This window comes from Methanosarcina horonobensis HB-1 = JCM 15518 (genome assembly GCF_000970285.1).
GTDB classification, from domain to species: Archaea; Halobacteriota; Methanosarcinia; order Methanosarcinales; family Methanosarcinaceae; genus Methanosarcina; species Methanosarcina horonobensis.
On sequence record NZ_CP009516.1, the window covers coordinates 1,095,211 to 1,152,881 of the forward strand.

The window sequence follows — 57,671 nt, forward strand, 5'->3', positions numbered from 1 at the left end:
AAGCTCAAGCAACCCTGCCTTTCTAGATGCTTTAGACTATGTTGGCTTCGACTTTTACCCTGGCGTTTTTCGCCCTCTTCCTCCAAACCTGACCATAAAAGACGCTGTGGCAGGTGTGCTAACAAGCTTTAGAACTGTAAGTCTAGCAACCGGCGAAATATCCACATCGGTTCCCATACACATCACCGAAAACGGTTGTCCAACAAGCCCGATTCGAACCTACCAACAACAAACCACTACTATTGAAGAAATAATACGAACCATTTACCAAAAAAGAAACGAACTCAATATAACACACTATGAATTCTTCGATTTCCTTGATGCTGATAGCACCAAAGGCTGTATATTGTGCCTGATTATTTAAATGAGAACTGCAGGAAGTTCCATGAATTTTCCATACCGTGCAACCTCTGATTCCAATGCCTCCTGCTCGTCTTCGTTCAATTTCCGAAACGGATTTAGCCTGATTTCAACCGTACTTTTCTTCAAAGCTCTATTCCAGGTGCCTGCCACTCTGCCATTCAAAATGATGACTGCGGTCAAAGCATTACCCATCGAAATCATTCTCTCAATATCTCGAGTCTCACTGATATCTTCCCTATCTTTGTAGGCAATTGTGTACTCATCATAAATTGATAGTAAAAACGCGGATGGTGACTTCGGTGTTGTCACTTCTGTGTGAGTAGGAAACCAATATGTTTTGCCGTCAAGAGTTGCTTGCTCTAACTTTGATTTGATTAGATCAAGGGCACATCTCGCATCTTTAACGGTAAGACCTGACCACCAGGAAAAGTCCTTCAGCTGGGCTGGCCCGTGGCTTGTAAAATAATTGAGTGCAAGTTTAGCGAGAGCCCGTTCTCGATTCAGTTTTTTTGCTTTTTCCACGCGTTCTTCAAGAAGTGCGTAAGTAAATTGTTTCCCGCGCCGTGGTCCGCTGCAAATCAATCCGTCCAGCTCTGCCCACATAATGATGTGGGCCAGACGTTGAACATCAGTCTCGATGCCTATATTCGCTAATATCGTCTTAAGCTCTTGTCGAGTAAGGTATGTGTGGTCCTGCAACGCTCTGGTAATCGCGACATTGCTTCTGGCAAAAAACGCGTCATCGAGTTCGAGTTTTCGATTGTAATGCGCAAGGAGCGCTTTCACTCGCGGTGCAGTCAATTCAAGCATCCAGCGGATATCTTCCGGCATGACAAAATGCCATGTAGGGCGCATTACATGGGTTCGCAGGATCTTGCCTTCATTAAAAGCTTTTTCAATATCCTCATCAGTTGAATTTTTAATACGAAGCCCGAGCGCCCATTTCGCAGCAGCAAAATCCTGTGCTTGCACGGCACCTAAATGTGAAACTGCATCAGCTGCACTTTTAAACGGAGAATCCGTTAGCCCGCTATTGTGGAGCCGAAGCCTGAGAATTTCTGAAGCATTCATGGAAATAACGTTAATTTCTTCTGACTATTCCTATTATGTCTTTGACTATTCCCATCATATTTTCTGACTATTCCTATCGTATTCGCATAATCTTAACCCATATTTTCTATTCTGGACTATCGTTCCGCGGATCACTGAGGAACAACAGCAATAGCATCCATTTCTACCAGAAAATCCGGGTTTGCCAGCTCCGATACGAACATGGCGGTAATGGCTGGAAGGTTGGGTCTTTGACTCCAGAATTGCTGAAATGCTTCAAAACCTGGTTGAAGTGGTTGCCCCTGGACTATATACACATTCCACTTGACAATATGCTCCAGTTCAGCGCCACCAGCCTTTAATGCCGTCTGCAGGTTGGCTAAAACCTGTTCCGTCTGCTTCTTGATGTCACCTTTTCCGATGATTGCCCCGGAAGCGTCTACTGCGTCTTGCCCCCCTATATAAATTGTCTTAACCTGACCGGTTACGACAATTACGTTGGTAAAAGCCGGATTTTTGGGCAAGCCGTCTGGATTTATATACAAAACCTGTCCTTCCTTCATGCGTTCCTTCACCGTCCTTCATATGCCCGTTTCAGGGCTTCAATATCGTATTTTTTCATTCCGTAAATTGCAATGATAACCCTATTCGATTTTTCAGGGTCAGGATCACTCAGCATTTCGTCTACAATGGCAGGTGCGATCTGCCACGATACTCCGTATTTGTCTTTAAGCCAGCCGCATTGACTTTTCTCTCCGCCTTCGGACAGCTTTTCCCAGAGCCAGTCTATTTCTTTTTGGTCTTCGCATCTGACATACAGAGACATGCCCTCACAAAAATTGAAAAAGTTTCCTCCATTAACTGCTTCAATTTCCTGCCCATTGAGCAGGAATCTAATGGTTCTTACGCTGCCTGCAGGTCCGGGCCGGATATCCTCGGGCAGGTACGAAAGGGCTTCAAGTTCTTCTTTGCTAAAACGAGCAATATTCAGAATCTTTGAGTTTTCAAATACGGCAGAGAAAATCGAGACATAGAAATTCGCTGCCTCTTCAGCCTGGTCGTTAAAGGTTAAGCACGGTGCTATTTTCTGAGTACTGGCTTTCATAAGGTTTCCCCCACATCAGACGACTCCTTAATATTTTGCATATTTTAGTTACCCACTCAAAATTACATAATTTTGTTCTGTAATCAGTCCTATAATCAGTCAATCAGTCATTTCTCTTAGCTGGAGAACTGGGTGTTCTTTTTTCAGTTTCATAGTGAAGCAAAACATTTCCGGATTTGAAATTCTTTGTTTCCAAAAGCTTAAAATTTAATTTTTTAACGCCTTTAAACAGCGGTTTTCCTGCTCCCAGAACAACCGGGGTTACCGCCAATAAATATTCATCAATTAATCCTTCGGAAGTAAGCTGCTGTACAATCGTGCCACTGCCAAATATCAGGATGTCAGAGCCTTTTTCCTGTTTTAATCTGCTTACTTCTTCCGTAACATTGCCTTTAACTAGTCTGGTGTTCTGCCAGGAAACCTCTTTCAAAGTTTTCGAAAAAACAACTTTGGTCATCCGGTTTAATTCTTCAGCAGTAGCTCGTGCTTCTTCGGGAGCCTCCGGGTCGGCAGCCACCTTTGGCCAGAAGCTTTCGAATAGCTGGTAGGTCACTCTGCCAAGTAAAACCGTACCAGGTAGATCTGTATCAGGTTGGCCCATTTCGTGCAATGCTTTGTCAAGTTCAGGGTCCACTATAAACCAGTCGATTTCTCCGTTCGGTCCGGCAAAAAAGCCATCAATAGAGATTCGATTAAACATTACAACTTTTCTTATAACACTCACCCCTATTCCTTCAAAACTGCTCTCACCGAAGTTTCAATTAGCAGGCAATCTACTTTATACGGGTTCCAATAAAGTCATAAGCTACATTTCCGGAACTTTCTTTTCCCGGGTTCGGTCTCCAGCCGCCTGAAAAGGTGTTACCGTCTTCGCTTATTTTGCCCGTCATTTTTGCCCCTCCACCCAGATCCGTCGTGATTATCACATCTTTGCCCTTAATGTCATATCTGTATGGAATCGGCACTCCTGCCAGATTAGAATAGACAAGTGAAGGGAATGTATCGTTCTCCAGATCATAGTAAATGAGTTCAAGGCTCTGGATTTTCATGCCCATAAAATCAGCCTCGAAACTCTGTTTTAAAAAGAATCCTCCAGGCAGCCATTCAAAAGTAGTAAGTGCAGATACATTATCGGTTTTAGAATCAAGAGTACGACCTTTTATACTCCACGTGCCGACCAGCCCTTCCAGGCGTTTGAGTGCAGAGTCAGGTTTGGGTTGCTGTTCTAATTGCGTGTCATTGTCTGAAATAGTAGTTTCCCCCTCTTTTTAATTATTAATGTTAATTAGAAGATTATGAGTTCGCAATTTGCGGATTTGTTAGTAAATTCTCTTTTTTCTTGCCCTGTTTTTCTCCTGTTCTTCTCCTGTTTTGTATGGTCTATAATTAGTGCAGTCGATGGCATTTTTCACATCCCTTCTGGCATGGGCGAGTCAAGAAACCGTGTAATAATTGCAGCCAGCATAGGGAAAGAGAGAATGTCGTAGTGCGTTGTGCCTGGCAGAATAGCGAGCTGTGCCTGAGGTCTCAGAGCCCTGTCCAGGCCGACATCCCGCTGCCCGCCGCCAAATTGTGCAAAGAATTCCATAATATGCGCCATACGGACGCTGTCCGCATCCGCGAAGACGATCATTACGGGTGATTTGATCGCAGTTATTTCTTTCGACCAGTCAAAGTCCTGCCTGACAAGGTCGCCGAGTTTGGTAAAGAGCGCTTCCCAGTCAGTATCGGGATAAAACTGATAGAGCTGAGTCTGCTTGATAGATTTTGCAGTATCGGGACCCATCTGTGCCATGAGATCCAGAACCTCGGGATACCATCCACTCTGCTTAACCGGAGCCGAGATCACTACTATCTTGTGAATTAAATCCGGGTGACGGATAGCTATTTGCAGTGCTACGCCTGCGCCAAGAGAGTAACCCGTAAAGTCTGCTTTTTCGATACCCAAATGCTTCATCAGTGCTGCAACATCCTCAGCCATCAATTCAAATCTGAGTGGCCTGTCAATATCTGCTGTATGTCCATGCGCCTGCACATGGACGGCATGACCTGCCTGCTTTCGGAAAGTTTTGGCAGGACCGGATCGAACATTTTGCTCGCACCAACGCCGCCATGAAGCAGAATTAACGGTCTGCCGGTTCCATGGACTTCATAATACATGTTAAGACCATTAACAGGAGCATAGTTGCCTGTAACCTCTCTATCCGTGAGAGCGGGCTCTCTTTTCTCTTCCCTGTTTTTAGAGGTGGAACCTGTATCAAATGGGTATGCCGTTAGATCTTCTACTCTGGTTAACTTCAAATCCATCCAGGGTAACCAGCTTGAGCTAGCAGTTAACATCTCCCAGATGCCCGTTATGGTGTCGCCTTTGTCGCTAAACACGCCAGTGAAACGAATTGATTTTCCTGTAATAATCAAAGTATTATCGTGCACACTTCCTTGCAATAGATCATAATTGCCCTTATTGTCGAAAGAATGCATGGGATACGTCTGGCTCGAGTGATCATAACTGATGACCTCGACTGACTTCACCTCCTCGTCTCCCATACGCACATCCACGCGGTGAATAAGAAAAAATCCGCCCGGTAGCCATTCATAAATATCCGTTCCGCATATCCTGACTGACGATTTGGACAGCATTTCCCTTGTCTGCCCTTCAGTTTTCCATTTCCCCACCAGTCGGTCAAGTTTCCTGAGTTCGGGATATGGTTTTTCAGGTTACCTGCCCAGGACTGCATTGTTATTATCTGCTATGCTGGACCCCCTATCTTTCATTTATTTTAATAGGCTTTTGATCAAATGTGCTTTCATCAAAAGTACTTTCATCAAAATGTTTATTTTCGGCAAAGCTTGCAACCGTCTTCTTGAGGTAAGGTGACCATTCAAAAAGAATCAGACAGATGCATTCAAACAGATGCATTATCTTTAGAGTTAAACTTATGCGGCTTTACAAACTTTTATGCTCCTCATACTCTCAGTTGCCCAGTTTATTGTCCCTTATGCGCCTGTTTTAGTTTTTTTATGTCAATTTTATCCATCTGAAGCATTGCTTCCATAACTCTTCTTGATTTTTCAGGATCAGGGTCACTCAATAGCTCGCCCAAGACAGTGGGAACGATTTGCCATGAAACGCCGTATCTGTCTTTAATCCATGCAGGCCCCTGTTTTTCTCCGTCCTCGGAGAGCTTCTCCCACAACTCATCTACTTCTTCCTGCGTTTCGCAATTGACGAAAAACGATATAGCTGGTGAGAAAGTAAATTCCGGGCCGCCATTTAGAGCGATGAATTCCTGTCCTTCAAGCTGGAATGTCATGGACATTACACCTCCCTTCAAGCCAGGCTCTGCTTCTCCGTAGCGCGTAGTGCTCAATATTTTTGAATTCTTGAAAACGGAGGTATAAAAGTTAACCGCCTCCTCAGCCTGGCTGTCGAACCATAAAAACGGGGTAATTTTTTGCATGTATTTTCTCCTGATTTATCACTTTAATAGATTTTTTCATTTTGGTGGAAGTCCTGTTTTTTGCATCCTTTCCAGCAGTTCGTCAAGTTGATCGCAAGAGTCATTGACGCCTTCCTCCATGCCTGATTGGAGCATCCCATCATGGTCTTCAACCTTCTGGAAGACAGATTGAGATATCAGTTCTGTCCTGTTGCCTGGCAATGCTTCAAATCTCGCTGTATCGAGGATAACATGCCCTTTTTCAGGAAGTCCTTCAAACTCAAAGGTACTGATAATTCTCTCAGGTGCTGTTACCTCGTGGTTCACCCCATGAAATGCATATTCATTGCCTTCCTGATCTTTTTGGACATACCGCCATGATCCGCCACTTTTCGGTTCAAATATCTCAAGAGTTGTTGTGAGTTCTCGCGGCCCAAGCCTTGCTTGTCAGCAAAAGAACTGTCACGTTTTGTCGTTTAGCTTGACTATTCAAAATAATCTCTGTAACAGTACACTGAGAAAGTGCTCTAGATTATACTTTTTAGTAAAGAACCTTATTCGAAAATTAAATGACCTATCCTGATAGTCTAAAAATATACCATCTAGCGTATCATCCAGTTTAGTTGTTCTACTCCATCCCCATTATGATTATAAACAGGCTCCTACAAAAAAGCTACTATACCTTGAGGAAATTTCTAGACTGTAAGCTTTTAAGGATTTTTTAGTGCACTATTTTATTTACTGCTCTCAGTCTGTGTCCCGGACTTTTTCGACAACTTTCTTGTTATATGAGTTCACGATATCACTCCGGGTGATAAGTCCCAGAAGCTTTGTTTTATCCCGGCGGTCCACGACAGGGAGCCTGCCTATTTGTTTTGAGCCAAGGCGTTTGAGGACGGCTTCAAGGGTTTCGTCGGGATAGGCGATTTCCACATCGTGGGTGGCGATATCCCCTATCTTTTTGTCGACTTCCCCGTACTTTACTTTGCTCCGGAGGTCTGAGAGTGTAACTATCCCCGAGAGTTTGCCTTTGGAGTCAAGGACAGGAAAACCGGCGTGGCGGCTTGCCTGCATGAGGGCGATGAGGGTGCCCACGTTCTTTTCTTCGGAAACTGTCTGGACATGTGTGACCATGGCATCTTTTACAAGCATGGAGACCATGATATCCACTTCCCTGCCTTTCCTGATCTTAAATCCTCTTCTGCGGAGCCCTTCCGTGAAAATAGACTCCGGATGCATTGCATTTGACATCACGTTGCTCAGAACACAGGCAAACATGAGGGGAAGGATAAGGCTGTAGTCCCTGGTGATTTCAAATAAGATAAGGATAGCAGTAAGGGGAGCTCTGGCAGTCCCTGCAAAAACGGCTCCCATCCCGACCATTGCATAGGCTCCTGATTCGGCTATTGTCCCGGGGAAAAGTATGTTTGCGGCTGTCCCGAAGGCTCCTCCTAACATAGCGCCTGCAAAAAGGGAAGGAACAATTGTTCCTCCCGACCCTCCGGAGGCAAGAGTCAGAGAAAAGGCAAGGATCTTTAAGAAGAGCAGAATTAGCAGGAGCTTGAAGGTAAACTGGTTGTTCAGGGCATCCATAATTACGTCATAGCCCATTCCCAGGACGCGGGGGTAAAAGAGTCCGATTGCACCTACTGCAAGCCCTCCAAGGGCAGGCTTGAAAACGGGATGGAGAGGGATTTCCGAAAAAAGGTCTTTTGCATAGTAAAGTGTCCGGATCAGGAGTGTAGAGATAAGCCCTGCAAGGAGTCCGAGTATAAGGTAGAGTCCGAGTTCTTTATAAGGACTGACAAGCTGGTAAGGAGAGATTTGAATAGGTTTTATCCCGAAAAGCGTACTTGAGACAAGGGTTGCAAAGACCGAGGAGATAACTATGGGAATAAAGGTTCTGGTTTCGAGTTCTCCGTAAATTACCTCCACTACAAAAACCACGCCTGCAAGCGGGGCACTGAATGCAGCTGCAATTCCACCGGCAGCTCCGCAGCCGAGAAGGGTCTGGAGCTGTCTTTCCGGGCTCTTCATGATTCTCCCCACAAGAGCGCCTGTTCCGGCTCCGGCAAGAACCCCGGGAGCTTCCTTGCCAAGGGCACCTCCAGAGCTGATAGTGATTATTGAAGTAAAGACCTCCAGGAAAGAGTCCCTGAGTTTAATCCTTGCTCCTCGGAGAGTTACAGTTTCTATAAGCCCTTCGACGCCATATTTTGTTTTTATCAGATAATGGGAAATTAACCCCACCAGCAGCCCTCCGAGAGCAGGCATGAGTATTACATAATAGTATGGGAACTCGTGTAAAGAGAATCCCTGCTGCATTCCAAAAAGAGTATTACTGTACTGGAGAGTGCGGTCATAAACTCCTATTACGAGGCCTGTCAGGAGTCCGATTAAAATAGCAATTGAGTTGACCCTGGTAGCTTCAGTATCAAACCTGGTGATATACTCAGTTATCTTGGGGTATTCTCTTATGCTAAGGAATCTATATCTGGACTCTGGTTTAACTTCCAAATGTTCGCGCCTCTAGGAAATTTTTTGTACTTCAAATTCTTTTTTGCAAAAAATAAATCTTCAGGAATCTGAACTTATTCTGCTTGATATCTTTTTTGTTCCTGAAGATTTCGAGCATTTATTTAAACATATCTTTCTAAAATATATATATCTGTTCGTCTGGCCAGTTTCCTTCTCAAAAAACATATTTTTTCTTTTATTTTACATTAACTTATTTAATTTAGTTAATTTGTTGTTTATCTTTTACCTATTTCTCTGAATTAATTTCAGGACGTCGCATAACTTTTTTGCAGTTTCGGAAACTGTTTGCATACCTATGGGGTCTTCTTCCGCCGGATTCCAGATAATTCCGCCGAAGTGTGAATTATCGCCAACGACAATCATGCCGTGAATGTGCATCCAGTCATGAATGGACTGAATGGTTTTCTCCTGTCCTCCGTTTCTTGAACCTCCAACTGAAAGAGCTGCTCCCACTTTATTTTTGAGTGCAAAGTCTTTTCGGCGGAGCAGGACACTCCTGTCAAAAAGAGCTTTGAGCTGTGCAGGGTAATTTCCCATATATACGGGAGCTGCAACAATTATGCCGTCTGCTGTTCTCATTTTCTCATAAATTTCTTCCATACTGTCATCAATCACGCAGCAATCTTCTTCTCTGCACGCCCCGCAAGCTTTGCAGGGAGCGACCTCTGATGTAGAGATAAATACTGTGTCTGTTTCAAATCCGTTCTCTTTTGCAATTTCGAGAGCGACTGCAATCATTTTCTCACAGTTCTGGCCCTTTCGCGGGCTTCCTGAAATTCCCAATATTTTCATTCGTTTCATTCCGGAATTCTTTTATATCTATTTATCATTTATATTCATAATAATTCTTTCAAGTTCTGGTGAATATCAGCAGAAACCGCTTTCAAGCTTCATATATTTTAAGATAAAATATTTAATAAAAATGTATATATTAACTCTAGAAATATATATCTTTTATTTTTTATATATTCTTCTATGTTTTTTACGTAAATTTATATATCAAGACCCAGCTAATTTAATTACTCTAATTATATAGGAGGTTGGTTGATTGGTAACATTCTTGGATAAAATCAGTGAAAGAGCAAAGATACTTAACAAAACAATTGCTTTACCTGAAACTGAAGATATAAGAACCCTCCAGGCAGCTGCCAAGATCCTTGAAAGAGGTATTGCAAAAGTTGTCCTTGTCGGTGATGAGGCCGATATTAAGGCGCTCGCAGGAGATCTGGATCTCTCAAAAGCAAGAATTGTGAATCCTAAAACCTATGAGAGAAAAGATGAATACGTTAACGCTTTCTACGAGTTGAGAAAGCACAAAGGTGTAACCCCCGAAAGTGCAGCTGAAATTATGAGCGATTACGTTTATTTCGCTGTTATGATGGCCAAACTCGGGGAAGTAGACGGAGTAGTATCAGGAGCTGCCCACTCTTCTTCAGACACCCTGAGACCTGCTGTCCAGATAGTTAAGACTGCTCCGGGCGCAGCTCTTGCATCTGCTTTCTTCATTATTGCAGTACCTGACTGCGAATTTGGGTCTAACGGAACATTCCTCTTTGCTGATTCGGGCATGGTTGAAATGCCAAGCGTAGAAGATGTTGCGAACATTGCTGTGAGCTCTGCAAAGACCTTCGAACTTCTGGTACAGGACACGCCATATGTTGCAATGCTTTCCTATTCCACCAAAGGAAGCGCAAACAGCCCGCTGACACAGGCTACTATCGCTGCTACAAAGCGTGCACAGGAACTTGCACCTGATGTCGCAATCGACGGTGAGCTCCAGGTAGATGCAGCAATTGTTCCCAAGGTTGCAGCTTCAAAGGCTCCAGGAAGCCCTGTAGCAGGCAAAGCAAATGTCTTTATTTTCCCTGACCTGAACGCTGGAAATATTGCATACAAGATTGCCCAGAGACTTGCCAAAGCTGAAGCATATGGCCCTATTACTCAGGGACTTGCAAAGCCAATTAATGACCTGTCCAGAGGCTGCAGTGACGAAGATATTGTCGGTGCCGCTGCCATTACCTGTGTGCAGGCTGCAGCACAGGACAAATAATCGAAAACGTTTAGGAAGCGTTTTATTAACTTTCATATATAGTAATATTTTATCCGGAAACTCTAAATGTAAACGAAAAGTAATGGATTGAACTGGGGTTTACACATGAAAGTACTGGTTATAAATTGTGGGAGTTCGTCTCTCAAGTATCAGCTAATTGACATGACCACTGAATCGGTGCTTGCAACAGGTCTTGTCGAGAGAGTAACTTTTTCAGATGGTATCATTACAATGAAGAGGTTCGACGGCAAGAAGTATCAAGCAGAACACCAAGACTATCCGAACCACAAAGTAGCTCTGCATGCAGCCATTGATACCCTTCTCGACCCGGAATACGGCGTCATCAAGAGCATGACTGAAATCAACGCTGTAGGGCACAGGGTCGTTCACGGAGGTGAAAAATTCACCAGGTCGGTTTTAATCGACGACGAAGTGGAAAAGGCTATCAGGGACACCTTTGAACTCGCTCCTCTGCACAACCCACCAAACATGATGGGGATCGAAGCATCTATTGAGCTCATGCCCGGGACCCCCAATGTTGCTGTTTTTGACACTACGTTCCACACAACGATACCCAATTATGCCTACATCTATGCTCTGCCATACAGCATGTACGAAAAATATGGGATCAGGAAATACGGTTTCCACGGCACCTCGCACTACTATGTTTCCAGAAGGGCAGCTGCTATGCTCGGAAAGCCCTTAGAAGAGACCAAGATCATCACCTGCCACATGGGGAACGGTTCAAGCATTACGGCTGTTAAAGGCGGAAAATCTGTTGAGACTACCATGGGCTTTACCCCGCTTGAAGGTGTTGCGATGGGTACCAGGTGCGGTTCCATTGACCCCGCAGTCGTTCCTTTCATGATGGAAAAAGAAGACCTTACACCCAGAGAAGTTGACACCCTTATGAACAAAAAGTCCGGTGTACTCGGAATCTCCGGAGTCAGCAACGACTTCAGAGAACTTGACGAAGCAGCTTCCCATGGCAATGAGAGAGCCGAACTTGCCCTCGAAGTTTTCTCATACAAGGTCAAGAAAGTCATAGGTGAGTATTCAGCCGTTCTTGACTACCCGGATGCAATTGTCTTTACCGCAGGCATCGGAGAAAACAGCGCAAGCATCAGGAATAGAATCCTTTCCGGCCTTGAAAACTTCGGCATAAAGGTCGATCAGGAAAAGAACAAAATAAGAGGCCAGGAAATCGATATCGCCACCCCTGATTCCAAAATAAGGATACTTGTCATCCCGACCAATGAAGAACTTACAATTGCAAGGGACACAAAAGAAATCTGTGAGACAGAGGTCAAGTTACGCGCATCTATAAATGTCTGAGGGTAGAGGATTTCTTCTTTACCTTTCGTTCTCTTTTTTCCCGGCAAAGTTGCGGCTCTGCAGTGCGCTGTCCGTTTTCTCGCTTCGCTCCCCGAGTTTTGCTTCGGGATCACATGAAATCGGAGATTTCATGGGAGTTGCGATGTAATTGCAACAGCATGAGGTCTGTTTCACTCGCTTCACTCGCTCAAGCAGACTTATTTATAAGTTATAGAATGAGCTTCATTCAAAAAAGCTAATTTATAGGTTATCGAAGTAAGCTTTACTCAAAAGGATTAATTCATTGTTCTAGCAGTAAACTTTGCTCAAAAAGGGTATTTTCCTGATTAATTCTTTTAGTTTTCAACATCTCCTCTCTAAACATTTTCGTTACCTACTGCCGGTGGTCTCGGAATTCTGAGACGTTCCGGGTTCAGGTCAAACATGCTGGAAATATTGCATACAAGATTGACAGAGGCTTGCCAAAGCTGAAGCCTATGTACCTATTACCCAGGAACTGGTAAAACCGATTAATGATCTATCAAGAGGCTGCAGTGACGAAGACATTGTCAATGCCGTTGCAATTACCTGTGTGCAGGTTGCAGCACAGGACAAATAATCGAAATCATTTAAGAAGCGTTTTATTAACTTCATATATATTGATATTTTATCTGGAAACTCTAAATGTAACTTGAAAAATAATGGATTGAACTGGAGTTTACGCATGAAAGTACTGGTTATAAACGCAGGGAGTTCTTCTCTCAAATACCAATTAATTGATATGACAGATGAGTCCCCTCTTGCAGTAGGGCTCTGTGAGAGGATAGGCATCGACAACTCAATCATCACTCAGAAGAGGTTTGACGGCAAGAAGTTGGAAAAGCAGACCGACCTCCCCACTCACAAGTTCGCCCTCGAAGAAGTTGTCAAGGCTCTCACGGATTCTGAGTTCGGTGTCATTAAAAGCATGGAAGAGATCAATGCAGTCGGGCACAGGGTTGTGCACGGTGGGGAAAAGTTCACCTCCTCAGCTTTGATTGACGAGGGAGTAGAAAAGGCAATCAAGGACTGCTTTGAACTTGCTCCTCTCCACAACCCTCCAAACATGATGGGAATTTCTGCCTGTCAGGAGATCATGCCCGGCGTCCCAATGGTCGCTGTCTTTGATACAGCATTCCACCAGACAATCCCGGCATATGCTTACATGTATGCTCTGCCATACGCACTGTACGAAAAGCATGGGATCAGGAAATACGGCTTCCACGGCACTTCCCACTTTTACGTTGCCAGAAGGGCTGCCGCTATGCTCGGAAAACCCGAACAGGATGTCAAGGTCATCACCTGCCACCTCGGGAACGGATCAAGCATTACGGCTGTTAAAGGCGGAAAATCCGTTGAGACCACAATGGGCTTTACTCCGCTTGAGGGAGTTGCAATGGGTACCAGATGCGGTTCGATTGACCCTGCAGTTGTTCCTTTCGTGATGGAAAAGGAAGGCCTTACAACCAGAGAAATCGATACCCTTATGAACAAAAAGTCAGGTGTGCTTGGAGTTTCCGGGCTCAGCAATGACTTCAGGGACCTCGATGAAGCAGCTTCGAAAGGCAACCAGAGAGCCGAACTTGCCCTTGAAATCTTTGCATATAAGATTAAGAAGGTCATAGGTGAGTATTCAGCCGTGCTTAATGGTGCAGATGCAATAGTCTTTACTGCAGGTATCGGAGAAAACAGCGCAAGTATCAGAAAGAGAATTCTTACCGGTCTTGATGGTCTTGGAATAAAGATCGATGAAGAAAAGAACAAGATCAGAGGCCAGGAAATCGATATCAGTACTCCGGATGCAAAAGTAAGGGTTCTTGTTATCCCGACCAATGAAGAACTGACCATTGCAAGGGACACAAAAGAAATCTGCGAAACCGAAGTAAAATTACACAGCTCAGTACCAATCTGATGGTAAAGGAATTTTTCCTTTGCCTTTTTTAATTTCTTTTAAGGATGCTATTTTTCAAGCCTTTTTTATTATCTCTTTTACCGGGCCGCCGGCAGCCGTCGGAGCTGTTCTTTAATTAGCTGTTTTTTTAGTCTATTGGTTAAATTTTTTTTCGTAGCCAATAGAGTTATCTTTCTTCTGGAACCTGATCACTCTTTCTTTTTATGTGGAAAAAAAACTTTTCAGCTTTAAGATAAGGCACGCACATTTTATAACTTGTCCATTAAATTATTTCTCTTAAAGAATAACTGTTCTGAGGACATCATATGGTTATGAAACAGGTAGACCTCGCCTTTTCTGAATCCGGTTCGGATAGGACTCTGGCAGTTGAAATTATTAAAGCTGCACGAGAGGCTGAACGGCAAACTCTTGGCCTTGAATCTTTTGGCATCCTGAAAGCTTACGGCATTCCTGTAGTACAGACTGCCTTTGCAAAGACTGAAGAGGAAGCCGTAAAAGCTGCAGAGGAGATAGGTTATCCTCTTGTTATGAAGGTCGTTTCTCTACAGATTTCCCATAAATCGGATGTGGGCGGGATCAGGCTCTCACTGCAAAACGGGGATGAGGTAAGAGCTGCTTACAGGGAAATGATGGGAACGATTCCTGAAAAAAGGCCGGATGCAGTCCTTGAGGGTATCCAGCTGCAGCAAATGCTCTCAGGCGGAAAAGAAATAATTATCGGAATGATCCGCGACCCGACCTTTGGGCCCATGTTGATGTTCGGGCTTGGAGGAGTTTATGTGGAAATTCTCAAGGATGTGATGTTTGCCATTGCCCCTGTGAATGAAAAGGAAGCCAGGGAGATGATTACAGGGATAAAGACCTATCCTCTTCTTGCAGGAGCTCGGGGTGCAAAACCTTCTGATATTGATGCCCTGGTGGATGCCATTATAAGAGTCTCGAAGCTTGTGTGCGATTTTCCGGAAATCGAAGAGTTTGAAATCAATCCCATGATGGTTCTGGAAGAGGGAAAGGGAGCTTTTGCAGTGGACATGAGGCTTACATTGAAGAAAAAGTGATGCTTTGAGGAAAACTGATACTTTTAAGAAAAACATATACTTTTAAGTAAAATTGATAGTTTGAAGAAAAAACTTGTCTAACTGATTATTTGTTCTCAGCCCCTGTCTTTTTTCTCTCTATTTTTCTTAACTTCTCCATCACCTGTCTGTTTGTTGTCATATTCATTTACTCACCTTTCACATGCCCTATTTATCTATCAGTTCGGCCTACTTTTCGCCTATTTTTTGTCTCCTGTGCGGTAGATACTCTGATTTTTTTAATATGTATGTATGAAAATATTTTCGTCATTCATTGCCAGTGGTCTCAGAATTCTGAGACGTCTCGGGTTCAGGTCAAACTAAAAATATAACATTTGTTTCGTACATACTGGAGGTAGTAAATGAGGTGGTAGTACGATCCAGGAACGAAAAAGATTCGTGCTGGCTGTAGGTATCCTGCTCTTATCAAGCATTATCGCCATTGATCTTCTTCTTGAAGACACACCTGTGGTGATCCAGCTTGAAGGAGACACGTTCAAGGTTGTGGATATTCCTTATGTGTATACGGTAAAAGAAGCGTATATTCTTCTTTTTTCAGGGTTCATAGGAGGTCTGGCTCTGGCTCAGGTTCTGCGGTCTTCCGGGCTTCAGGATCCGGTTTTCTCCGTAACCGGTCCCGCAGCCCATGTAAAGGCTCTCAATTTTGCGGCAGAAGAAGTTGGGGAAGACAAATTTGAGATTCTGGAGAGGAGATTTGAGTTCTCCCATGAAAATGCCTGTGTTGAGAAACTCCTGCCCGATAAGCCTAATATCTGTCCTACCGACGTCCTTTTGCGGGCTCTTGAAGGAGATGAAAGAAAAGCTGTTGAACTGATTGCAGCAAAAGGAGGAAGAATTCTCCAGAACGAGCTTGTAAATTCCCTTGATTTTTCCAAAGCCAAGGTTTCCAGGGTTCTTATGAACCTGGAAAGAAGGGGCATAATAACAAAGAGAAAGTACGGGCTTACCAACTGTATTTCGATAGCTGACGAGCTTAAGGATAATTCAAGAATTAAGGATGCGGGGACGAAGAATACAGGGATGGAGGGGGAATAAGATGAGGAAAAATATCCTGGTATATGTTTCAGTTGCCTTACTGATCTTGGCTCTGTGGGGTTTATGGCAATACGGAAATGGGGCTGATGTGTATATCGCAGACATGAACGCGTCCCCTCTTGGGGTTGGGGAACCCGGACAGCTGAATATAGTGCTTCAGAACAACGGTTCAAAACCTGTAGACGTGTGGCTTGAGGTTGAGAATGCTTTTGTGGACGGCAACGGGGTGGCTCACTCCACTTTAGGGCTGATTATTCCCAACGATTCCGAAGACCCGTGGAATGTAGAATATGTTTCGCTTGAGAAGCCAATTCACCTTCTTCCTGGAAACAATTCGGTCGGTATATGGATTGGGTATGCGCTTCCCGGGGAATACCCGGTAAAAGTGAAGATTGTTGAGAATAGTAGGACTCTTGATGAAGGCACCTATCTTGTACAAATTCCATTTCCTGAAATCCACCTGAAACTAGAATATGAAATGGAGAGCAAGAACACTTCTGATATTTACAGGATCTACGGCTATCTGATTAATAAAGGATTAGGCTCTGCAAGAGACGTATCCACAACCCTTACAGTGACAAATGAAAGAACAGGGAAGCCGGTGCTCACATCTTCCGGTATTTATTATGTGGGAAATCAAGATAAAGCAGCCCTGTGGACCTGGCCGGATTATCCCTATGCGATTGTGGAAATCGTACATGGAGAGCCCTCAGGAGAGTCCTATATGCCTGTCAGGAATGTGGTAATCGGAGAAAGTGAGGATCGCTTCCTGATTAATGTAACCTCAAAGTGGCAGAATCAGGTGGTTTCTGCTGAACTGCTGATCCCTTCTGAAGAGGAGAGCAGGTGATGCATATGACAGAGCGACATGAGCTTTTCAGTTGCAGGGATGCAAGACTTTTGATTCTCTTGATTTTGTTTTCTGGAATCTGTGCCGGTTGCCTTGGTCAGGATCCTCTTGAAGCAAGGGTGGAGAAACTGATCCAGAGTCTCGGGGATAAGGATCAGAATATCAGTTATGCTTCATCTTATGCACTTGTTGATATCGGGGAGCCTGCAGTGGACCCTTTGATAAAAGCTCTAAAAGATGATGATCCTCAGGTGCGCAGCCTTGCTGCTCGTGCCCTTGGAGAAATAGGAGATCAAAAAGCCTCAGACTCTCTTATTGAAGTTCTGGATGACCCCTCCCCTGAGGTTCGCATGAATGCGGCTTCTTCACTTGGCTGGCTTGGGGCCTCTGAAGCTGTTGAACCTCTTATTGAGCTCCTGAGGGATGAAAATGAAGGGGTAGTTCACAGTTCAGTGTGTGCTCTTGGAGCATTTAAAGATCCTAGGGCAGTTGAGCCTCTTTGCGAAGTTCTGAATCGTGATGATTACAGTAAACGCTGGGAAATTGTACTTGCTCTCGGAGAAATCGGAGATTCCAGAGCAGTTGATCCTCTTCTAGATCTTTTGGATGACAAAGATATTGGATCTACAGCAGCCGATACCCTTAGCAGATTTGAAAGTGAACAGCTTTTTGGAAAACTTACTAAATTTCTGCGCAGCAGTAATCCCACAACTCGGGCTAACGCCGTAAAGGTGTATTATGGTCTTCGGGATCCTGCTTCTATTCCTTACCTGATTGAAATGCTGGATGATAAGGCTCCAGAGGTAAGAAAGGAAGCCGCTTTTGCCCTGGGTTTTTTTATAGAGTCAGAGGAAGTTGTCCAGATAGAGCTACCTCTTATCGATGCTCTTGGGGACAGCGATCCCGAGGTACAGGAAGTCGCTGCTCGTTCTCTTGGAAGGATTGAGAGCAAAGATTCTGTTCCTTATCTTGAGGAGCTCCTTCAAGCCAAAAACCAGAATGTTCAGATTGCAGCCGCCGCAGCTCTGGGAAATATTGGAGGCCCTGAGGTTGTGGATTCTCTTACTGCTCTTCTTGGGGATGATTCATGGCTGCTAAGAAAGAGTATTGTAGATTCCCTTATAAAAATCGGGGGTTCTCGAGCTGTTGATCCCCTGATCTCTTCTCTTGAAGATGAAAACTATAGAGTAAGGCAAAGTGCTGCAGACGGTCTGGGAAAACTTGGAGATCAGGAAGCCGTTGAACCTCTCCTCAAAGCTATGGAAACTGAAAAGGAATGGGATGTTAGGGTTGCGGAGGTCCGGGCTCTTGGGGAACTTGGAGGACCGGAGGCTATCGAGGGTTTGCGCCGGATCAGCAAAGATATGGAAGAGTATAGGAGTGTCAGGGACACTGCAGAGGAGTTACTCGGAAAAATAGAAAGAGGTGAGGCGACTAATGTCTATTCTGTTTCTTGATTTGATTGAAAAATTGTCGAGCATAAAGAAACGGAAATAAAACAAGAAACAAGACAACAAAAAGAGCTTCTTTACTTTACACGTTTATTTGTCTAGCAATAATTGCAAACCTCCGGGACTTTGGTGAGAGATGCTATCTCATCTCCCAAATTTTGATCGCTAGCAATCAAATGTTAGCGGAAGCTGTGCTAGATTTTTGAGGGTCCCACAAAATCTAAAAGGTTTCGCAAATAATACGGAGGAAACAATAAAATGAAGAAATATACAACAGTCTTACTGGCTGCTCTTGCTGTATTAATTGCAGTTACCGCAGGTACTGCAAGTGCAGCAGACAATGTTAGCAATGGAACCACTATCTGTAAAGTTATAGCTACTCACTATGAGTGTGATAGCTGGTCTGATGAACAATATCCAATAATCGATTTGTGTGGAGAAAAATATGTTCCCCTGTTTACCACTAAAGGAAATATCCGGGATACGCATGTTAACAAGCTTGCCAGTTTGATTCTTGACAGCAATGAAACGTATATCCTTAAACCCGGAGAAAAAATTGACCTTGGTGAAGGTTATGCTCTCAAAGTTAAGCAGATCAGTAGTGATTATGTGGATGTCTGGCTCGAGTTAACCCGAGACGGACAATACATCGCTGACCAGATTATCCCGGTTAAAACAAATGACAACAATACGTGGAATGTAGCCCTTGACAACGTTCAGGGTGAAAACGACGTTATTGTCATGAAAGTCTATATCAACAATATCTTCGTGGGTGCGGAAGATTGCATCGTTAGGATCGATGGTATATGGCTTATTGACTTTATAAATGCCAGAACTCTCAATGTAGAAGATAAACTCGGGGAGTTTACATTAAAGGAAGTCATTAATGGAACAGATGAGTCTAACCTGGGAAGTCTTGTTTTCGAAAATACTGCGGAACCTTCTGCAATCTGTAGTGTTGTCGGAACCGGTTATGAATGCGGGAACTGGTCCGATGAGCAGTATCCTCTGATCAATTTATCTGGAGAGAATTATGTTCCATTATTTTCCAGTGAGGATGAGATCTGGCAATCTCACGTTAACAAGCTTGCCAGTTTGATTCTTGACAGCAATGAAACGCACACCCTTAAACCTGGTGAAACACTTGATCTCGGCAATGGTTATGCTCTTGAGGTCAGGGAAATCGATATTGACAGTGAGAATGTCTGGCTTGAAGTCACGAAGGACGGGCAACATGTTTCTGATCAAAATGTCCTGGTTGGTGCTGACGGCAACAGTACATGGACTGTAACCCTTGACAATGTTCAGGGTGAAAACGACGTTGTTGTCATGAAAGTAAATGTCAAACAGATATTCGTGGGTACAGAAACCAGCGTTATCTGGGTTGATGGTATCTGGCTTATTGACTATGCAAGTGCCAGGACCCTTAATATCGGGGACAAAATCGGAGAATCCACACTTGGGCAAATTATTAGCGGAGTAGATGCATCTAACCCTGGCAGCCTTGTTTTTGGAAATGCTTCAGTTACTAATGTTACTCCAGTTGCTAATGCTACTTTAGTTGCCAATGAAACCTCAGTTAATGATACTTTAGCTGCTGATTTTTCTGCCTCACCTTCTCCCGAAAAGGGATTGGCTAAGTTCACTAACAAAAGTACAGGGTTGCCTACTTCATGGCACTGGAATTTTTGGAGAGGTTTTAATATTAAAAGCAAATAAGTATTTTAAATTGAAAACAACACAAATATCTGGTCTAAAGGAAAAATGAGGTAATGATTTTGAGTGATTTGCTCAAGGAACGGGAAAGAGGGTTGAAAGGTTTGAACATAACTGAAGATTTAGTCCTCGTACCTGTTCCGTCGCTGCCGGATGAGGTATCTCTGCTTGCAAGAGCTCTTTCAAGGCCTCTTCCTATGCAAATTCTTAATCAACTTCGGAAAAAGCAGATGTCTGCAGGTGAACTTGCATCAGAGCTTGGACTCCGCCTGAATACACTGGCATACAATCTTTGTTTACTGGAAAAGGTCGGCCTGATAAAGGTCAGGCAGGTAAAATGGAGCTGTAAAGGCCGTGAGGTTAAAATCTATGCCCTCACAGAACAGCCAATTTTGCTGGTACCCCTGGAAAACAGGGATAACGGCTCTTTTGTCCTGGATGTTCCGGAAAACTGCAGTAAAAATCTTTCCGGACAGGCAGTTGCCCTTTTAGAGAGTTCAGAAGAAAAAAATGAGTATATATCCTCCTATAAAATGAACAATAATCAGGAAGCTCTCCCAGCCTATACCCGCTATGCCGTGCTTTTCCCTGTCAAGGAGGCCCATAACCAGGATTGAAACCTGCATAAGGGTCATGGCGATTATGAGCAGCTGACTCCTGGCAAGCACATGGTATATGGAGCCATTCAGATAGTCTATATCCGAAAAGGCAACGCAAAGCACATCAAATGTATTGCCTCCTATAATATTGCTTACTGCCAGAGTCAGGGCTCCCTGCCTGACTGCCGTAAAGGTAATGATGATTCGGGAAGTGTGGTGGCTACTCCGGTAAAAAGCCCTCCTACAATGGTCTCGGAAAGCTTTGTTTCCGCAGCAATTACTATTCTGGCCTCTGCCACCACAAATCCGGAAAAGGCTACAACTGCTGCCAGGATGAAAAACTTTACTGTAACTCTTTTTTTGTTCAGGTACTCGCCTTCCACATACAGAACCAGGTCCTGTAAGTTGACGTCGTACTTTTAGGAACCCACATTGCCCTTTTCTCTGCTTCCCAGATCATGCGTATTCCGGCAATATACCCGATTATCATGAGAAGAGTACCCTGCATCAGATTCGGATAGGATGCAGCTGCATGCTCTAGGTTTGCTTTCTTGTAACTGATATCGGCAAGAGCAAGAAATTTTGTCTGGGCAAGGATACCTTCCGACTGCGTTGCTGATTGCAAGCTCGGGGTGGTTCTCGTAGGCCGCTGTAATTGAGGTTATGGCTCCTGCAGGGGAATCAATACTCCCTATGAGCACTCCCCCTACCAGAGCTTCCCCAAGTCCGGTAAGGTCTGCAAACTGGTCTGCGGTTTTACTAAGCCTGGTTCCTTCAGTACCTATTACAGCAGTAAAGATAACAAAAAGAATTATAGCAGCAGGCAGCTCCATTCCTGTTTCCTTCTCCGCAAAAAGAACTTCTAAATGTGGGTCATGTTAAATAACAGAATATTAGAACCGATGACTGTTAATTCCTGATAATAAAAAAGAAATTTTAAAAAATATTTTTTTATTCGCTTCTATGAATTTTTACCTTATTTTTTGTTTATCCTATTTTTTGAATAAAGATCCACCTAATGTTTTGCGATTATAATCCAGTTTCTACCTCTCTAAGTTCTTTTGCCTCTCTAAATCTTTTTAATCTTCTACCAGTTCGATTGCGTCAGTGGGACAGACCTCTATACATTGTTCACACTCTATGCAGTCCTCAGGACGTGCCACTACCGCCCTTTTTCCTTCTTCCGTTTCTTCCGCATCAAACACGTCCACGGGGCAAATATCGTAACATTCAAGTGAACCAACACATTTATTATAGTCAATTCTGGGGTGCATTTTTACCTCTCCAGGAGTGCCGGCATTCTTGAGTTTCTGTTTGCTTTTCTGTAAGCTTTGACCGGCTACTTCTTTTAGTTCTGTTACTCTTGGCAACTGTTGACAGGGAGCTTTGAACTCAGTCTTCTACAAGTTCGATAGCATCTGCTGGACAGGCTTCCACACATTGTTCGCACTCTATACAGTTTTCCGGGCGAGCTACAACCGCCTTTTTTACCCTATCTATTTCGTCAATATCAAAAACTTCTGCAGGGCAAACCTCATAGCAGGCTAAAGCCCCATTACATCTATGATAATCGATTACAGGATACATATTATCTCCATTTTATCAGGCTTTCTTGAATTAGAAAATTGAGTTTCTAGTGTTTGGTTACGGCTCTAATGTTTTAGTTATGATAATTATCAGTTCGATAGTTATCTGTTCTGTTAGCCTGTTCCATCAAAGGTACTATTCTATTTCATTACAGTTTTTCACTGAATTTTGACATCAACTGTCTCTGCTTTAGCTTCCCTGTAAGGCACTTTAACATAGAGCTTTCCATCAGTATATCTTGCAACAGCCTTCTCAGGAACTACCCCGTAGCAGAATGCGTAAGTCCCCGCATATTCTACCCCGGTTTCTTCTCTTTTTGCTCTTACGAAAAAACCGTCTTCGACCATTTTCAATTCGATATTCTCTTTATCTACCCCAACCATATCGATTTCGATGTAGAGGTTTCCCTCGTCATCCGAACATGAAAACATATCAGGTGTCATTCTCACCATTGCCATTATTTAACCCCCAAGTGTTGTAAAGCAGTTATAAAGCAAAGAAGCAAATTATAACGTAAATCCAGATAATAATAGCGGGATCGCTTTATTTATATTTTTTGAGCAATAACTGCCTGCTACAGTTTTTGTTACATTTTTCTGCACTTCTTCTTGCCGATTTTTTTTCGTGCTGTCTTCCTGAACTTGACTTTATAAGATGTCTTATTTATTACTACTTTCTCGCTATTCTCTTACTGCCAGAGTTCTCTATTTTTATCAATAAAAGCTCTCTGGACTTCTATTTTTGAAGCTGTATATATCAGCGCTGCCGGGTGGTAGAGTTTCAGGACTATTCTCCCATCCAGTTCAACCGGAACTCCCCATTCAAGTTTTCTTTTTGGGCAGTACGATCTTTCAGCTGTATTGCCAAGGAGAATTATGAGTTTAGGATTAAGCAGAGCTATCTGGGCAGTAAGGAAGGGTTTGCAGCATTCGATCTCGTGCACCTTCGGCTTTCTGTTTTCTGGGGGATGACATTTGACAGTATTCGTTACAAACCAGTCTTCTTCTGAAAGCCTCATATACTCTACCATTTTGTCCAGCTGTTTCCCTGCTCTCCCATAGAAGGGGATTCCGGATTTATTTTCGGCGTCTCCCGGAGCTTCTCCTATAAAAAACACTTTTGGGTTACAGGACCCTTTTCCTATCACTCTTTTTATCGCACTCTTATGGAGGGGGCATCGTATGCAGGCTACCGCCTCTCTTGCGACGGTCTCGTACCCGGCATCCACCATTTTTCGAACTCTTTCTTCAAGGTTTCCGCAATCCTCTTCCTCTGCTGCCATATTGTTTACCTCTTTAGCTAATTCTTTTATCCTGATGGTATAACCTTTTAAATAACTGGATATTATTTAAATGTCAATTCCTTTACAATACCGATTGCATTTTCTCTGAAATGACTGATTTTTTCCTGTTTTTATTGTCTTTTTTCTTATTTTTCATATAAAAATAGTAATCTATATCTAAAGTACAGATCAGGACAAACTTATTTATGGAAAAAATTCCATGACAAAGATAACCAACACTACAAGAATAAGATTCTCTAAAATTTTATCTATTAGGATTTATTCTCTTATATATATAAAATTTTGTTTACAAAGGTGTGCTGAGGGTAATGACTTCCAGAAACTTTCTTACAATCGATGATTTTGACATACGCGGAAAGACGATTCTTTTAAGGGTCGACATGAACTCTCCTATGGACACCCAGGGTCACATTCTGGACGATATGAGGATCAAGAGTCATATTGCGACTCTTAAAGACCTTGAAAGCGCAAAAGTCGTTCTGCTTGCGCACCAGAGCAGACCCGGGAAAAAAGATTTCACTACGATGAAACCTCATGCCCACCTGCTGTCCAGGTATCTGGGCAGGCAAGTTACTTATGTGGATGACATCTTCGGGACCTTTGCAAAAACCCAGATCGCTTCTATGGAAGACGGGGATGTCATTATGCTTGAAAACGTCAGGTTTTATTCGGAAGAAAGCCTGGAAAGAACGCCAGCCGAACAGGCCAATACATATATGGTTAAAAAACTGTCACCTTTTGTCGATATTTTCCTCAACGACGCTTTTGCAGTAGCTCACAGGTCTCACCTCTCTGTTGTAGGCTTTACCGAAGTCCTTCCATCTGGAGCCGGCAGGGTAATGGAAAAAGAACTTACGTCTCTGGACAGAGGGGTCAAGGGAGGGGAAAGGCCAAGCATTTTCGTGCTGGGTGGAGCAAAAGTGGACGACTCCCTGAGAGTGACCGAAAACGTCCTCACAAACGGAGGGGCGGATAGAGTACTTCTTACGGGAGTGGTTGCAAACGTTGCTCTTGCTGCTTCTGGAGTAAACATCGGAAAAGCCAACCTGGACTTCATTAAATCCCAGGGATACGAAGACCAGATCGAAAAGGCAAGAGGTTTACTTGCGAAGTTCGATGACAAAATCGGCCTTCCGAAAGATGTAGCCTTAAACGACAACAAAAAAAGAGTAGAAGTGCCTATATCTGAACTCAATTCCGATTCTCTGCCCATTAATGATATAGGGCTTGAAACAATTGTCGATTATACAAACGAAATCCAAAATTCCAAAACCGTTGTCCTGAATGGTCCTGCCGGAGTTTCCGAAATTGACGAATTTGCCCTCGGGACTCATGAAATTATAAAAGCTGCCATAAAATCCGATTTCTCAATCATTGGAGGCGGGCATATCTCAGTTGAAGTCGCACATCTCGGGCTGGAACACCGCTTTTCACACATCAGCACAGGTGGAGGAGCCTGTATTGATTACCTTGCAGGAGAAAAGCTGCCCGGAGTTGAGGCTCTGAAGGCTGCCTATAAAAAATATCAGGAAGCTAAAAAGCTTTAAAGATCTGTTTTCTTCAAGTTCCGGCAACAAAAAAGGCTTTCTTGCCTTACATCTCTGTCGGACTTTTTAATTTTGCTTTAAAATATCTGGTCTTATTCTTATTTCTTTATTTCTATTTTTCAACTTTTTCACTATTTTGTTTTCACCTTTTTGTTTTCGACTCTTTTTCGGTCTTTACTTTTCCTCCTTTTTGGCTTTTTAAAAATTATCTCCTTTTTCAGGACTTCAGGCAATACCAGAAATGTACTTTAACCAGCTCCAATAAACATACTGTCATACCAGTCACAGAAATACCGTCACATTAACCTTCGCGTTAACCGTCACGTCAATAGTGGCCAATAGTTACTGACGATGCTGGCTGGCATTTACAGTTCAAACATATAGTTGATGGGTTAAATTTACAGGTTAGAATGAAGTTTACAGGTGTTGGTTCAAGCATGCTTACAGAAACAGAAGGCAGGGCTGCAGTAGAGCTTGCAAGAAAAACCATTGAAAAGCTTCTAATGGGGGGCAGGGTCCCAGGACCCCGGGACACAGGCATGGATCTTCCACCGGTTTTCGGGGAAAACAGGGGAGTTTTTGTCACACTAACGGAAAACGGGATGCTGAGAGGCTGTATAGGGCATCCTTACCCTGACTCTACACTTGAGCAGGCTATCATTGACTCCGCAATCTCTGCAGCAGCGCGCGACCCACGTTTTCCTCCGGTTGTGGGAGAAGAGCTTGATAGTATCATTGTTGAGGTTACAATACTGACTCAACCTGAGAAAATCAATGTCCCTCCGGAAGAACTTCCGGATAAGGTAGAGATCGGCAAACACGGGCTCATTGTCAAACAGGGCTACTGCCAGGGACTGCTGCTTCCTCAGGTTGCGCCTGAGCATGGGATGGATTCCATAGATTTCCTGGGGCATACCTGCATGAAAGCCGGCCTTTCTCCGGATGCCTGGGTTAAAGGAGCAGAAGTCTACTGTTTTGAAGGGCAGATTTTCAAGGAAAAGGAACCCGGGGGCGAAGTCGTAGAGGAAAAGTTCTGAGATTCCCCGGAATCTCTAAATTCTAAAGGTTTTATATACTCAGGTCCTACCTAAGGTGTCTTCCCTTAATCAGTTATCTCCGGGTCAATGGAAGTATTTCCTGATAATTTCCGCATATTTCATATCTTTTTTATTTTCTTTATTGCGCCCGAGCAAGACGATTTCAACATTGTTTTATAGTCCAAGATATTTGTTATTTTTTGGATATCACTCACTTTTAAGTTAAGTTGAACAATCATGAATATATGTAACCTGCAGAAGAATGCATTTCCGAACTTTTTCGGCAACATTAACCCTGAGCTTTACGTCCTCTCCCTCTCCAGATTTTGTGAAGACCTCGGTTCAGGAATGCTGGTTGCCCTGATTCCTTTATACATTTCTGACCTTGGGGCATCCTTTCTTTCCGGGCTCCCCCTTGTTGCCAGGGCAGGGCTTGTAATGACGGTTTTCGGGCTCTTTAGCGCCCTTACGCAGCCTATTATGGGCAGGTTTTCTGACAGGCTTGACCGCAGGAGACCTTTTATCCTCTTCGGGCTTATAGGGTACACCTTCTTTTCTTTCCTTTATTCGCAGGTAACAAACTACGAGCAGCTTCTTTTCATCCGGTTACTGCAGGGAATTACCGTTGGGGCAACCATACCTGCAGTTATCGCAATGGTTACGCATATTTCGACCTCCGAGACCCGGGGAAAATCTGTGGGGATTTATACGACTATCCGGGGTGTCGGCTTCGGGCTCGGGCCTGTTGTCGGAGGAGCTATAGCCAGGTACTGGGGCTTTGATGCCGGTTTTTACTCCTGCTCCCTGCTCGGAGTGATAAGCCTGGTTCTTGTGACCTTTTTCGTAAAAGAAACCCGAAGCTCTCCTGAACCTGCTTCCGAAAAAATACGCAGCAAAAAAACCTATGCTTCAGTCTATTCCCTTGCAGGTGCCATGCTAATGATGATGGTAGGGATAATGATGGTGGTCGCCCTTCTCCCCGAATATGAAGTCAGGCTTGAAGCGTCCGAGCTTTCCCTTGGAGTTGCGGTCTCAGCTTACATTTTTGCAAGGCTGCTCTTTCAGGCTCCTCTGGGTAGCCTTTCGGACAGGATAGGCAGAAAGAAACTGATCGCTGGTGGCCTTTTCCTTAGCGTCCCTCTGGTAGTAGGGATGGGCTACATAGCAAGCGTAGGCCAGCTTATCCTTTTCCGGGCCTTTCAGGGACTTCTCGTAGCCGCAATAGACACGCCTGCAATGGCGCTTGCAGCTGATCTTTCTGATGGCTCTTCTTTAGGTTCAAGGCTCAGCGTAATAACTACGGCACAGGCAGCAGGAATGGCTTTCGGTCCGATCTTCGGAGGCTTCCTTGCAGGATACGTGACCTTTGTGACACCTTTTTACGCCTGCGCTCTCCTTATGCTTCTGGCAGGCTTTGTAGTTATTAAAAAAGTAGAAGAGCCAGAGAAAGTAACCGAACCCGGGACTGCATAAGTCCATGAGGACAAGCGATCCGGGGAAGAACCTGAATTTCTTTTTTCCCGATGCTTATGGTTAGCAAGCCTGTATCCGGCTTTACTGGTCCCCTTCATGAATCTTTTCTCGATTCTAAATCCCTGCTCTGCTTTCCAGATTCTTAATAAATTACAAAAACGGGATTACTCTTTTCTGGTTTTTCCAGAATTACATAATAAATAGAAAGTGGATAAAGTCAGTGAAAAAGTTAATGAAAAAAGGTGGAGGTAGAAATTGGGTGGAGAAAGAGTACTTTTATGGCATAGATTTTTTTTTAAGTGGATTTTACTCCTGCTTGCCGATTCTTGCCGATTATCAGTTAGTGGAACGGATTTAAACACAGTTCTGAAGTTAAATTTAATGGGCTAGCCAGGAAGGTTTGCCTGCCGGCTTGGTAACCTGCAGGTCCTGCCGGCAAATCTGGTTTTTGTGGCTTTATAGGCTCTAACGGTACAGGTTTTATCGGTTTTGCTGGTTTTATTGTTTTCATTGTGTTGTGGTAATTAAGGCAGCAGTTAGCCCGGTGGTGCATCTGACTATGGCAACATCCCGGATCATTCAATCTGAATCCTGTTTCCGGTTATGGATTTCGTTTTTGGCAGAGTAACTGTTAAGACGCCGTTTTTGAGCTGGGCAGTTGCCCCTTCTTCGGTTACGCCGTCAGGAAGAGGAATTTCACGGTAGTAGCGCATGGAAGACCTTTCTTTTCTGAGGTAGCCTTCTTTTTCTGTTTCCTCTTCTTTCTTTTTCTCTGTAGTTATTACAAGGAAGTTGTCCCTCAGGTTCAGCTCGACATTTTCCCTGTCAATGCCAGGCAGATCGGTTGTAACAATAATCTTGTTGTCTTCTTCCGCAACATCGGTCAGCGGGGATAAGGTCTCGCTTACATACCTGTTTTCCAGTTCAGGAAATGCCCTCTTCATCTGTTCCATATATTCCTGCATTCTTCTAATCTCATCAAACGGGTCCCAGCTGTACACGTCACGGGATGGTCTCTTTATTGGAAGTTTCATGTACAAATTCCTCCTGATTTAATTCAGGAAACCCTCTGGTTCCGGTTTTTCCGATCCCTTTTCGGATTTCCCTGGTTTGATGTATTTCTTATTTTTGTGTTTTATTGAGATTGGTTGATGATTTTGTTTGATCTGTAAGTGTTCTGGAGGTATGGCACAGTTTATTTTTCCTTTTCCACAGGAAGCTGCCTGAAAGACATGGAAACCCTGCCAGGGGCGGAGATTTTTGTGTCTCTATCCATGACTTGCAGGTGAGCCAGATGAGAGTTTCAGGCTCTCACCTGCTTTCTTGTGGAGGAAGAAAATCCGTTTTTTAAAGGTGGTACAGGTTCACCTTTTGTCTGTTCGCAGATCTTTGTTTACAGGTTTTTGGGGAAAGTAACTGGTGGTGTTGCCTTACAGTTAGTATTTCACAGTTACTACATGGTGGTGTTACGGTTCAGTTACTAACATGTAGTTAGTATTTATTCTATTTATACTTTTCTCACAATCTCGCTTTGCCTAATAAATCGGCCAAAAACCGCTATTTACTGGGTATGAGGGGTATTTTTCGGGTACAGAGGGTATTTTTTAGGTAGTAGGTCAACTTTTTGGGTATGCGGTGATTTTCGGCGTCTCGTGCTTCATTGTTAACTTATATCTAAAAATCATCTACAATTGACTTTTCAGGAAATTTAGGATAGATTGAAAACAGTAAAAATTAGTGATTTTTGTTCTGGGGTGTTTTCTGGGTGGATAACCCAATTTTCAGGTAATGGAATGTCCCTGAATGAGAGTAAACTTCGGCCGATAACGATTATATCCCTAAAACTCCACGAAACAGTTATTTTTAAGATAAAAAGGAAATTTTTAGGTAAATGACTACTTTTTTGGGTACTGGTATGATAAAGATTTTTAGCAACCTTGAAAAAATGCTTAAGAATCATGCAGATGAAATGTCCGATGAAGATATATTATATGAAATTCAGAAGATGGTAGGAGATCTCAGCCCAGAAAAACAGAGATTATTTAAAAAGAAGTTGTTGGAAGGGAAGTAAACAGGTTAGAGTTTTCCTCTGCCTGTTACCCAGTTATCAATCTTTTCTCACATTATTTTTGGGACTCGAATAAACCACTGAAGTTTTGTTTTAGACTTTCCATCTTGGTTCTGATTGCTTGCTCGTCGGTTTGCCATCTCTGGTATAATTTATCAAGTGGCTCATACTCAACTTCTTCGTACTTGATTTCCTTGTATTTCGAAATACTGAGGTCATAATTGTTTTCCCTTATTTCATCCGCAGACACAAAGAAGCACTTCGCCGTCCTGTCTGTAAAGTCGTTTTCATACCTTTTCTGGAACTTTTCTATGATGTCAGGTATGTCACCCTTCCCATCTATGAATGTGCGCTTATCATCCAGGGAAAAACCATCTGCAGTCATATCATAGAACCACACATTTTCTGTTGGTTCCCCTTTGGTAAAGAACAACACACCTGTAGACACGCCCGCATAAGGTTTAAACACACCAGAAGGCATGGAAATTACAGCATCCAGACGGCATTTATCCATCATTTTTTTCCTTATTTCTCGATGGGCGTTGGTGGACCCGAACAGTACGCCATCAGGAACAATTACTGCACACTTTCCACCTATGGTCAGCAAGTCGTACATAAGTTCCAGGAAGAGCAGTTCGGTTTTAGAGGTACTTATACTGAATTTGGTTTTAATCTCGTCTACATCAATGCTCCCTTTGAACGGAGGATTAGCGAGAATCAGATCATACTTCCCTTTTTCTTTAGTACATTCTGTAAGGCTATTTCTTTGAGATATATGCGGTCCCCTTATGCCATGCATCATAAGGTTCATTAGAGATATTTTAATCATCGTGGGATCTATCTCTGATCCATACAGAGTGTCATTGAGAAGTTTATCCCATTCTTTATTGCTAAGTTTGTCTGCTTTGAAGTTTGATCTGTTGCCGAATTCATCAACTTCAATAAAGTTTGGAGATGTGTGTTCCTCAAGAATGTGCCTCATTATTGAGACAAGAAATCCTGCTGTCCCACAGGCTGGATCACACGCCCTTTCTCCGATTTTTGGCTGTGCAATATCAACCATCATATCTCTGATATGTTTTGGTGTTCTGAACTGTCCGTTTTTACCCGCAGTTCGGAGCTCATCAAGGATAAATTCGTAGATATCTCCTTGAGTATCGAGGTTCTGTTCTTTTATATGAAGCTCGTTTATTATTTTTACAGCTTCAGATAGCAGGGCACCTGTAGGAATTACAAATGTCGCATCTTTCATGTATTTCCTGTAAAGGGAATTTTCGTCTCCCAGCTCCTTTAAGAACGGAAAGATTTCGTCCCTCACGAGTTTTAATGAGTCTTTAGCTCTGTCATCTGCCCAGTTAGACCACTTATATTTCTCATGACCTTTGAATGTGGACTCGTACGAGGAGTTGTTTAGCAGTGCGTCGTTTATTCGTTGTGTGTCTTCATCTTCGAGTCTCTTCATGAAGAGAAGATATGAAATCTGTTCAATTGCAGTAAGTGGGTTAGAAATCCCACCACTCCAAAATTTATTCCACAGTTTTGCAATGTTTGATTTTAGAGTTGGGTCTAACATACGAGCTCACCTTTGAATGCTTTGTCAAGAATTTGATTGTACATCTCGTTTACAATGACAGTCGAATTTTTTTGGCTACATTTGATTTCTTCAATGAATCTGGCAAAATCCGCAAATTTTTGTTGCAGCTCGATCGGCGGCAAAATTACATCTATATTCTTAATTTGGCTGAACTCAAGGTTGTCAGCTGTAACGGATCTTACACGATTTAGTAAATATCTCTGGTATATCTTAAAGAAGTGAAGCATGAATTGTGAATTTGTGAGTTTATCGTCAAAAACAAAAGCCTTCATATCCTGATTCATTGTAACTTCGCACACGTTTATTGCCACAGGGAGTTTCGTTTTAAGAATTCCACTTCGAATGACCATGAGCAAAGAGTTTGGAGGGATCAGTTTTGTTGAACTTTCTTTAATGGCTTTTTCTGAAATATGGTCAATGCTATCAAGAATAAAATCCTGTTTCATATCTTTTGGAGTAACCCACGGAATCTTTCCTTCATAATATTCTGATATGGATTTAGAAGGAGTTCCGCCTCCAAATATATTCAAGCACAATTTTTCAAGTTTTTCTGTACTCCAACCCCTTGGATTTATTACGGGGTCTCCAAACATCTCTAAAAATGCACTCTGTATTATCTGGTTGGAAATTGAGTTAGCATCAGCTTGAAGGCATTTGATTTCTTCGATAGAATCTAGGATTTCTACAATTTTGTGCTGAACTTTGAATGGAGGAACAGGAACAATAGCCTCTTTTAAATACTTAAAAAAACGAGCATATCCTTCATACGGATACTTGATTGATCTTATCATATAGTACAGATATTTGAGGTCAATATCTAGTCTGCTAGTAGTAAGAATTTTAGTCCCATCCGCGCCAACTGCAAAAGGAAAATCTATATATTTGGCTATTTTTGTATGGTCCCCAAATATTATAACTGGCAAATCACAACCTACACAATGGGTTTTATCGTTTGTATAACCAGCAATCAGAGTCTGACCCTGATCTATTATAGGCAAATCGCCTACATCTTCGTATCCATCTGTTTTAAGATTCTTTTTCCCAGAAGATATAGTGTTTATTATATCTCCAATTTTGGTCCATTCCCATCCGTCAGGTAGTTCTCTATCCACTTTCATCTATTATCCCTCAAAAGTTTCTCAGGAACAGCAACTGAATATTCATTTACATTGCCGATTAATGCAGCTCTCTGTTCAAGACCGTCAACAATAGCTGTTTTTAAATTATTCAAAAAAGTCACGGAAATATTCTTAATAATCTCGTGATTGATCCCATCATCGGTTTGTATTACCCATGTAAAAAGATCGGTTGATGGATTATATTCCATTAAGTTAATTCCAGAAACGATCAGTGACTTTGGATTGCCAAGTTCATTTAATATCAGATTCTTCAAAAACCAAGATGGACTTACATCTAATTTCTCGCAATGGGCTACCAGCTGAGTAAAATCATTACGAGGTAGTTTCGTTGAGACGGTCTTATATTCCATGAACTGTAATTGTAACTGAAACTATATATATTATTGTGTAGACTTAGGTCTACATTTTATTTAAAATAAATTATTATTTAATGTTGTGATGCTCAAAAAACAAGATTGATAATGCTAATTATTAAATAATTCACCTTCTGATCTCTGGTTAATCTTAACTTAGAACATCAGTTTTCAAAGGCATTTTGAGATCTTTGTATAAGATAAAGGAAGAAATAGTTAGTCCATATAACAACCCAAACATGTGAACTTTGTGATCAACGTTTAAACCTTCTATTTGTATGATAGGTACGAAGGTTATCCATATAAAAGGAGGGACGGCAATTAGTGTAGCAGCTAAGGCAAGATTAAATATTTTATGTATAGTTGATTTCTGTTGGGAAATTGTTTGGATAATTTTATCTAAACTTTCGAATAGGTTCTTTCTTTCAAAGTATAAGAGGAAGATTAGGATAACCAAGAAAAATAAAGAAATGATTACTTCTTTGTAGAAAACATACACTGTTAAATTGGACAATATGGCTATAAAAAAAATATATAGTTTTAAAGGCATTCTTAATTCGTTTTTTGCATAAAGATATGTTGCAAGAGGAAGATAACCTAATAAACAGTATACTATTCCTGAGAGTCCGTTTCCAACATTTGTTTTTGAAAAACATATACAAAATACTGAGTTCACAATTGGATAGACTATTAAGCACATTATCATTAACAGTTTTAGTTTGGTTCTTTTGGCTATTAGCCAAGAAATGAGTGTTAGTAAAATGATATATGCAATAACATTGGGGACTAAATGAGCCCAAAAGATAGTATGCGTGTAGCTTGATAAAAATACATTTGTGTTCAGATTTGCAGGGTCTAAAATAAAAAAAAGTATGACGTTTGAAGCAAGACTGGAATCTAAATCCCATAACACTCTTAAAAAAGTATAAATTGAAAACGTAAGGACTACTGGAAGAAGGATATAAAGGATGACTTCTCTTGGAAATACTCCTCCTATAAAACTCTCCCTATTTTTGAGATTTAAATCGATACTCGCCACTCTCCCTCACATGGACTTTAACCTTTCATTAGGATTACTATAAACATGAAGTCTGGTGCATCTGAGTTAGTTTTGTTATTAAAAGTGAAAGTGAAGGTTCCCAGCTTCGCCCGCCAGCGTTCCATTGAGATGTTCAATACATCTTTATTTTACTACATTTTTCCACGATGTCCTGCAATTCTTCGGGTTTGAATACCTCTAAAGGTCTTTCCTGGGATATTGGCATTTGTCCAAAATCTCCGATTACAAGAGATTTTTTCTGTATGAATACACTTTCAGCAATTTCTAGCACGTTTTGTTGTTGTGTGGTACGATAACCATCACCAAAAACTTCCTTTCTGAATTGATTCCTCATAACTTTAGCTGGACTTATTTCGAAAGAAACTCCAAGTAGCTTTCTCAAAAATTCCAGATAATCAACACCACTCTTTTTCTGGATATTTTCGATTGTGATATCCGAGCGGATCTCTGTAAGCTGTTTTTCAAGTTTCATCAATTCCTCTGAAGTTACTCCTTCACCCAGGGAAATTTTCTTTGCAATTGGGTTTGATTCTAGAAAATCAGTAACATCTGAACCAGGTTTAATTTCAGCACCATCATGTATTTCAAATTCAAAGTCCCTTACACCTCTGATTTCATCTGGTGCATCAATCTGTAATTTTCGACCTTTTTCAGGCTCGTAATATTTCACAAGAGGGGCAAGTTCCTTGACCAGCAAATCCACCTTACTAAACGTGAGACCTTCCCAGAACTTATCTTGCATCATCGAGACGATCTTGGTTTTATTATCACGAACCTCATGCAGACTGTCTTTTTGAAGGATATTCGTTGCAACCTCGATCACGTACTCTTTCAGTTCACCAATGCCTTCAAAATTGTTCTCCAGGATATAAGAGTACAATTCTTCAACTTTCAGGATAAATGCCACTACTTTGGGATCCCCACCACAGCTAAATGCCACCAGAGGCGCAATCTCAGTATGCAAATCGTTTATGTATGTGCTCAGGCTAAACGGATTCTTTTTTATTTTATCAATCATGATCTTTTTACGCTGAACATGTGGTGCATCGTAATCAAGATCATCGATCATCTCAATAATGCGCCTTGAAATGATTTCGTTTTGTTCTTTGTCTAGGCTCTTGCCAAGTAACCCCACCCTGTTTGAGAATATCAGGGCAATGGGATTAATTTTTATTATATCCCCTGTTGTTGCCTTGAAATCTTTATGGAACTCTACATTGGAATGTCCACCAATCACGAAATCCAGTATGAGGAAGTTTTCTTTAGTGCGGTTGGGCAGCCATTCCAGGTGAGTACAAGATTTCTGGTTTCTGGTCCCACGTCCAATCATCTGCCAGAAACGAACGGGTGAAAATACAGGTTTCACAAAAACAAGGTTGCAGATTTCAGGGATATCTATGCCTGTGTCGAGAACCCCTACGGAGAGTGCAATTCTCGGTTCAGACTCGTGCTCAAACCTCCGCACTTCGTCCTCATACCTGTATATATCAGATGTAATTACCTGTACATATTTGCTCAATCTTGGGTATACCTTATCGAACACTTTTTTCATATGGACAGCGTGGTCAATACTTGCACAGAAGAATATAGTCTTACAGGGTAGACCTTCATCTGATTTGTAGCAGAGTCTCATGAACTCGTGAATAATAAGTTCGTTTGTCTTGTCATCCATGAAAATTTGATCAAACTCCGCTCCCTCAAGTTCTAGTTCCTCAGGGTTCTCTTCCTGTTTTCGAATTTTATCTTTGAGATCATCGGATAAATCTCGTCCGCTAATCCCTTCTGTCAAGATTTTGGTTTCGATAATTTTAGCAACATAAGGGACGAGAATTCCATCTTTTACTGCATCATTGTACGAGTACTCTGCAGTCGGCGCACCGTCATTGCAGTCAAAAAGATCGTAGGTACTTTTTGATTCGTTTGACCTGGGAGTAGCAGTTAATCCAATCATAAGCCCGTCAAAATAATCCATGAGAACATTGTTCTTGTCATAGTAAGATCGGTGAGCTTCATCAAAGATAATCAGGTCAAAAAATCCTGGGCTGAACCTGGTATACATCCTGCTTCCTTTTTTGCCCATTAATGTCTGGACAGTGGTGACGTACAAGCTGGCGGTCTTCGTAAATCCGTCCCTTAAATCAACAGTAGTATCTTCAAAGTGTTTCTCAAATCCTTTGGTTTTTGCCTGTGTCACCAGAACTGATCTATCGGCTATAAAAAGTGCATTGCGAATGTAATTGCATTCCAGCAGGCTGTCACATATAGCCATGGCAACACGAGTTTTACCTGTGCCAGTAGCCATATGCACTAAGGCTCTTTGACATCCTTCTGAGAAGTGCTTATTCAAAATTTCAACAATTGTGACGCTTTTCTTCCTATCAACTATCCCAGTATTAACGCCATATTTGATTAGGTCTCTCCTCTCTGTGTGCAGTTTTCGTCTTCGACTAAGATCTTTTTGAGAGAATAAACCACCTACTTTTCTTTCCTGACCATCAAAATCAATAAACTTCCATTCTTTCCCATTTGTCAGAAAAATAGGTATGATGATACCCATTTCATTTTCAATATCTTTGGCATAGGTCCTGGCCTGTATCCGCCCCTCTTCAGGATGTTTTGCATACCTTTTAGCTTCTATGATCGCAAGAGGAGACAAGTCTTCATCAAGAAGGAGATAGTCGATATATTTTTCACCTGATTTATAGACTCCATCAGCTATAACATATGATTTTCTTTTAAAATCCGATTTTATAATATTGACCTCTTCTTTAACATAAGGTTTTAACCACCATTTTGCGATCTCGGGATCAATTAATTTTTCCCGTGTTTCTTCTTCATTAATTTCGGAGTCTAATGTATCAGGAAGTTTCATAAGTTTTTATCTGTATATATTATATAAATAACTATTCCAGTTGAAATATAGAAAAGATTGTATCTGTATTCAGAAGATTTTTTTTCTCAATTCTACACATATCATGATATTGTCATCTAAGTTTGATCAGTGTGACTTGAACTATTCCAGAAATCTTAAATATTTATCTTATAGAACTAATACCTACCTCAAGAATAAGAAATAGTAGAATACTACCTACCGCGATCATAAGAGCTAATATAATCATAAGTTCTTTGGTTAAAACTTCTTGAAAATTAATAACAAGTATTATGCATTTACTTATTTACATAGGCATCTATTTAGAAAAATTTGCATTCTTTTTAGGTATCACACTTATTTTCTGGTTCACGGTGTATTTTTTTAGGTATTCACAATTTACAGGCAAAGCAGTTCAGCCTGTTTGAGGATATTTTCGGTAGCAAACTTCTGCATGTCCGGGAGATAGTCATACTTTTCAACAGGCGTTTACACTGACTTTTATCTTTGCCTGGATGTTTTTTTCTGAGGGTTCAGTCAACACCTGCATTTTGCCTGATAATTTTTACAAGTTATACTTTCCTGAGCCGACGCGGCAGGATAACGGTTCCGAAGTCTTCCCTTTCGGCATCCTCTGTTTCGGGAGCAATATCCGGGCCGTAAAGGTGACCGTAACCGAGATCGGAAAGGATTTTAAGGGCTGCATCTTCAACTTCGGATTCAGGGATGATGGGAGGGATGGGGATTTTTCCTTTCTTTTTTTGTCTTTTTTTGTCTTTTTTTGCAGCTTTTGCATCTGCCAGGGATCTGCCAGGGGTGGCTTCAGTTCAAAAGAAAACTTCAGCCATTAAAGCAAGAATATAAAAATTAGAGTTATGTATTTCAGTAAATTTATTTAAATGTAGCTATTTTGTTGTAGCTCTGGTTTGAAAAAACGAAAATTGTGATTCCACTGCCGGTGAGATTTATCCTGGAAGGAAACTGGAACTTTTCTTCTTGACATTTATAGATGATCCTTCTGTTATTGAATTTTCAAAACACTAATCTGGATTAGTACTAATCTAGGTTAGCATTTCTTAGTATCAATTAGAAAGCTAAAAGTTAAAACCGAATAATTAATTTAATACCTTTTTCCGCGCTAATGTAGGCCAAAAATCTAAAATGTTAATTTTTAAACTTATAGTTTTTTTGTAGAAATATCTCTTTAAAATGACCAGTCTTGTAAATGAGGAACCTAATAGATATCTTATGTTTAAATTAACAAACTTTATATCTACTTAGCAACTTTCTATTAAAGTCGAGTTAAAACCAGCTAATCTGCTCAGGAGTGATTAAAAGATTATTTACAACTGCAGAGTAACTATTAAATAATTTTAATACCAATAGACTCTTGAACTAGAAACATATGTTCTGACTACTGTTTCTCATAGTTATATCCATGTGTTACTGGTTTATGATTATTGGTGGTGGGTTTATGGGAATTTTAACAATGGCAAATACAATGAGAATAATCTATGTAATTGGCCTGCTTATAGCAGTTTATATTACATTTATAATGTAATTTAACTGATTCTTCTAACTTTTTTGGTTCATATGGATGGTCTCTTGTCTTTTGAGTGTTTCAATTTTTTCGTGTATTGGTGACACGTATGATGCGCATTCTCGTTTTTTTTGGACTACTTTTTGGTTTATTTGGCATCTTCATGTCACAGTATATATTGCAGTATAGAACAATTTACCAATTATGGATCAAAGAGATTGTTTATTATACAGGTTCCTGTGGTTCTAAGGATAAGAATCAACTATGTAATCAGGAAGATTCTTTTTATAAAAATGGAAGCCAGATTTGCAGTCAGGTAGAATCTTATTGTAGAGAGATCTGTGACCTTGCCAATGCATTGATCATACTGTTCTTGGAAATTATAATCACTGGCCTTATATCACTTTATGTGTTAAAAATCAAATTAAATGAAGTAGACATATCACCCGGAGATATTGCCATCCTTCGAGGTGATCAGGCTTTAGTGTTCGTTCTTTTATTATCAGTACATTCAATATTGAAAGCGTCACATATAGACATACTCCACTCAGCTAAAACAAGTGAAATCGATAGAAAGCTGTTTCATATATGGTGTAAAGTGAACTGTCACACACTTAAAGCAGGCTTCCAGCAGAAACTGGAACCTCCCAGGATGTACGTACTTCTCAGAGACAAAATTATAGAACATTCCAGGAACGAAAAACCTGCTCTAAATTCGGAAAATGAGAAAGAAGAAATGTTTATTTACGAATTTATAAGTAAACTAAAAGAAGATCAAAAGGAATGGAACCAGCTTCTGGCCCTATTGGAAGAGACTAGAGAAAGCAGCCGCTGGAACCCTCTATACAGACTGTTTGGAGACATAGACCAGGAATTTTTGAGATACTTGGTAGTAATTGCGACAATAGAAATAATAGTTGTACTTGTATTATTGTTTGATTTACTACCTGAGTTTAGTTTTTCCGATGCACTTATGAGTTAATCATTTTTCGGAACTAATTAAAAATAAGTGGGTCTGTACATAGTTTATAAATATATTTTTCTGCTAGTGGCTAAGGCAATTGTTTTTAAAAATCTATTAAAATCCAACGGAGCCAGCAAAAAATAGAAAAGAACATATTTAAACTAAAATCCGGCAGGCAGTTTTGAATAAATGCTTTTTGAAAAGCGGGGAACTTTATTAGCTGTTTTTAATGTGTCTTGTCACGCTCGACGAAGGAGAGCGGCCTTGCCGATGAAAAAGGAGAAAAAAGAATTTATACTCTTCATAAATGAATTAATTTAAAGGGTTTAATTATTTATGCTCTAAGTGGAAACCTTAATGAATTGAAATTTACTCAAACTTTTTCCTTATTAAGTAACTTATTTGAACCTTCCCTATCAATGCTTGCTGCCCTTATCATATATGTTTCAAGAATTTCAATCATCTTTTTATCTTCTTTATCAACCGGAAGTCTTTGAGATTTTCCAAAACTTTCGGCTTTTTTCCTTCATTGAAAACTTCCAGCAACCATTTTCCTAGGCTTCAATTGAGATGATTACTACAAATTTTCGAATAATTCTCCAAAAACGATAACAGGAAAAATGTTATTTGTTTGAAGACATCTGCGGAAAGTCAGCCATATATAAATTCCAGACTTTTCAAATATTTCTTTTGAATCAAAAGCTTCCTTTGCTGATAAATAGGAAATTCTTCTTCCTGCAGGAGATCCGTCCGATTTTTTTCTCCATATCTCTTCAGAATTTAACTCTTCAATCCAAATATTGTATAAGTTCGTATAATAATCAGTTGTATCGGTATGTAACTTTTTATGAAATGCTCCTGGGCATTCTTCTAAAGCAATTTTGAAGTAATCTGGTACTTCTTCTCTTGATTTGTCGGCCAGAATATTTTCCAGTGAACTTATGTTAAATATCTTTGATTCAATAAATTAAAAATCAGTCTTAAATATTTATAATTTCCTGAAGAACTTAAATACTAAAATATTTTTATAAAAAACCAAAAAGGTAATATTTTCTACAAACCTTAGATAATATTCTCATCTTTCACTAATTCGTCCTTTAGATAACAAATAACCAATAGCTGCACCCAAAAATCCTACAATTGCCTGCCCTTCAATAATTCTAACATATGCAAGGATTCCAGCCATTATAATGATAATAGCTGCTAAAACGTACATTCCAACAAGATTCCATTTTCGTTCAGTAGTTCCTCTTTTTCCCCAGTTTTCTAATACTTGATGTGCTTCTTCCCATCTGATTTTCTCAATAACGGTCTGCCAGTTTACTGCCGGATTTAATTGTCCATTTTCATCTATCATGTAGGTACCTGGCCTTATTGGACAAAACTCTCCTTGTTCATCTACACAATAGACACCTGGAGCAGGTCTTAAATCTTGGTTGACTCCTTTATCTTCTGTCTCAGGTTTATTTATGGTTTCCATTATATAGACTCCGTTGTTCTGAGTTCGTTAAGACTCTTATTTTCCCAGAAATTAGTTTTGGAAGTAAAGAATCACGAGTTTGAGAAAGTATTTTGTTTTCCTTTTGATTCTGAATTACTCTTTGGAACAAATCATCTACAATCTTGTTAAATTTTTCTATTTTGTTGACTGGGGGCTCTACAGTCAATTTGTTTTTCTTAAAGCTGTTTACATCCAATCCCCAAATGACTGAGCCAGTATGATACGATAAAACGATAAAGTTTCAATCTGTGTAAAATAAAGATGAAAATGTAAATAATTTTTATATCTATCATCAAAAGGAGTAACTTTTGTTATATGATGAGAAAAGACCCCTGTCTCATCTCTATAGTTGTGAGGGAAATACACAATAGCAGGAAATCCGAGAAGCCTTCTATCTTTTGTCTGTTCTGTATTGAGGATAATAAGGTCCCCTTCTCTAACAAGATGCCGTTCCTTTGTTCTATCACTCTGAATCCAAGCATACTCTGGTTTGAATCCGCCTCCCTCATACACATTATTCAGTGTGACGAATACTTTACTAGGAGGTTCAGTAAACTTCTCAGATCCTTTATATGAAAATCCTTTCACAAAATCAGCAAGTTCACTTATCGACTTTACTCCCCACCCCTCCGGAATCTCCCCCAAATCCTAATCAACCATTCTGCCACCGCTTGATTTGTAAGGGTTTCCGTTTTCATTCGGGAACTCGAAATCGATGAACCAGCGTTTGAAGAGTGTTTGGACGATTTTTTAATGATTTTTTATAGGAACCTGGCCTTGCTTTATATCCCAATTTTTCCAGTATTTCATTTGAAGAACGGGGGCAAAAGATTGTTTTCAATTAATGAGAAATATCATACAATAAATATTTCTTCATCATGCACTCAACCTATTTTCCCGATCATGGAAAGAAAGCTGTCTCTTAATCTTTCTCTTGTGGAGTCCGAAAGGCCTTCGAGCTTATCGAGGGCTTTCAGTGCCTGCTCAAAATAGTATTTTGCAAGGGCAGGATCTATCTCAAGGTAGGTTGCTCCCATAATAACATACAGATACAGGAAATCCTCGTATTTTGCGGTAAGTCTGCTGTAAAGTTCCTGAATCCTGGCGAATTCTCTTTTTTCTGCCAGTTCGGATATGTAAAGTCCTGTAAGTTCGTAAAACTCCTGGCCGTTGTCCAGCAGGAAATCGAATTTTTCCGAATCATTCATTGAAAGGAATTTGCTTTCAATTTCTGCCATCAGTTCTTCTTCTGTTAGCTCTCCTTCATTTAGCTCTCCTTCGGTCAATCTTTCTTCAGTCAGTTTTTCTCTTTCACCCTTCTTTTCTTTCTTCTCTCCTTCATTTTTTTCTCCATATCCCTCTACACTTCCATATTCCCCTACATCTCCATGTTCTTCTCCATACTCCTCTCCATATTCTTCTACAAACTCGAAATAATCTTCCTCTTCCCCTTTCATGAGCATCAGGTCCGCATGTTTGCTTGAGAGACCCATTTCAGCAGCAAGCTTCTTTATGCTCTTCTCATACTCTTCCTTTTCTTCTTTGGTAAAAAAATCCATAATATAGGCTACCCATTTTATATATGCCTGCTCATCTTCCATCCAGGACCTGTTATCGATAACCTCAAGAACGTAGTCTATTACCAGCTTCAATTCATGGAGGGTTACCGGTTTTTCTTTAAGGACTTCTATCAGGCTTCTGACAGTCTCTTTTTCGAGATCCTGATTAAAAAAGGAAATATTTCTGCTGCAATTTTTTCTTATATTCTTCAGTGCTAATGCTGCATCCCTATCCGTTATTTTTCGATTTGCCTCGTAAAAATACCTGGCAATCGAATACTCAACCGTTCCGATATACTCAGCGTATTCATACTCCAGACCCTGCAGGCTTTTTATTTTCTTTACTTCAGGCGTATCGGGTGCAAGATGCCGGAAAAGCGAGTCTTCCTCTTCTTTAAGTCTATCCTTGGTTCCATCGTTCATAGCTTTTCTCTCCTTTACTACCTGCCTTCCTTCGTTTCTTCTCTCTTTACTTTCATGACGTTCATGAGTTCAATGAATGCATTTAAGACCTGATATACGTCAAAGGCTTGAAGTTCCGTTAAAATCCTAAATCCATTAATTAGAAGTTCTCCAATTCATCAAAATCTGCACACAGCCCGTATGCTCGTCAACATCTTCCCCGACTGCTCTAAATCCGCTCTTTTCATAAAAGATAATGGCCTTTTTGTTATCCCTGTAAACCTTAAGGGAGAGACTTCCTTTCAGGATTTTTGCATGTTCGAGAAGCGCTCTTCCTGTTCCTTTTTCCTGCGCTTCGGGAGCTACGAAAAGGGCACACACATTTTCTCCTACAAGCGAAATAAAACCTGTAACCTTTCCTTCCCGCTCAAAAACATAATTCTCCGCAAGAGGCAGGTATTTTTCCTCCATTGCTGATTTATACGAAGCCCAGAAGGTGGCTAGCACAAAAGGATGGGCAATGACTGAAGCATCGTACCAGATCCTTACCATCTCTTCAAGGTCTGTTTCCTTATAAGTTCGGATCAATTTCCCAGATTCCTTTTCCCTATTGGGGTAATTTCTTCCGGCAGGATTATTATATTGATTAAAAATTAAAATTATGCTCTTATATATTGAATGATAGAATCTATCGTTAAATAGGTTATTGAGAAACGCCTGTCACAGTATGCGGCAGTATTCAGAAAAGAATAGACCGAAAAATGCTTCGGCCGAAAAAAAGGCTTTAATGAAGAATGTTCCGAGTCAAAAAGAAAAATCGGACAATTTCTTGTATTTTAATCTGACTCAATCTGCCTGATCAAGTCGTTTGCATATCTTTCGGATACTTCCACCTGCGGGCTGCAGGGCACAACCCTTACCAGTTTCCCGAACTGGGCCACATATATCTTGGGCCCGTGTGAAGTTTTCACCTTCGTAAAGGTATATCCCTTTGGAAAGGTCATTTTCTTAACCTCCTACTAATTAATATATCTGCTCTGTCATATAAGCATTTTTAAAATTAACGATCATTACATTTTATGGATACAGCAATTGAATTATTTTTGACATTTATCTCATTTGGGAGATAATTTATATTTTATGAAAAGAGATATTTCGTAAGTCTTCCCCAAATACAAAGGTTATTTTTAAGACCTGGTTAACAGTCTTAGTCTCTTCTAATTTATTCAGAATCGTTTATTGCTTCACAATAATAGAAAAGGATGGCTCTTTAGCAGTAAACCGGATAGACTAACAGGATGATAGAGGGATGATAGAGGGATGATAGAAAATGAGATAAAACAGAGAGAATTGAGATCAGTAACGTAAGTGAGGTAAAGATGCACTTCTTGCTGTAACAAAACATTAAAGGAAAAAAATTATCGGAATTTTTCCAGCACTTTTAGCAGTTCTTCCTCATCTCTTGCCAGGGAAACAATAGACATTTCTATCATCAGGTTAACGATTCCATCCGAAAGCTCCCTGAAATCAGTCCTGAGTCCTATAACAGGTTTTCCTTTTGCGTATGCATAACCTGCCTCCCAGGCTGTTCCGGAATCCACATCCACGCCGTCAAGAACTGCGACGACAATATCTGAGGCGTCCACGCCCTCCACACACTTCACAAATATACATTCCTGGTTCTGCCTTTCGCGCTCCTGTGCCGCGTCCTCTGCATCTTCCTGGGGTAAAAAAACAGAAAAACCGTTATTGAGCAGCATATCTTTCAGTTTCTGGTTGTACTCTAGTTCGGCGTGTGTAAAGAGGGGGGCCGCAATGTAGATTATCTTTTTTTTGCTCAAGTTTCTTTCCTCCTGTTCCTCCGGAAGTCAGCACTCATAAGAGTTTTCTGCATGAAAAAAGGCTGATAAAGATAAAATACTTTACCTTCTGTTTCAATTCTCTCAGAGATATTTACTTAATTGAAGCTGATATGAACCTGATCAGAACGTTCTGGAATACTCTTATATATCTATAAATTTAAACTGTACTGTCTTAATATTAATTATACGACTTTATTAAGGGGTAATATAACGGTCAGGAACTTTTCAGCAGTGAAGGGCTCAGATGAAAAGGGAATTGCTCCTGTTGTCGGAACGGCGGTTACAATATTCATTGTTTTTATTCTTGCAGGCCTGGTCTCTTCAGCCTTTTTCGAGGAATACGGGGTTTCCTCCTATAAGGGATCGCCAGCAGCAAAGCTTCAGATCCAGTTTACTGAGGATGAAACCTCACTTGAATTCGAACATAGCGGAGGGGATCAGCTCTTTTTTGATAGTCCTTCTCTATCAGTTATTATGGATATTAATGATACTTCATATATGCTCAATGATTCTACCCTGGGGACCCTGGAAACCGGTAAAAAAGGAGTTCTTGCTCTGAATAAGAGTGGACTTCCTGCAATGGAATTGAGTCCCGAGGATTTGGTTTCTGTAAAAATAGTTGATCATGAAAGCGGTGGCCTTATTGCAAAACATGATCTTGAGGTCAAAGGGCAGATAGTTGTATCTCCGGAATGAGCCTGAGACAGAACCCTTACAGAGTGTCTTTTTTGCACAGCTAATAGTCCTTAAAACTCTCTCTCTGGTTTTTTCGATAACAAGCTTAATTATCTTGTATTGACATTACACTGGCAGTGAATACCCATGATCAAGGCAGGAATTATAGGAGCTTCCGGTTATACAGGAGGAGAACTCCTGCGCTTACTTGTAAGCCATCCCGATGTCAGGCTTGAACTGGCAACTTCCAGGAATCTTGCAGGAAAACCCGTAGCAAGTACTCACAGGCACCTCGAAGGTTTTCTGGACTTAAAGTACGAAAATCCGGGGCTTGAAGAAATCAGGGAGCGCTGTGATGTAGTTTTTGTGGCTGTGCCTCACGGGACTGCTATGAACTATGTACCTGAACTTCTCGACGGCAGCACAAAAGTGATCGATCTTAGCGCAGACTACAGACTTGATATCCCGGTATTTGAAAAAATCTATGGAATGAAGCATAGCGACCCGAGAAAATCAGTATACGGGCTAGTGGAACTTCATCCTGAAGCTGCAAAGGAAGAGTTTGTGGCAAATCCCGGCTGTTTTCCTACAGGAGCAACCCTTGCAGCAGCCCCTCTTGCGGCAGCAGGCTTAATAGATATTGCAGTCTTTGACTCCAAAACAGGGATTTCAGGAGCAGGAATTTCGCCAACGGAAACCTCTCATTACCCTAACCTTGCAGAAAATATTATTCCATATAAACTTACAGCTCACAGGCATAGGGCTGAGATAGTGCAGGAACTCACCAGGCTGGACGGAAAACTTCGAAACATCAATTTTACTCCCCATGTAATTCCGTCCATAAGGGGGATCTTTACAACTGCTCATCTCTTTACGAAAGAGTCTCTTTCGACTGAAGATGTCAGGGAAATTTATGAGGAGTTTTACAGGAATAAACCCTTTATTCGGCTCCCGGGAGGCGTCCCTTCCCTTACTGCGGTCAGAGGATCTAATTTCTGTGATATCGGTTTTGAAGCGGACAAGGAAAATAACAGGGTTGTAATACTCTCAGCAATCGATAATCTTGTCAAAGGAGCATCAGGGCAGGCTATTCAGAACATGAACCTCATGTTCGGGCTGGCTGAAACCCGTGGACTCTGGCTGCCTGCAGCAGCACCTTAAGTATGAAATAGAATGTAAGTATGGGACAGAATAGTAGCAGGCGAGAACATATAACTGGTAACGGATTAAAATAAAGAATGAAATTTATCTTGGGGTAGTCCGATGAAAGTAAAAGATGTCATGAACCCTGATGTTGTCTTCTGCAAGCCTGACGACACAGTCCGGGAAGCTGCAAAGATCCTTAAGGAAAACAACATTAGTGGAGCTCCTGTCCTTGAGGACGGAAAGCTTGTAGGGATAGTAAGTGAGGGTGACCTGCTTGAACTGCTGGTAATTCCAGAAAAGGGAAACCTCTGGCTTCCGAGTCCTTTTGAAGTTATAGAAGTTCCTATAAGGGAACTTCTGAGTTGGGAAGAAACAAAAAAGATGCTTTCTGACGTAGGTTCTACAAGGATAGAAGAAATTATGACAAGGGATGTGCACATAATCTCTTCCGAAGCATCCGTCGAAGAAGCCTCGGAGCTTATGGTCAGGCACAGGATCAACAGGCTTCCGGTAATGGAAAATGATCGTGTTGTCGGGATTGTCACGCGTGGAGACATCATAGAAGGTCTTGCAAAACTTTGAGTTAAAGGAGTGTTTTAATGAAGCAAATCGAGGGTGGAATTTGTGCAGTAAGGGGCGTATCTGCATACGGGATAAAACCCGGAAAAATGGGGATAGCTGTTATTCGTGCGGAAGGCCCTGCAGCAGGTGTTTTCACAAAAAATAAGGTCACTGCAGCTCCTGTCATCCTGAGCAAAGGAGTGATCGAGACTCAGCACCGGCTTTCTGCCATAATTGCAAACAGTGGAAATGCTAACGCCTTTACAGGCGATGATGGTTTTCTGGATGCAATGGAAATGGCATCAATACTTTCTGAAAAGCTTGATGTTGATGCTGAAACCGTTGCAGTTGCTTCAACAGGAGTAATTGGTAGAAGGCTTGATGTTTCCTTTATAAGGGAGCACCTCCCTGAAGTCCTTGAAGGGCTTGGCAGTTCCCCGGAATGCAGCCAGGCAGCGACAAAGGCGATTATGACCACTGATAAAGCCTTAAAAGAATCCGCTGTGGAACTCGACTGCGGAGTAAGGATAGGCGCAATTGCGAAGGGTTCAGGCATGATCGAGCCAAATATGGGGACTATGCTCTGCTTTGCATATACCGATGCAAACGTGCCTGCAGACGTTCTGGATGCTGCTCTGAGGATAGCTGTCGATAAAACCTTTAATATGGTTGTCGTTGATGGCGACACAAGCACGAATGACATGGTACTTTTCACTTCCACCTGCAAATCAGGGATCAAACCCTGTATGGAGTGCCTTGACGAGTTTGAGGATGGGCTGATTTGCGTATTTACGGACCTTGCAAAGAAAATGGCTAAGGATGGGGAAGGAGCTACCAAACTCATAGAATCCAGGGTTATAGGTGCAAAAACACATGAGGATGCCAGGCTTGCTGCAAAAGCCATTGTCCGCTCCCCTCTGGTCAAATCTGCTATTTTCGGAAAAGACCCTAACTGGGGCAGGGTTGTTGCAGCTGCAGGGTACTCGGGTGCCGAGCTTGAACAGGAAAGACTTTCCCTAGCTTTCTCAGGTGGGGGAGAAGAAGTCGAACTTGTGAAATCCGGGGAAATCTCCAGGGATTCTGATCTTGCACTCTTGAAAAAAATAATGGCAAATGAAGAAATCATCATTACCCTTGACCTTGCAATGGGAGAAGAATCCGCAACTGCCTGGGGCTGCGACCTGACCTATGATTATGTCCGGATCAATGCCGAATATACAACCTGATGCCGATATACTCTTAATCTAACAGGCTGCAGAATCTAGAATACAATTTAATGCCTGATTTCAACCTGAGACCGGCTGCGGATATCTATTGTAAGGTGCAAATAGATGATCTCAGGTCAGCCTTGCCTGACCTCTTATCTCCAATCTGCACAAAGTTAAATAAAATAACGTAGAATGAAAAATAGAGGAAATATAGATTAGATAAATCCGATACTCAAAAGCTCGGATTTATTCTTATTTATTATTGATTGGATAATTATTGATTGGATAATTATTGATTGGATAATTATTGACTGGATATTTTATTTTATTCCCAGGGGGTTTACTGAAGTGGATATGGAAGAATGGGAACAGCGCCACACGGAAGCGTTTTACGATGCAAAAGAAGCCCTTCCTTATCTGGATGGGATGTTTGTTGCTTATAACAGCAATATCGATGCAATCAGACACCTGACAGAAAAAGACATGATAAAGCTTGTCGGGCTCTTCGATGAGGCTGAAATTCAGAATAGGGTTGCAGTGTATCCCAGGGAAATTACCGAGCCTGTGGATTTCGTTGCCCGCCTGTTGATTTCCATGCGTGAAGGGAAAGCTGCAGAAGTGCCTGCATATACCGAAGATATCCATAAGTGGCTGAAGGAACACCTGGGTTTTGACTACGCGCTTATGGGCGGTCAGGCAGGAATTATTTCAAACCTTCTTGCCCGGTTAGACCTGAAAAAGGTGGTAGCTTACGTTCCCTGGCTTTCTGAAGAGCAGGCAGAATACTTTGTAGATAACGGCAATATCCTCCACCCGAGAGTAGAAAACGGACAGGTTACCCTCAAACCTCCGGCAGAGGCTTTCAAGCCCGGGACAGGGTCAAAGGTCAACTGGATATTTGAATTTTCTAAAGACATGAAAGTGACCTGCGCAGGGAGCACCTTCAAAGTACCCAGGGACAACCGCCTGATTATCTCTTCCCGTCCTAAATGGATCCGCCTGGATATGGACAGAGAGATTTATGAGCAGCTTTATGCTCTCTTTCCTGTTGACGGGGCAATGCTTTCCGGTTATCAGATGATAAAAGAAGAGTACGAGGATGGATCCACCTATAAAGATTATGTAGAACGTTCTGTAAAGGTTATTGAAAAGCTGAAGTCTCTGAACCCTGAACTTCGCATCCATGTGGAACTCACATCCATCCAGAACCGGCTTATAAGAAAGACCATTCTGACAGACATTGTTGCAAGGCACGTTCATTCCCTGGGCCTGGACACCGTGGAAGTGGCAAATGCCTTGAACGTGCTGGGATATGAGGAGCTTTCATACTCCGTGATCCGGAAGGGAGAAAACGGGATTATGTCTCTTTACCAGGGAGCTGTCCAGTTAATGAAGGATCTTAAACTTGAAAGGGTTCATGTGCACTCGCTTGGTTTTTATATCTGCATTCTGGCAAAAGGTCACCCTCTCACCCTGAAAGAACACAGGGATGCCCTTCTCTTTTCCTCGGTTCTGGCAGCTGCCCAGGCTCTCAACGGGAAAATCGAGAACCTTACTGAAGCCGAAGCCGGTCTGGAAGTACCTGTCTCAGCTGCAGGGTTAGAAGATCTGGAAAATTTCCAGTTATACTGCACAGGCAGAAAACTCTGCACTCCGGATGAATTCGAGTACGGATACATATACGGGCCAGACCATGATGCTATTCTCATCCCTTCCAAGGTGGTGGACAGACCAAAAGCTACAGTAGGGATAGGTGATACCATTTCTGCAGGAGCTTTTGCTGCCATGCTCGCAAGGATGAAACAAAAACAGGCAGGGAAATAAGTTATTCGAAAATCGAAAATAAGTTGTCTGAATACAGGAACCGGTCAGATGAACATACTTTGCGGTTATAATGTAAACATAGACTCCGTATACAGGATAAGCGGAGCTGAAATCTCTGAACTGCTGATGGCTTTTGAAAGGACTGAAATTCTTGAAAAGATAAGAAACCCTCCCGGTAAAATTCTTTCCGCATCCGATTTTGTTGCAGGGCTCGCCTACTGTATGAAAAATGGGTGTGGAGCCGAATGGCTTGTCTTTGAGAAGTCTGTCTTTGAGTTTTTGAAGAACCGCTACTTTCAAAAGTCTCTTGTGAGGATGGGTGGAAACGCCGGGATTATGGCAAATGCCCTTTCCGAAATCGGAGCAAGAGTGGTTCCTAATGTTGCGGTTCCTTCAAAAACCCAGCTTTCTTTATTTTCAAAAAAAGCAGTATATTTCCCGGATGCTCCTCTGCAGATAGAGGAAGAGCCGGAAAAGGAAAAGCTGAAAACAGAATCTGGGAAAAACACATACGATAAGTATAACACACGTAATACACATGCTTCTTTTAGCAGTCAGGACCCAATACATTTCGTTTTTGATTTTTCCGAAGGTGAAACCTTTTCCCTTTACGGGACAGAAATCAGGGTTCCCAGAGAAAACCGCTTTATAGCGACCTGTGACCACTTAAATTTCAGGCTTTTTACCAGTTCCGCATTTGAGGACTATGCCCTGAAGCACGCAGAAGAAATGGACGGAGCACTAATATCAGGCTTTCACCTCCTTCTTGAGATCTATCCTGACGGTAGCACCTACAAAGAAATCCTTGAGAATTCTTTTTCACAGCTTAAGGCCTGGAAGGCAAAGAACAAAAGGCTCAGAATTCATGTTGAGTTCGGGCACTTCGCGAGCAGAGAGATTGCAAATTCAGTCTTTTCAAAATTTGCCGGAATTTCAGGTAGCATCGGAATGAACGAAGATGAACTTTCAATGTTTAATAACCTTCACGGAGTTCCTGCTAAAGGGCTTTCGAATATGGAAGCCGAAGCTGTAGGGAGAGCAGCCTGCAAACTTGCATCCCTTCATGGGCTTGGAACACTTTTTATCCACACAAGAGAGTTTGTCCTGGCTGTTTTTAAGCCGGATACCGAAAACTCTGATGAATCGGAGATTTCAGAAAACTGGGTCAAAGGAAAATGGGATAATAAAGAAAACCCGGTTATTTTAAAAGCAGCCAGGAAAAAGCTTGATGCGATAGGTTTCGGACTAAAGTGTGCAGGAGCGTATGCGGCTTCAGGCAGGCTCGAAGGGCGTGAATTCGTGGAAAAAGAGGCTTTAAAACTTGAGGAGAGCAGGTTTGGCAGGGAGCAGCTGGAGTTCTTCCTGACAGCTTTCAACGGAACCACCTGCGGACAGGGTGCTTTTGCCTTAATAGAAGGCTACATGCTTTGCATCCTGCCCACACTGCTCTGCAAATCTCCGATAACAACTGTGGGACTCGGGGATACGTTAACTGCAGGAACTTTTTTGAGGGGGCTTGAACTGGATGTACAGGCTTGAACCCGAACTTTTTGACCTTAACTACACCCTTGACTGCGGGCAGGTGTTCCGATGGGAAAGGGATGGAGACTGGTGGACAGGAGTTGTAGGAGAGAATGTTGTTCGGCTTTTGCAGGAAAAGGAAAGTGGAAGTCTGCTGGTCGACTCGGAACTCTCACCCGAGTTTTTCTCTCATTACTTTCGCCTTGACGATAACCTTCCTTCAATTTATGAGAGCATCAACAGAGACCTTTTGATTGACAGGGCAATAAATAGATATAGAGGCCTTCGTCTAATCCGGCAGGATCCCTGGGAGTGCCTGATTTCTTATATGCTTGCAACGGCTTCAAGCATTCCTACAATCCAGAAAAGGATTTTTCTTCTGAGCCGTTTTTTCGGACAGGAACTCGAAGACGGATATTTCAGCTTTCCGAATCCTGAAACTCTTGCAAACGCGGATCTGTCTCTGCTTGACAGGTGTAAGCTCGGTTTCAGGGCAGAACGCATAAAAACAGCAGCAGAAGAAGTATGTTCCGGAGAACTGGACTTTGATGCTCTTTTCCGCCTTGAGTACAGATATGCCAGGGAACGCCTTATGAGACTTCGCGGAATAGGAGAAAAAGTTGCTGACTGCGTCCTCCTTTTTGCCTTTGAGAAAATGGAATCTTTCCCGGTGGATACCCACATAAGGCAAATTATTCAGCATTACCACATTGATGACAGTTTTTTTGAAACTTGTACAAACCTGAGCTGTATGGGAGAATGGGGTCGGGAATACTTCGGACACTACTGCGGGTATGCCCAGGAGTATCTTTATTACCAGAAAAGAATTGAAGGGTTTGTTTCCCTTTACTAACTTCTCTCTTTTGTCAAAATTAGAATTGAAAAATTAGGGTTGAAAAATTAGAATTAAAAGCTGGAATTTATTTTATTCAACAACCGCAGATTCTGCCTATAGAGAGTGTATGAAACTTTTTAAGGCATACTTTCTTCAAGTGCTTTAAATTTGAGAGCAAGATTTTCAATATAAGCAATAACTTAGGATTTTGGAGCTTATAGAACAATAATCCCTTCACATTTCATAAAAATTAATTCATTTTATACTCAATTTTCCTTACTCTGAAGAGAAATTGTGGAGCCTTAACAAAGCTACCTGAATAGCTACTTTGTAATTAAAAAAACTAGAAAAATAAAAAAACCCCCAAAACTTGAGACTTTTTCGAGCTCTTCTGGGGCTATCAAAGTTGCAACTTTTTCCTTATCCGCGGCTGTAATTAATCAAAAATTCGGGAAATTAATTAAATCACCTTTGTTACCAGCGTCTGTCGCGGTGGTCGTCATCCCAGTCGTCGTCGCAATCGTCATCATCCCAATCGTCGTGGTCTCTCCAACTGCGGTGGTCGTCATCCCAGTCGTCATCCCAGTCGTCGTCATCCCAGTCGTCGTCATCCCAATCGTCGTGGCCTCTCCATTTGTGTTCGTGGTCTCTCCCTTTGCGGTCACAGTCTCTCCATTTGTGGTTGTCGTCATCCCACCATTTGTCGTCGTTATCCCACCAGCAGTTTCCATCCCATTTCCAGTTATTGTTGACATCCCACCAGCAGTTTCCATCCCATTTCCAGTTATTTCCGGAGAACCACCAGTTGTTTCCATCCCATCTACAGTTATTGTCAACGTCACACCAGTTGCTTCCATCCCATGTTAAGTCATTGAATGAGCAATCACCTGGGCAAAAGTCTGGACCGCAAGAATCTGGGAAGCAATTGCCTAGAAGACCATCGTCTAGAAGACCATTGCCCAGACCGCAATCGTCTAGAAGACCATTGTCCAGACCGCAATCGTCTAGACCGCAAGGGTCTGAATCACACGCTGATGCTGACACTGCTGTCAGTGTTGCCACAAAAAAGACTGTCAGCAAAATAGCCACAACCTTTTTCATCCTGTTAAGTATTTGTTTTCCCATAAATTTTTATCCCCACATTATTTCTATTTTTTAATTATTCTACGTTTGATACAATATCAGACATGTCAATTTTTCAATCCACTTCCTGTCGATGTATAGTTCGCTTACTAGAGATCACTTTTACCAATCAATTATGTAAACCCATTTCTAAAATAGGATTGGTAAACTCAATCTTCGTAATCTATGTCGATGAAAGAGATCTCAAAATCCACAGAAAATAAATTATGTCCAAAATATATAATAGTTAGAGAAATATAAGTAAGGAATCATAATATATAATAAAAGCAGATTCTATTACGTCTCCATCATATGTATCTTTTCAATATAGGGACTTATAAATACTCACGTGGGTAGTTATAAGAAGCATATCTCAACAATGTATTATCTATGGGTTTAAGAAGACTTTAGCGGATATACAATGTATATGTCTCCAAGAAAATCGTTTAAGCAATTGTGAATTTCGATTACCATACTATATTATAACAGGATATCCGAAATGAGTCAAGACCCATATCTTAACATTCCCATCCAATTATCTGGACACAAGTAATGAGATGAACGATTGACTTCACGGTCGAATATATAAAGGCGGACTGGGGAGTGAATATTTTGATTAGAAAAAAGGTGCAGGTGATTACAGTACATTTTAAGATGAAATACCATCCTGCTAGCTGGGTACGGCATATACTCAAAGTAAATTTACATCTATTTCCTCAAAAAAAGCCCTGAAATTCGGGTCTTTTAGCCTGCAAATTTCTGCATCTTCAAGAACCTCAAAGCCTTACTCACTCCCTGATATACCTGTTTTCCAAGGGGGGGTTCACAAGCTGCTCTTCAAGAAGGTCTTCGCCGTGGGAGGGTGCCGGCGATAAATTCAGGCATGATTAAGGTCTCGGGATTAGTAAACTCCGGTACCTTTGCAGAAGCCGGTCTTTCCCTGCTTGACAAATGTAAACTCGGCTTCCAAACCGAACACATAAAAGCAGCAGCCGGAGAAATGACTGCAGGCGAACTTGACCTTAATGTCCTCTACCATCTTGAATACAGATATACCAGGGAACGCCTTATGCGGCTCCGCAGCATAGGGGAAAAATTTGCTGACTTCGTCCTCCTTTTCGCCTTTGAGAAAATGGAGTCTTTCCCGGTAGATACCCACGTAAGGCGGATCATCCAGTATTACCATATCGATGACAGCGGCTTTGAAACCTGCACAAACCTCGGCTGTGTGGGAGAATGGGGGCGGGAATATTTCGGATATTACTGCGGATGCCCAGGAGTACTTTTATTATCAGAAATCATAATTAATCTGTGATTAACAATAAAAGCTGAAAAAAATAAAAAGCCTCAAATTTGAGACTTTTTAAGATTTATGTGGGACTCTCAAATATATGGGACTATCAAAGTTTGAATTACTTTCCTCACTCAGGGCTGTAATCAAAAATTCGGGAACTTAATTAAAGCCCCCTTAACTTATTAAAGCCCCTTGAAACTTAGAAAGCCCTTTATTCTCAAATCATCTGCAGTGGTTACCACCAGCGACCAAAGCCGCCACATCCTCTTCTAAATCCATCAAAGAAGGGGAAGCCACCGCAGCCGCCGAAGCCACCGCAGCCGCCGAAGCCACAGCTAGAGAAGCTACTAAAGCACTTGCCACCAAATCCGCAACCGCCGCAACTGCCGCAACCGTCCCATGCTGATGCTGACTCTACTGTTAATGTTCCTACTAAAAGGATTGCCAGTAAGACAGTCACAATCTTTTTTATTTCTACCATATACTTTCTCTCCATATTATTTTGGTTTCAATAATCGTTTTAATTTATTAGGCGTGTCAATTTTTCAATCCACTTCCTTCAGACATATACATTTGCTTACTGAAGATTATTTTTTACCAATCAGTTATGTAAACTCGTTTTTGAGATGAAATTAGTAAATTCAATCTTCCTAATGTATGCCGGATGGAATGAATATAAAATTGGACAGATTATATAATTATGCCTTTATATTTAAAAACTAGAGAATTATAATTACGAATTTTATATTTTTCATATGAATTGATATTATTCAGTCTTTCCCCTGTATATTTTTTCAATGCATCCCGACAATACGGAAAAGGATCTGCCTCCAGAGCCGTTTTTTTCGGGCAGGAACTCTAAGACGGATACTTCAGCTTTGAGAAAATGGAGTCTTTCCCGGTAGATATCCACATAAAGAAGATCAACCAGCATTTCCATATCGATGACAGTTTCTTTAAAACCTGCACAAACCTGAGCTGTATGGGAGAATGGGGACAGGAATATTTCGGAAACTACTGCGGGTGCCTGGGAGTACCTCTATTATCAGAAAAGGGTTGAGGTTTTTGTTCCGCTTTACTAATCCCTTTTTTTGTTGAAGTCACAGTTGAAAATTAGAATTAATAAGTTTCAATTGAAAATTAGAATTAATTATAGATAGCAAACGTAACTAATTTGTAATTATCAATAAAAACTGAAATAAATAAAAAGCCTCAAACCTGAGACTTTTTAAGATTTATGTGGGATTCTCAAATATATAAGACTATCAAAGTTTGAATTACTTTCCTCACTCTGGGCTGTAATCAAAAATTCTGGAACTTAATTAAAGCCCTTTGAAACTTAATAAAGCCTTGAAACTTAATAAAGCCTTTTTTTCTCATCATCTTCAGTAGTTATCACCAGCGACATCTAAAACGGTCCCAGCATCTTCCTCCATCCCACCAGTTGCCTCCATGCCATTTCCAGCTGTCGAATCCCCCGAAATGTCCACGCCATTTCCAGCTGTCGAATCCGCAACCATCGCAACCGCGACCGTCCCATGCTGATACTGACCCTGCTGTTACTGTTCCCACTAAAAGGATTGCCATTAAGACAGTCACAATCTTTTTTATAGATATTTCTACCATATACTTTCTCCCCATATTATTTGATTTTAATATATCGTTTTAATATGTCAGGCATGTCAATTTTTCAATCCACTTCCTCCAGACATATACATCTGCTTATTGAAGATTATTCTACCAATGGTCATCAAAACTTGTTTCTGAGATGAAACTGGTAAATTTAATCTTCCTGATGTATACCGATGGAAGAGATCTAAAATTGGACATAAAAGAGATTTATATCCTTATATTTAATATCTATAGAATTATAAATACGAACCTAATATTTTACATAAATTGATACTATTCAGTCTTTCCCCTGCATCCTTTTTCAACTTCAGGACTGCAATTCCACGTGGGTAGTTATAATATCCACATCTCAAAAATGTATTAATGCCCGGGTTTCCGAAGACCTGAGTGGATATATAAAGTACAGGTTCTTTAGAAAGTTGTTCAAGTAACTATGAAGTTCAATTGTAACGTCATGTTTTAATAGGGCATACAAAATAAATCAAAATCCATATCTTAACGTTCCCATCCAATTATCTGGAAAGTAATGAGAGAAATACTTGACTTCATGGTCGACAAATCAAAAATGGACTGAGGACTGGAGTGTTTTGATTGGAAATAGGTGCAGGTGATTACAGTACATTTTAAGATGAAGTATCACTCTGCAATTGAATATGGCATTATATTCAAAGTAAATTTACACCCATTTCCTCAAAAAAACCCTGAAATCCGGATCTTTTAGTCTGCAAATCTCTGTATCTTCAAGAACCTCAAAGCCTTTACTCACGTTCTGATGTACCTGTTTTCCAAGGGAGGAGTTTAGAAGCTGATCTTCAAGGAGGCCTTTTGCCGTAGGGTATTTGCGCCGGATTTCAAAGACGTACTTTCCTCCTTCGATATAGCCTCCGAAAACATTTTCAGCCCCTTCGTACTTGGCTTTGAACTTCTCAGCATGCTCCCTGGCCCATACCGGAGGGCCAATTCTTTTTTTGACATTGGGAAGGGTGCCTGAGATAAGTTCGAGCATGATTACGGTTTCGGTTTTCCCTGACCAGACGCCGGTTTTGACAACTGAAAAATCGTACTCGCTCAGGAGGGATGCTGCAGCCTGTTCCATTTTATAAAGCTGCGGATAGAGCACGTCGTCCACAACATCAGGGGTTTCGAAGATAACTGCAAGCTGTGAGCTTTTCCGGCTTTCCAGCTTTTCAAGAAATTCTTCATCCTCGAGGGGCAGGGGGCAGGCAGGGAAAAAGAATTTAATTTCCGGGCTTTTCAGAAACTCCCGGCAGTGGTCTATAAACATGCAGAATTTGTCAAGGGAAAGGGCTGCTGCAACATTCCGCCTGGGGTCGGTTGGGTCTACCATTACCAGAGGCTCATTGTGTTCCAGTTCCGAGTGCTGCATGATGTCTATTTTCTGCCCGGGTTTCCAGGAAGAGGCTGCTTTCACGGTT

At 41.5% G+C, this 57,671-nt stretch carries 57 protein-coding genes and 2 pseudogenes (1 of these 59 running past the window's edge); 25 read left to right on the forward strand and 34 right to left on the reverse strand.

Annotated elements, in window-relative coordinates; translation table 11 throughout:
* Nucleotides 1–360 precede the first annotated feature (360 nt).
* The 11 genes and pseudogenes from MSHOH_RS04930 to MSHOH_RS04980 all read right to left on the reverse strand — a co-directional run bounded on the left by MSHOH_RS04930 (nucleotide 361) and on the right by MSHOH_RS04980 (nucleotide 9,288).
* Nucleotides 361–1,434, reverse strand: a complete 1,074-nt coding sequence (locus MSHOH_RS04930; protein ID WP_048137831.1) for a winged helix DNA-binding domain-containing protein — start codon at nucleotides 1,432–1,434, stop codon at nucleotides 361–363.
* Nucleotides 1,435–1,565: 131 nt separating this feature from the next.
* Entirely contained in the window at nucleotides 1,566–1,976 is a 411-nt protein-coding gene (locus MSHOH_RS04935) for a RidA family protein (RefSeq protein ID WP_048137833.1), read from the reverse strand.
* A gap of 8 nt (nucleotides 1,977–1,984) precedes the next feature.
* Nucleotides 1,985–2,518 (reverse strand): VOC family protein, encoded by a 534-nt coding sequence (locus MSHOH_RS04940; protein ID WP_048137835.1) that lies wholly within the window; start codon nucleotides 2,516–2,518, stop codon nucleotides 1,985–1,987.
* 103 nt (nucleotides 2,519–2,621) lie between these two features.
* Nucleotides 2,622–3,242, reverse strand: a complete 621-nt coding sequence (locus tag MSHOH_RS04945) for a dihydrofolate reductase family protein (RefSeq protein WP_204245387.1) — start codon at nucleotides 3,240–3,242, stop codon at nucleotides 2,622–2,624.
* Nucleotides 3,243–3,291: 49 nt separating this feature from the next.
* Nucleotides 3,292–3,768: a DUF1579 family protein gene (locus MSHOH_RS22565; RefSeq protein WP_082089240.1), complete on the reverse strand. Its 477-nt coding sequence runs from the start codon at nucleotides 3,766–3,768 to the stop codon at nucleotides 3,292–3,294.
* 158 nt (nucleotides 3,769–3,926) lie between these two features.
* Entirely contained in the window at nucleotides 3,927–4,553 is a 627-nt protein-coding gene (locus MSHOH_RS04955; RefSeq protein WP_204245388.1) for an alpha/beta fold hydrolase, read from the reverse strand.
* Nucleotides 4,499–5,215 (reverse strand): annotated as a pseudogene (locus MSHOH_RS24560) (DUF1579 family protein); the annotation flags it as partial. The pseudogene MSHOH_RS24560 and the gene MSHOH_RS04955, both read right to left, overlap by 55 nt.
* A 290-nt stretch (nucleotides 5,216–5,505) precedes the next feature.
* Nucleotides 5,506–5,979, reverse strand: a complete 474-nt coding sequence (locus tag MSHOH_RS04965) for a VOC family protein (RefSeq protein WP_048137839.1) — start codon at nucleotides 5,977–5,979, stop codon at nucleotides 5,506–5,508.
* A gap of 36 nt (nucleotides 5,980–6,015) precedes the next feature.
* A pseudogene (locus MSHOH_RS04970) lies at nucleotides 6,016–6,366 on the reverse strand (SRPBCC domain-containing protein); the annotation flags it as partial.
* Between the two features lie 339 nt (nucleotides 6,367–6,705).
* Nucleotides 6,706–8,475, reverse strand: coding sequence for a chloride channel protein (locus tag MSHOH_RS04975; protein ID WP_048137841.1), 1,770 nt, complete (start codon nucleotides 8,473–8,475; stop codon nucleotides 6,706–6,708).
* Between the two features lie 243 nt (nucleotides 8,476–8,718).
* Entirely contained in the window at nucleotides 8,719–9,288 is a 570-nt protein-coding gene (locus MSHOH_RS04980) for a flavodoxin family protein (RefSeq protein ID WP_048137843.1), read from the reverse strand.
* 256 nt (nucleotides 9,289–9,544) lie between these two features.
* Here MSHOH_RS04980 and pta point away from each other — a divergent pair, with 256 nt between their 5' ends.
* On the forward strand, nucleotides 9,545–10,546 hold the full coding sequence (pta, locus tag MSHOH_RS04985; protein WP_048137845.1) for a phosphate acetyltransferase: 1,002 nt from the start codon (nucleotides 9,545–9,547) through the stop codon (nucleotides 10,544–10,546).
* Between the two features lie 105 nt (nucleotides 10,547–10,651).
* On the forward strand, nucleotides 10,652–11,881 hold the full coding sequence (locus MSHOH_RS04990) for an acetate kinase (RefSeq protein WP_048137847.1): 1,230 nt from the start codon (nucleotides 10,652–10,654) through the stop codon (nucleotides 11,879–11,881).
* Nucleotides 11,882–11,899: 18 nt separating this feature from the next.
* Here the strand turns inward: MSHOH_RS04990 and MSHOH_RS23445 are convergent, their stop codons facing one another.
* Nucleotides 11,900–12,055: a hypothetical protein gene (locus tag MSHOH_RS23445; protein WP_158024051.1), complete on the reverse strand. Its 156-nt coding sequence runs from the start codon at nucleotides 12,053–12,055 to the stop codon at nucleotides 11,900–11,902.
* A 334-nt stretch (nucleotides 12,056–12,389) separates the two neighbouring features.
* On the opposite strand from MSHOH_RS23445, the gene MSHOH_RS25025 reads away from it, so the two are divergent.
* The 8 genes from MSHOH_RS25025 to MSHOH_RS22580 all read left to right on the forward strand — a co-directional run bounded on the left by MSHOH_RS25025 (nucleotide 12,390) and on the right by MSHOH_RS22580 (nucleotide 20,577).
* On the forward strand, nucleotides 12,390–12,479 hold the full coding sequence (locus MSHOH_RS25025; protein WP_239451357.1) for a phosphate acyltransferase: 90 nt from the start codon (nucleotides 12,390–12,392) through the stop codon (nucleotides 12,477–12,479).
* A 105-nt stretch (nucleotides 12,480–12,584) separates the two neighbouring features.
* A complete protein-coding gene (locus MSHOH_RS04995; RefSeq protein WP_048137849.1) occupies nucleotides 12,585–13,811 on the forward strand; it encodes an acetate kinase in 1,227 nt (408 codons plus the stop codon).
* A 305-nt stretch (nucleotides 13,812–14,116) separates the two neighbouring features.
* A complete protein-coding gene (locus tag MSHOH_RS05000; RefSeq protein ID WP_048137851.1) occupies nucleotides 14,117–14,869 on the forward strand; it encodes an acetate--CoA ligase family protein in 753 nt (250 codons plus the stop codon).
* 417 nt (nucleotides 14,870–15,286) lie between these two features.
* A complete protein-coding gene (locus MSHOH_RS05005) occupies nucleotides 15,287–15,943 on the forward strand; it encodes a helix-turn-helix transcriptional regulator (RefSeq protein WP_048137853.1) in 657 nt (218 codons plus the stop codon).
* Between the two features lies 1 nt (nucleotide 15,944).
* Entirely contained in the window at nucleotides 15,945–16,793 is an 849-nt protein-coding gene (locus tag MSHOH_RS05010) for a hypothetical protein (RefSeq protein ID WP_048137856.1), read from the forward strand.
* A gap of 5 nt (nucleotides 16,794–16,798) precedes the next feature.
* Nucleotides 16,799–18,250 carry a HEAT repeat domain-containing protein gene (locus tag MSHOH_RS05015; RefSeq protein ID WP_048143194.1) on the forward strand — a complete coding sequence of 484 codons (1,452 nt, stop codon included), beginning with the start codon at nucleotides 16,799–16,801 and terminating at the stop codon, nucleotides 18,248–18,250.
* Nucleotides 18,251–18,502: 252 nt separating this feature from the next.
* Nucleotides 18,503–19,963: an S-layer protein domain-containing protein gene (locus tag MSHOH_RS05020; protein ID WP_048137858.1), complete on the forward strand. Its 1,461-nt coding sequence runs from the start codon at nucleotides 18,503–18,505 to the stop codon at nucleotides 19,961–19,963.
* A gap of 59 nt (nucleotides 19,964–20,022) precedes the next feature.
* Nucleotides 20,023–20,577: an ArsR/SmtB family transcription factor gene (locus MSHOH_RS22580; RefSeq protein ID WP_239451229.1), complete on the forward strand. Its 555-nt coding sequence runs from the start codon at nucleotides 20,023–20,025 to the stop codon at nucleotides 20,575–20,577.
* A 146-nt stretch (nucleotides 20,578–20,723) separates the two neighbouring features.
* Here MSHOH_RS22580 and MSHOH_RS21950 read toward each other — a convergent pair whose 3' ends face one another.
* The 6 genes from MSHOH_RS21950 to MSHOH_RS05050 form a co-directional block, all read right to left on the reverse strand.
* On the reverse strand, nucleotides 20,724–20,942 hold the full coding sequence (locus tag MSHOH_RS21950) for a hypothetical protein (protein ID WP_052730718.1): 219 nt from the start codon (nucleotides 20,940–20,942) through the stop codon (nucleotides 20,724–20,726).
* A gap of 36 nt (nucleotides 20,943–20,978) precedes the next feature.
* The gene (locus tag MSHOH_RS21955) at nucleotides 20,979–21,392 is read right to left on the reverse strand and encodes a sodium/calcium exchanger protein (RefSeq protein WP_052730719.1); all 414 of its coding nucleotides are present in this window, start codon (nucleotides 21,390–21,392) and stop codon (nucleotides 20,979–20,981) included.
* A gap of 246 nt (nucleotides 21,393–21,638) precedes the next feature.
* Nucleotides 21,639–21,833, reverse strand: a complete 195-nt coding sequence (locus tag MSHOH_RS05035) for a 4Fe-4S dicluster domain-containing protein (RefSeq protein WP_048143196.1) — start codon at nucleotides 21,831–21,833, stop codon at nucleotides 21,639–21,641.
* A 118-nt stretch (nucleotides 21,834–21,951) separates the two neighbouring features.
* The gene (locus MSHOH_RS05040; RefSeq protein WP_048137860.1) at nucleotides 21,952–22,146 is read right to left on the reverse strand and encodes a 4Fe-4S dicluster domain-containing protein; all 195 of its coding nucleotides are present in this window, start codon (nucleotides 22,144–22,146) and stop codon (nucleotides 21,952–21,954) included.
* 158 nt (nucleotides 22,147–22,304) lie between these two features.
* Nucleotides 22,305–22,604 carry an Hsp20/alpha crystallin family protein gene (locus MSHOH_RS05045; RefSeq protein WP_048137862.1) on the reverse strand — a complete coding sequence of 100 codons (300 nt, stop codon included), beginning with the start codon at nucleotides 22,602–22,604 and terminating at the stop codon, nucleotides 22,305–22,307.
* 230 nt (nucleotides 22,605–22,834) lie between these two features.
* On the reverse strand, nucleotides 22,835–23,428 hold the full coding sequence (locus MSHOH_RS05050) for a uracil-DNA glycosylase (protein ID WP_052730720.1): 594 nt from the start codon (nucleotides 23,426–23,428) through the stop codon (nucleotides 22,835–22,837).
* 317 nt (nucleotides 23,429–23,745) lie between these two features.
* Here MSHOH_RS05050 and MSHOH_RS05055 point away from each other — a divergent pair, with 317 nt between their 5' ends.
* The 3 genes from MSHOH_RS05055 to MSHOH_RS05065 all read left to right on the forward strand — a co-directional run bounded on the left by MSHOH_RS05055 (nucleotide 23,746) and on the right by MSHOH_RS05065 (nucleotide 27,506).
* Nucleotides 23,746–24,996, forward strand: a complete 1,251-nt coding sequence (locus MSHOH_RS05055) for a phosphoglycerate kinase (RefSeq protein WP_048137864.1) — start codon at nucleotides 23,746–23,748, stop codon at nucleotides 24,994–24,996.
* Between the two features lie 437 nt (nucleotides 24,997–25,433).
* The gene (locus MSHOH_RS05060; RefSeq protein ID WP_048143198.1) at nucleotides 25,434–26,033 is read left to right on the forward strand and encodes a TIGR00296 family protein; all 600 of its coding nucleotides are present in this window, start codon (nucleotides 25,434–25,436) and stop codon (nucleotides 26,031–26,033) included.
* Nucleotides 26,034–26,270: 237 nt separating this feature from the next.
* Nucleotides 26,271–27,506: an MFS transporter gene (locus tag MSHOH_RS05065; protein WP_048137866.1), complete on the forward strand. Its 1,236-nt coding sequence runs from the start codon at nucleotides 26,271–26,273 to the stop codon at nucleotides 27,504–27,506.
* Nucleotides 27,507–28,081: 575 nt separating this feature from the next.
* On the opposite strand, the gene MSHOH_RS05070 is transcribed toward MSHOH_RS05065, so the two are convergent.
* The gene (locus tag MSHOH_RS05070; protein WP_048137868.1) at nucleotides 28,082–28,540 is read right to left on the reverse strand and encodes an Hsp20/alpha crystallin family protein; all 459 of its coding nucleotides are present in this window, start codon (nucleotides 28,538–28,540) and stop codon (nucleotides 28,082–28,084) included.
* Nucleotides 28,541–29,409: 869 nt separating this feature from the next.
* On the opposite strand from MSHOH_RS05070, the gene MSHOH_RS05075 reads away from it, so the two are divergent.
* Nucleotides 29,410–29,577: a hypothetical protein gene (locus MSHOH_RS05075; RefSeq protein ID WP_162197605.1), complete on the forward strand. Its 168-nt coding sequence runs from the start codon at nucleotides 29,410–29,412 to the stop codon at nucleotides 29,575–29,577.
* A gap of 52 nt (nucleotides 29,578–29,629) precedes the next feature.
* On the opposite strand, the gene MSHOH_RS05080 is transcribed toward MSHOH_RS05075, so the two are convergent.
* From MSHOH_RS05080 to MSHOH_RS05100, 5 genes are all read right to left on the reverse strand, one after another.
* The gene (locus tag MSHOH_RS05080; RefSeq protein WP_048137872.1) at nucleotides 29,630–31,147 is read right to left on the reverse strand and encodes a type I restriction-modification system subunit M; all 1,518 of its coding nucleotides are present in this window, start codon (nucleotides 31,145–31,147) and stop codon (nucleotides 29,630–29,632) included.
* Nucleotides 31,141–32,286 (reverse strand): restriction endonuclease subunit S, encoded by a 1,146-nt coding sequence (locus MSHOH_RS05085; RefSeq protein WP_052730721.1) that lies wholly within the window; start codon nucleotides 32,284–32,286, stop codon nucleotides 31,141–31,143. Before MSHOH_RS05085 ends, MSHOH_RS05080 begins: the two co-directional genes overlap by 7 nt.
* Nucleotides 32,283–32,657 carry a hypothetical protein gene (locus MSHOH_RS05090; RefSeq protein WP_048137874.1) on the reverse strand — a complete coding sequence of 125 codons (375 nt, stop codon included), beginning with the start codon at nucleotides 32,655–32,657 and terminating at the stop codon, nucleotides 32,283–32,285. Before MSHOH_RS05090 ends, MSHOH_RS05085 begins: the two co-directional genes overlap by 4 nt.
* A gap of 154 nt (nucleotides 32,658–32,811) precedes the next feature.
* On the reverse strand, nucleotides 32,812–33,699 hold the full coding sequence (locus MSHOH_RS05095; protein WP_048137876.1) for a hypothetical protein: 888 nt from the start codon (nucleotides 33,697–33,699) through the stop codon (nucleotides 32,812–32,814).
* 133 nt (nucleotides 33,700–33,832) lie between these two features.
* Nucleotides 33,833–36,592 (reverse strand): DEAD/DEAH box helicase family protein, encoded by a 2,760-nt coding sequence (locus tag MSHOH_RS05100; protein ID WP_048137879.1) that lies wholly within the window; start codon nucleotides 36,590–36,592, stop codon nucleotides 33,833–33,835.
* Between the two features lie 548 nt (nucleotides 36,593–37,140).
* Here MSHOH_RS05100 and MSHOH_RS24235 point away from each other — a divergent pair.
* Complete coding sequence (locus MSHOH_RS24235) at nucleotides 37,141–37,440, forward strand: hypothetical protein (protein WP_162197606.1); 300 nt, start codon at nucleotides 37,141–37,143, stop codon at nucleotides 37,438–37,440.
* 801 nt (nucleotides 37,441–38,241) lie between these two features.
* Nucleotides 38,242–39,111, forward strand: a complete 870-nt coding sequence (locus tag MSHOH_RS05110; RefSeq protein WP_048137884.1) for a hypothetical protein — start codon at nucleotides 38,242–38,244, stop codon at nucleotides 39,109–39,111.
* A 1,057-nt stretch (nucleotides 39,112–40,168) separates the two neighbouring features.
* On the opposite strand, the gene MSHOH_RS05120 is transcribed toward MSHOH_RS05110, so the two are convergent.
* The 6 genes from MSHOH_RS05120 to MSHOH_RS05140 form a co-directional block, all read right to left on the reverse strand.
* Nucleotides 40,169–40,573: a hypothetical protein gene (locus tag MSHOH_RS05120; protein ID WP_048137888.1), complete on the reverse strand. Its 405-nt coding sequence runs from the start codon at nucleotides 40,571–40,573 to the stop codon at nucleotides 40,169–40,171.
* 207 nt (nucleotides 40,574–40,780) lie between these two features.
* Complete coding sequence (locus tag MSHOH_RS21965; protein ID WP_052730723.1) at nucleotides 40,781–41,239, reverse strand: restriction endonuclease subunit S domain-containing protein; 459 nt, start codon at nucleotides 41,237–41,239, stop codon at nucleotides 40,781–40,783.
* A 239-nt stretch (nucleotides 41,240–41,478) separates the two neighbouring features.
* Nucleotides 41,479–42,576 (reverse strand): hypothetical protein, encoded by a 1,098-nt coding sequence (locus MSHOH_RS05130; RefSeq protein ID WP_048137890.1) that lies wholly within the window; start codon nucleotides 42,574–42,576, stop codon nucleotides 41,479–41,481.
* 135 nt (nucleotides 42,577–42,711) lie between these two features.
* Entirely contained in the window at nucleotides 42,712–43,143 is a 432-nt protein-coding gene (locus MSHOH_RS05135) for an N-acetyltransferase (RefSeq protein ID WP_048137895.1), read from the reverse strand.
* 248 nt (nucleotides 43,144–43,391) lie between these two features.
* A complete protein-coding gene (locus tag MSHOH_RS23455) occupies nucleotides 43,392–43,559 on the reverse strand; it encodes a hypothetical protein (protein ID WP_158024055.1) in 168 nt (55 codons plus the stop codon).
* 414 nt (nucleotides 43,560–43,973) lie between these two features.
* On the reverse strand, nucleotides 43,974–44,396 hold the full coding sequence (locus MSHOH_RS05140; RefSeq protein ID WP_048137897.1) for a nucleoside 2-deoxyribosyltransferase: 423 nt from the start codon (nucleotides 44,394–44,396) through the stop codon (nucleotides 43,974–43,976).
* Nucleotides 44,397–44,648: 252 nt separating this feature from the next.
* On the opposite strand from MSHOH_RS05140, the gene MSHOH_RS05145 reads away from it, so the two are divergent.
* The 7 genes from MSHOH_RS05145 (at nucleotide 44,649) to MSHOH_RS05175 (ending at nucleotide 52,205) form a co-directional block, all read left to right on the forward strand.
* Entirely contained in the window at nucleotides 44,649–45,113 is a 465-nt protein-coding gene (locus tag MSHOH_RS05145; protein WP_239451230.1) for a type IV pilin, read from the forward strand.
* A 126-nt stretch (nucleotides 45,114–45,239) separates the two neighbouring features.
* Nucleotides 45,240–46,253: an N-acetyl-gamma-glutamyl-phosphate reductase gene (gene argC, locus MSHOH_RS05150; RefSeq protein ID WP_048137901.1), complete on the forward strand. Its 1,014-nt coding sequence runs from the start codon at nucleotides 45,240–45,242 to the stop codon at nucleotides 46,251–46,253.
* A gap of 102 nt (nucleotides 46,254–46,355) precedes the next feature.
* Complete coding sequence (locus tag MSHOH_RS05155) at nucleotides 46,356–46,820, forward strand: CBS domain-containing protein (RefSeq protein WP_048137903.1); 465 nt, start codon at nucleotides 46,356–46,358, stop codon at nucleotides 46,818–46,820.
* 17 nt (nucleotides 46,821–46,837) lie between these two features.
* Entirely contained in the window at nucleotides 46,838–48,025 is a 1,188-nt protein-coding gene (gene argJ / locus MSHOH_RS05160) for a bifunctional ornithine acetyltransferase/N-acetylglutamate synthase (RefSeq protein WP_048137905.1), read from the forward strand.
* Between the two features lie 330 nt (nucleotides 48,026–48,355).
* A complete protein-coding gene (gene pfkC, locus MSHOH_RS05165; RefSeq protein WP_048137906.1) occupies nucleotides 48,356–49,831 on the forward strand; it encodes an ADP-specific phosphofructokinase in 1,476 nt (491 codons plus the stop codon).
* A 48-nt stretch (nucleotides 49,832–49,879) separates the two neighbouring features.
* Nucleotides 49,880–51,370 carry an ADP-dependent glucokinase/phosphofructokinase gene (locus MSHOH_RS05170; protein ID WP_048137908.1) on the forward strand — a complete coding sequence of 497 codons (1,491 nt, stop codon included), beginning with the start codon at nucleotides 49,880–49,882 and terminating at the stop codon, nucleotides 51,368–51,370.
* Complete coding sequence (locus MSHOH_RS05175; protein WP_048137910.1) at nucleotides 51,357–52,205, forward strand: DNA-3-methyladenine glycosylase family protein; 849 nt, start codon at nucleotides 51,357–51,359, stop codon at nucleotides 52,203–52,205. Before MSHOH_RS05170 ends, MSHOH_RS05175 begins: the two co-directional genes overlap by 14 nt.
* A 422-nt stretch (nucleotides 52,206–52,627) precedes the next feature.
* On the opposite strand, the gene MSHOH_RS23460 is transcribed toward MSHOH_RS05175, so the two are convergent.
* On the reverse strand, nucleotides 52,628–53,023 hold the full coding sequence (locus MSHOH_RS23460) for a hypothetical protein (protein ID WP_158024056.1): 396 nt from the start codon (nucleotides 53,021–53,023) through the stop codon (nucleotides 52,628–52,630).
* Between the two features lie 1,148 nt (nucleotides 53,024–54,171).
* On the opposite strand from MSHOH_RS23460, the gene MSHOH_RS05185 reads away from it, so the two are divergent.
* Complete coding sequence (locus tag MSHOH_RS05185; RefSeq protein ID WP_239451231.1) at nucleotides 54,172–54,624, forward strand: DNA glycosylase family protein; 453 nt, start codon at nucleotides 54,172–54,174, stop codon at nucleotides 54,622–54,624.
* Nucleotides 54,625–54,838: 214 nt separating this feature from the next.
* Here the strand turns inward: MSHOH_RS05185 and MSHOH_RS24565 are convergent, their stop codons facing one another.
* Nucleotides 54,839–55,084: a hypothetical protein gene (locus tag MSHOH_RS24565; RefSeq protein WP_082089243.1), complete on the reverse strand. Its 246-nt coding sequence runs from the start codon at nucleotides 55,082–55,084 to the stop codon at nucleotides 54,839–54,841.
* Nucleotides 55,085–55,489: 405 nt separating this feature from the next.
* Here MSHOH_RS24565 and MSHOH_RS23470 point away from each other — a divergent pair, with 405 nt between their 5' ends.
* Complete coding sequence (locus MSHOH_RS23470) at nucleotides 55,490–55,663, forward strand: hypothetical protein (protein ID WP_239451232.1); 174 nt, start codon at nucleotides 55,490–55,492, stop codon at nucleotides 55,661–55,663.
* Between the two features lie 335 nt (nucleotides 55,664–55,998).
* On the opposite strand, the gene MSHOH_RS23475 is transcribed toward MSHOH_RS23470, so the two are convergent.
* The gene (locus MSHOH_RS23475) at nucleotides 55,999–56,229 is read right to left on the reverse strand and encodes a hypothetical protein (protein WP_158024057.1); all 231 of its coding nucleotides are present in this window, start codon (nucleotides 56,227–56,229) and stop codon (nucleotides 55,999–56,001) included.
* A gap of 682 nt (nucleotides 56,230–56,911) precedes the next feature.
* Nucleotides 56,912–57,671: the 3' portion of a CCA tRNA nucleotidyltransferase gene (gene cca / locus MSHOH_RS05190; RefSeq protein ID WP_048137912.1), read on the reverse strand. The gene runs 605 nt beyond the window's last position; 760 of the gene's 1,365 nt are visible here — the last part of the coding sequence; its start codon lies off the right edge, out of view; the stop codon is at nucleotides 56,912–56,914.

Excerpts from the sequence above, each read along its gene's own strand:
- MSHOH_RS04930 (WP_048137831.1), bottom strand. The coding sequence starts at position 1,434 with ATGAATGCTTCAGAAATTCTCAGGCTTCGGCTCCACAATAGCGGGCTA.
- MSHOH_RS04935 (WP_048137833.1), bottom strand. The coding sequence starts at position 1,976 with ATGAAGGAAGGACAGGTTTTGTATATAAATCCAGACGGCTTGCCCAAA.
- MSHOH_RS04940 (WP_048137835.1), bottom strand. The coding sequence starts at position 2,518 with ATGAAAGCCAGTACTCAGAAAATAGCACCGTGCTTAACCTTTAACGAC.
- MSHOH_RS04965 (WP_048137839.1), bottom strand. The coding sequence starts at position 5,979 with ATGCAAAAAATTACCCCGTTTTTATGGTTCGACAGCCAGGCTGAGGAG.
- MSHOH_RS04980 (WP_048137843.1), bottom strand. The coding sequence starts at position 9,288 with ATGAAAATATTGGGAATTTCAGGAAGCCCGCGAAAGGGCCAGAACTGT.
- MSHOH_RS04990 (WP_048137847.1), top strand. The coding sequence starts at position 10,652 with ATGAAAGTACTGGTTATAAATTGTGGGAGTTCGTCTCTCAAGTATCAG.
- MSHOH_RS04995 (WP_048137849.1), top strand. The coding sequence starts at position 12,585 with ATGAAAGTACTGGTTATAAACGCAGGGAGTTCTTCTCTCAAATACCAA.
- MSHOH_RS05000 (WP_048137851.1), top strand. The coding sequence starts at position 14,117 with ATGGTTATGAAACAGGTAGACCTCGCCTTTTCTGAATCCGGTTCGGAT.
- MSHOH_RS05010 (WP_048137856.1), top strand. The coding sequence starts at position 15,945 with ATGAGGAAAAATATCCTGGTATATGTTTCAGTTGCCTTACTGATCTTG.
- MSHOH_RS05015 (WP_048143194.1), top strand. The coding sequence starts at position 16,799 with ATGACAGAGCGACATGAGCTTTTCAGTTGCAGGGATGCAAGACTTTTG.
- MSHOH_RS05020 (WP_048137858.1), top strand. The coding sequence starts at position 18,503 with ATGAAGAAATATACAACAGTCTTACTGGCTGCTCTTGCTGTATTAATT.
- MSHOH_RS21955 (WP_052730719.1), bottom strand. The coding sequence starts at position 21,392 with ATGGAGCTGCCTGCTGCTATAATTCTTTTTGTTATCTTTACTGCTGTA.
- MSHOH_RS05035 (WP_048143196.1), bottom strand. The coding sequence starts at position 21,833 with ATGCACCCCAGAATTGACTATAATAAATGTGTTGGTTCACTTGAATGT.
- MSHOH_RS05040 (WP_048137860.1), bottom strand. The coding sequence starts at position 22,146 with ATGTATCCTGTAATCGATTATCATAGATGTAATGGGGCTTTAGCCTGC.
- MSHOH_RS05045 (WP_048137862.1), bottom strand. The coding sequence starts at position 22,604 with ATGGCAATGGTGAGAATGACACCTGATATGTTTTCATGTTCGGATGAC.
- MSHOH_RS05050 (WP_052730720.1), bottom strand. The coding sequence starts at position 23,428 with ATGGCAGCAGAGGAAGAGGATTGCGGAAACCTTGAAGAAAGAGTTCGA.
- MSHOH_RS05060 (WP_048143198.1), top strand. The coding sequence starts at position 25,434 with ATGCTTACAGAAACAGAAGGCAGGGCTGCAGTAGAGCTTGCAAGAAAA.
- MSHOH_RS05065 (WP_048137866.1), top strand. The coding sequence starts at position 26,271 with ATGAATATATGTAACCTGCAGAAGAATGCATTTCCGAACTTTTTCGGC.
- MSHOH_RS05070 (WP_048137868.1), bottom strand. The coding sequence starts at position 28,540 with ATGAAACTTCCAATAAAGAGACCATCCCGTGACGTGTACAGCTGGGAC.
- MSHOH_RS05080 (WP_048137872.1), bottom strand. The coding sequence starts at position 31,147 with ATGTTAGACCCAACTCTAAAATCAAACATTGCAAAACTGTGGAATAAA.
- MSHOH_RS05085 (WP_052730721.1), bottom strand. The coding sequence starts at position 32,286 with ATGAAAGTGGATAGAGAACTACCTGACGGATGGGAATGGACCAAAATT.
- MSHOH_RS05090 (WP_048137874.1), bottom strand. The coding sequence starts at position 32,657 with ATGGAATATAAGACCGTCTCAACGAAACTACCTCGTAATGATTTTACT.
- MSHOH_RS05100 (WP_048137879.1), bottom strand. The coding sequence starts at position 36,592 with ATGAAACTTCCTGATACATTAGACTCCGAAATTAATGAAGAAGAAACA.
- MSHOH_RS05110 (WP_048137884.1), top strand. The coding sequence starts at position 38,242 with ATGCGCATTCTCGTTTTTTTTGGACTACTTTTTGGTTTATTTGGCATC.
- MSHOH_RS05120 (WP_048137888.1), bottom strand. The coding sequence starts at position 40,573 with ATGGAAACCATAAATAAACCTGAGACAGAAGATAAAGGAGTCAACCAA.
- MSHOH_RS05130 (WP_048137890.1), bottom strand. The coding sequence starts at position 42,576 with ATGAACGATGGAACCAAGGATAGACTTAAAGAAGAGGAAGACTCGCTT.
- MSHOH_RS23455 (WP_158024055.1), bottom strand. The coding sequence starts at position 43,559 with ATGACCTTTCCAAAGGGATATACCTTTACGAAGGTGAAAACTTCACAC.
- argC (WP_048137901.1), top strand. The coding sequence starts at position 45,240 with ATGATCAAGGCAGGAATTATAGGAGCTTCCGGTTATACAGGAGGAGAA.
- MSHOH_RS05155 (WP_048137903.1), top strand. The coding sequence starts at position 46,356 with ATGAAAGTAAAAGATGTCATGAACCCTGATGTTGTCTTCTGCAAGCCT.
- argJ (WP_048137905.1), top strand. The coding sequence starts at position 46,838 with ATGAAGCAAATCGAGGGTGGAATTTGTGCAGTAAGGGGCGTATCTGCA.
- MSHOH_RS05170 (WP_048137908.1), top strand. The coding sequence starts at position 49,880 with ATGAACATACTTTGCGGTTATAATGTAAACATAGACTCCGTATACAGG.
- MSHOH_RS05175 (WP_048137910.1), top strand. The coding sequence starts at position 51,357 with ATGTACAGGCTTGAACCCGAACTTTTTGACCTTAACTACACCCTTGAC.
- MSHOH_RS24565 (WP_082089243.1), bottom strand. The coding sequence starts at position 55,084 with ATGGTAGAAATAAAAAAGATTGTGACTGTCTTACTGGCAATCCTTTTA.
- MSHOH_RS23470 (WP_239451232.1), top strand. The coding sequence starts at position 55,490 with ATGGAGTCTTTCCCGGTAGATATCCACATAAAGAAGATCAACCAGCAT.
- MSHOH_RS23475 (WP_158024057.1), bottom strand. The coding sequence starts at position 56,229 with ATGGTAGAAATATCTATAAAAAAGATTGTGACTGTCTTAATGGCAATC.